This window comes from Paracoccus aerius, assembly GCF_014656455.1.
GTDB lineage: Bacteria > Pseudomonadota > Alphaproteobacteria > Rhodobacterales > Rhodobacteraceae > Paracoccus > Paracoccus aerius.
Genome location: NZ_BNCL01000015.1, coordinates 1 through 57,671, shown reverse-complemented (window position 1 = coordinate 57,671; position 57,671 = coordinate 1). Strand labels below are relative to the sequence as shown.

General features: G+C 65.9%; 48 protein-coding genes and 1 tRNA gene (1 of these 49 running past the window's edge). 32 read left to right on the top strand and 17 right to left on the bottom strand.

Going from position 1 to position 57,671, the window contains the following annotated elements:
• The 8 genes from IE224_RS15585 to IE224_RS15550 form a co-directional block, all read left to right on the top strand.
• A protein-coding gene (locus IE224_RS15585; protein ID WP_191311693.1) for a carboxyl transferase domain-containing protein crosses the window boundary here: on the top strand, positions 1–1,468 show its 3' portion. Its footprint begins 137 nt before the window's first position; only the last 1,468 of its 1,605 coding nucleotides appear in the window; the start codon falls outside the window, past its left edge; the stop codon is at positions 1,466–1,468.
• A 91-nt stretch (positions 1,469–1,559) separates the two neighbouring features.
• Positions 1,560–3,488 carry an acetyl-CoA carboxylase biotin carboxylase subunit gene (locus IE224_RS15580; protein ID WP_191311691.1) on the top strand — a complete coding sequence of 643 codons (1,929 nt, stop codon included), beginning with the start codon at positions 1,560–1,562 and terminating at the stop codon, positions 3,486–3,488.
• Positions 3,481–4,206, top strand: coding sequence for a glutathione S-transferase family protein (locus IE224_RS15575; RefSeq protein WP_191311689.1), 726 nt, complete (start codon positions 3,481–3,483; stop codon positions 4,204–4,206). Before IE224_RS15580 ends, IE224_RS15575 begins: the two co-directional genes overlap by 8 nt.
• On the top strand, positions 4,199–5,062 hold the full coding sequence (locus IE224_RS15570) for a hydroxymethylglutaryl-CoA lyase (protein WP_191311688.1): 864 nt from the start codon (positions 4,199–4,201) through the stop codon (positions 5,060–5,062). Before IE224_RS15575 ends, IE224_RS15570 begins: the two co-directional genes overlap by 8 nt.
• The gene (locus tag IE224_RS15565; protein WP_191311687.1) at positions 5,055–5,837 is read left to right on the top strand and encodes a crotonase/enoyl-CoA hydratase family protein; all 783 of its coding nucleotides are present in this window, start codon (positions 5,055–5,057) and stop codon (positions 5,835–5,837) included. Before IE224_RS15570 ends, IE224_RS15565 begins: the two co-directional genes overlap by 8 nt.
• A 44-nt stretch (positions 5,838–5,881) precedes the next feature.
• Positions 5,882–6,337, top strand: coding sequence for a dUTP diphosphatase (dut, locus tag IE224_RS15560; RefSeq protein ID WP_191311685.1), 456 nt, complete (start codon positions 5,882–5,884; stop codon positions 6,335–6,337).
• A gap of 5 nt (positions 6,338–6,342) precedes the next feature.
• Positions 6,343–7,383 (top strand): HesA/MoeB/ThiF family protein, encoded by a 1,041-nt coding sequence (locus IE224_RS15555; RefSeq protein ID WP_191311683.1) that lies wholly within the window; start codon positions 6,343–6,345, stop codon positions 7,381–7,383.
• A gap of 21 nt (positions 7,384–7,404) precedes the next feature.
• Positions 7,405–9,429, top strand: a complete 2,025-nt coding sequence (locus tag IE224_RS15550; protein WP_191311681.1) for a M3 family metallopeptidase — start codon at positions 7,405–7,407, stop codon at positions 9,427–9,429.
• A gap of 3 nt (positions 9,430–9,432) precedes the next feature.
• Here IE224_RS15550 and IE224_RS15545 read toward each other — a convergent pair whose 3' ends face one another.
• Complete coding sequence (locus IE224_RS15545) at positions 9,433–9,996, bottom strand: SH3 domain-containing protein (RefSeq protein ID WP_167622234.1); 564 nt, start codon at positions 9,994–9,996, stop codon at positions 9,433–9,435.
• A 171-nt stretch (positions 9,997–10,167) separates the two neighbouring features.
• Between IE224_RS15545 and IE224_RS15540 the strand changes: the two genes are divergently transcribed.
• A complete protein-coding gene (locus tag IE224_RS15540; protein WP_167622232.1) occupies positions 10,168–11,169 on the top strand; it encodes a 2-hydroxyacid dehydrogenase in 1,002 nt (333 codons plus the stop codon).
• Positions 11,170–11,244: 75 nt separating this feature from the next.
• Complete coding sequence (locus IE224_RS15535) at positions 11,245–12,408, top strand: MFS transporter (protein WP_191311679.1); 1,164 nt, start codon at positions 11,245–11,247, stop codon at positions 12,406–12,408.
• Here the strand turns inward: IE224_RS15535 and IE224_RS15530 are convergent.
• The 3 genes from IE224_RS15530 to panC all read right to left on the bottom strand — a co-directional run bounded on the left by IE224_RS15530 (position 12,405) and on the right by panC (position 14,713).
• Positions 12,405–12,980 (bottom strand): LysE family translocator, encoded by a 576-nt coding sequence (locus tag IE224_RS15530; protein ID WP_167622230.1) that lies wholly within the window; start codon positions 12,978–12,980, stop codon positions 12,405–12,407. The two genes, IE224_RS15535 and IE224_RS15530, sit on opposite strands and share 4 nt — an antisense overlap.
• 69 nt (positions 12,981–13,049) lie before the next feature.
• Complete coding sequence (panB, locus tag IE224_RS15525) at positions 13,050–13,859, bottom strand: 3-methyl-2-oxobutanoate hydroxymethyltransferase (protein WP_191311678.1); 810 nt, start codon at positions 13,857–13,859, stop codon at positions 13,050–13,052.
• Positions 13,860–13,861: 2 nt separating this feature from the next.
• On the bottom strand, positions 13,862–14,713 hold the full coding sequence (gene panC / locus IE224_RS15520; protein ID WP_191311676.1) for a pantoate--beta-alanine ligase: 852 nt from the start codon (positions 14,711–14,713) through the stop codon (positions 13,862–13,864).
• Between the two features lie 160 nt (positions 14,714–14,873).
• Between panC and IE224_RS15515 the strand changes: the two genes are divergently transcribed.
• Positions 14,874–17,366 (top strand): GcvT family protein, encoded by a 2,493-nt coding sequence (locus IE224_RS15515; protein ID WP_191311675.1) that lies wholly within the window; start codon positions 14,874–14,876, stop codon positions 17,364–17,366.
• A gap of 21 nt (positions 17,367–17,387) precedes the next feature.
• On the opposite strand, the gene IE224_RS15510 is transcribed toward IE224_RS15515, so the two are convergent.
• Positions 17,388–17,945, bottom strand: a complete 558-nt coding sequence (locus IE224_RS15510) for a TetR/AcrR family transcriptional regulator (RefSeq protein WP_202380203.1) — start codon at positions 17,943–17,945, stop codon at positions 17,388–17,390.
• 248 nt (positions 17,946–18,193) lie between these two features.
• Positions 18,194–18,268: transfer RNA gene (locus IE224_RS15505), tRNA-Gly, on the bottom strand.
• A 168-nt stretch (positions 18,269–18,436) separates the two neighbouring features.
• Here IE224_RS15505 and IE224_RS15500 point away from each other — a divergent pair.
• Positions 18,437–19,054, top strand: coding sequence for a DUF5671 domain-containing protein (locus IE224_RS15500; protein ID WP_191311673.1), 618 nt, complete (start codon positions 18,437–18,439; stop codon positions 19,052–19,054).
• Complete coding sequence (locus IE224_RS15495; protein ID WP_191311671.1) at positions 19,047–19,427, top strand: hypothetical protein; 381 nt, start codon at positions 19,047–19,049, stop codon at positions 19,425–19,427. The genes IE224_RS15500 and IE224_RS15495 overlap by 8 nt, the downstream gene beginning before the upstream one ends.
• On the opposite strand, the gene uvrA is transcribed toward IE224_RS15495, so the two are convergent.
• Positions 19,428–22,280, bottom strand: a complete 2,853-nt coding sequence (uvrA, locus tag IE224_RS15490; RefSeq protein ID WP_191311669.1) for an excinuclease ABC subunit UvrA — start codon at positions 22,278–22,280, stop codon at positions 19,428–19,430. It lies immediately after the preceding gene.
• A 183-nt stretch (positions 22,281–22,463) separates the two neighbouring features.
• Here uvrA and pyc point away from each other — a divergent pair, with 183 nt between their 5' ends.
• Positions 22,464–25,895 (top strand): pyruvate carboxylase, encoded by a 3,432-nt coding sequence (gene pyc / locus IE224_RS15485; RefSeq protein ID WP_191311668.1) that lies wholly within the window; start codon positions 22,464–22,466, stop codon positions 25,893–25,895.
• 16 nt (positions 25,896–25,911) lie between these two features.
• Here the strand turns inward: pyc and IE224_RS15480 are convergent, their stop codons facing one another.
• Positions 25,912–27,309 carry a hypothetical protein gene (locus tag IE224_RS15480; protein ID WP_191311666.1) on the bottom strand — a complete coding sequence of 466 codons (1,398 nt, stop codon included), beginning with the start codon at positions 27,307–27,309 and terminating at the stop codon, positions 25,912–25,914.
• Positions 27,310–27,369: 60 nt separating this feature from the next.
• A complete protein-coding gene (locus IE224_RS15475; RefSeq protein ID WP_167622220.1) occupies positions 27,370–28,884 on the bottom strand; it encodes a YifB family Mg chelatase-like AAA ATPase in 1,515 nt (504 codons plus the stop codon).
• A 124-nt stretch (positions 28,885–29,008) separates the two neighbouring features.
• Between IE224_RS15475 and coaBC the strand changes: the two genes are divergently transcribed.
• From coaBC to uvrB, 10 genes are all read left to right on the top strand, one after another.
• Positions 29,009–30,241 carry a bifunctional phosphopantothenoylcysteine decarboxylase/phosphopantothenate--cysteine ligase CoaBC gene (gene coaBC, locus IE224_RS15470; protein ID WP_191311739.1) on the top strand — a complete coding sequence of 411 codons (1,233 nt, stop codon included), beginning with the start codon at positions 29,009–29,011 and terminating at the stop codon, positions 30,239–30,241.
• Positions 30,238–31,278 (top strand): cysteine desulfurase family protein, encoded by a 1,041-nt coding sequence (locus IE224_RS15465; RefSeq protein WP_191311664.1) that lies wholly within the window; start codon positions 30,238–30,240, stop codon positions 31,276–31,278. Before coaBC ends, IE224_RS15465 begins: the two co-directional genes overlap by 4 nt.
• A 30-nt stretch (positions 31,279–31,308) precedes the next feature.
• Positions 31,309–32,829, top strand: coding sequence for a Fe-S cluster assembly protein SufB (sufB, locus tag IE224_RS15460; RefSeq protein WP_191311662.1), 1,521 nt, complete (start codon positions 31,309–31,311; stop codon positions 32,827–32,829).
• Positions 32,830–32,896: 67 nt separating this feature from the next.
• Positions 32,897–33,652 carry a Fe-S cluster assembly ATPase SufC gene (gene sufC, locus IE224_RS15455; protein WP_167622217.1) on the top strand — a complete coding sequence of 252 codons (756 nt, stop codon included), beginning with the start codon at positions 32,897–32,899 and terminating at the stop codon, positions 33,650–33,652.
• Entirely contained in the window at positions 33,652–34,983 is a 1,332-nt protein-coding gene (locus tag IE224_RS15450; protein ID WP_191311660.1) for a SufB/SufD family protein, read from the top strand. Before sufC ends, IE224_RS15450 begins: the two co-directional genes overlap by 1 nt.
• Entirely contained in the window at positions 34,956–35,474 is a 519-nt protein-coding gene (locus IE224_RS15445) for a hypothetical protein (protein WP_191311659.1), read from the top strand. The genes IE224_RS15450 and IE224_RS15445 overlap by 28 nt, the downstream gene beginning before the upstream one ends.
• Entirely contained in the window at positions 35,471–36,064 is a 594-nt protein-coding gene (locus IE224_RS15440; RefSeq protein ID WP_167622214.1) for a YIP1 family protein, read from the top strand. Before IE224_RS15445 ends, IE224_RS15440 begins: the two co-directional genes overlap by 4 nt.
• Positions 36,061–37,272, top strand: coding sequence for a cysteine desulfurase (locus tag IE224_RS15435; protein WP_191311657.1), 1,212 nt, complete (start codon positions 36,061–36,063; stop codon positions 37,270–37,272). The genes IE224_RS15440 and IE224_RS15435 overlap by 4 nt, the downstream gene beginning before the upstream one ends.
• A gap of 94 nt (positions 37,273–37,366) precedes the next feature.
• Positions 37,367–38,581, top strand: a complete 1,215-nt coding sequence (locus IE224_RS15430) for an NAD(P)/FAD-dependent oxidoreductase (RefSeq protein ID WP_191311655.1) — start codon at positions 37,367–37,369, stop codon at positions 38,579–38,581.
• 78 nt (positions 38,582–38,659) lie between these two features.
• Positions 38,660–40,846 carry an excinuclease ABC subunit UvrB gene (gene uvrB, locus IE224_RS15425; protein WP_191311654.1) on the top strand — a complete coding sequence of 729 codons (2,187 nt, stop codon included), beginning with the start codon at positions 38,660–38,662 and terminating at the stop codon, positions 40,844–40,846.
• On the opposite strand, the gene IE224_RS15420 is transcribed toward uvrB, so the two are convergent.
• The 8 genes from IE224_RS15420 to glpD all read right to left on the bottom strand — a co-directional run bounded on the left by IE224_RS15420 (position 40,843) and on the right by glpD (position 51,238).
• Entirely contained in the window at positions 40,843–43,464 is a 2,622-nt protein-coding gene (locus tag IE224_RS15420) for an ATP-binding protein (RefSeq protein ID WP_191311652.1), read from the bottom strand. The two genes, uvrB and IE224_RS15420, sit on opposite strands and share 4 nt — an antisense overlap.
• A gap of 247 nt (positions 43,465–43,711) precedes the next feature.
• Entirely contained in the window at positions 43,712–45,424 is a 1,713-nt protein-coding gene (locus IE224_RS15415; protein WP_191311651.1) for an ABC transporter substrate-binding protein, read from the bottom strand.
• Positions 45,425–45,462: 38 nt separating this feature from the next.
• Complete coding sequence (locus tag IE224_RS15410; protein WP_191311649.1) at positions 45,463–45,864, bottom strand: DUF2160 domain-containing protein; 402 nt, start codon at positions 45,862–45,864, stop codon at positions 45,463–45,465.
• Positions 45,864–46,679 (bottom strand): carbohydrate ABC transporter permease, encoded by an 816-nt coding sequence (locus tag IE224_RS15405; protein ID WP_191311647.1) that lies wholly within the window; start codon positions 46,677–46,679, stop codon positions 45,864–45,866. The genes IE224_RS15410 and IE224_RS15405 overlap by 1 nt, the downstream gene beginning before the upstream one ends.
• Positions 46,676–47,542 (bottom strand): carbohydrate ABC transporter permease, encoded by an 867-nt coding sequence (locus IE224_RS15400; RefSeq protein ID WP_191311646.1) that lies wholly within the window; start codon positions 47,540–47,542, stop codon positions 46,676–46,678. The genes IE224_RS15405 and IE224_RS15400 overlap by 4 nt, the downstream gene beginning before the upstream one ends.
• Complete coding sequence (locus tag IE224_RS15395; RefSeq protein WP_167622205.1) at positions 47,542–48,624, bottom strand: ABC transporter ATP-binding protein; 1,083 nt, start codon at positions 48,622–48,624, stop codon at positions 47,542–47,544. The genes IE224_RS15400 and IE224_RS15395 overlap by 1 nt, the downstream gene beginning before the upstream one ends.
• A complete protein-coding gene (locus IE224_RS15390) occupies positions 48,624–49,691 on the bottom strand; it encodes an ABC transporter ATP-binding protein (RefSeq protein ID WP_191311644.1) in 1,068 nt (355 codons plus the stop codon). The genes IE224_RS15395 and IE224_RS15390 overlap by 1 nt, the downstream gene beginning before the upstream one ends.
• Positions 49,688–51,238 carry a glycerol-3-phosphate dehydrogenase gene (gene glpD, locus IE224_RS15385; protein WP_191311643.1) on the bottom strand — a complete coding sequence of 517 codons (1,551 nt, stop codon included), beginning with the start codon at positions 51,236–51,238 and terminating at the stop codon, positions 49,688–49,690. The genes IE224_RS15390 and glpD overlap by 4 nt, the downstream gene beginning before the upstream one ends.
• Positions 51,239–51,383: 145 nt before the next feature.
• Here glpD and IE224_RS15380 point away from each other — a divergent pair, with 145 nt between their 5' ends.
• From IE224_RS15380 to IE224_RS15345, 8 genes are all read left to right on the top strand, one after another.
• The gene (locus IE224_RS15380) at positions 51,384–52,154 is read left to right on the top strand and encodes a DeoR/GlpR family DNA-binding transcription regulator (RefSeq protein WP_167623435.1); all 771 of its coding nucleotides are present in this window, start codon (positions 51,384–51,386) and stop codon (positions 52,152–52,154) included.
• A 257-nt stretch (positions 52,155–52,411) separates the two neighbouring features.
• On the top strand, positions 52,412–53,599 hold the full coding sequence (locus IE224_RS15375; RefSeq protein ID WP_229849407.1) for a tyrosine-type recombinase/integrase: 1,188 nt from the start codon (positions 52,412–52,414) through the stop codon (positions 53,597–53,599).
• Positions 53,599–54,330: a hypothetical protein gene (locus IE224_RS15370; RefSeq protein WP_191311641.1), complete on the top strand. Its 732-nt coding sequence runs from the start codon at positions 53,599–53,601 to the stop codon at positions 54,328–54,330. Before IE224_RS15375 ends, IE224_RS15370 begins: the two co-directional genes overlap by 1 nt.
• A 74-nt stretch (positions 54,331–54,404) precedes the next feature.
• Positions 54,405–54,605, top strand: coding sequence for a helix-turn-helix transcriptional regulator (locus tag IE224_RS15365; protein ID WP_191311639.1), 201 nt, complete (start codon positions 54,405–54,407; stop codon positions 54,603–54,605).
• Positions 54,606–54,709: 104 nt separating this feature from the next.
• Positions 54,710–54,976 carry a hypothetical protein gene (locus IE224_RS15360; protein WP_191311638.1) on the top strand — a complete coding sequence of 89 codons (267 nt, stop codon included), beginning with the start codon at positions 54,710–54,712 and terminating at the stop codon, positions 54,974–54,976.
• Positions 54,973–55,953 (top strand): ParB N-terminal domain-containing protein, encoded by a 981-nt coding sequence (locus IE224_RS15355; protein WP_191311636.1) that lies wholly within the window; start codon positions 54,973–54,975, stop codon positions 55,951–55,953. The genes IE224_RS15360 and IE224_RS15355 overlap by 4 nt, the downstream gene beginning before the upstream one ends.
• Positions 55,950–56,198, top strand: a complete 249-nt coding sequence (locus IE224_RS15350) for a hypothetical protein (protein WP_191311635.1) — start codon at positions 55,950–55,952, stop codon at positions 56,196–56,198. The genes IE224_RS15355 and IE224_RS15350 overlap by 4 nt, the downstream gene beginning before the upstream one ends.
• Positions 56,195–57,671: DEAD/DEAH box helicase (locus IE224_RS15345; RefSeq protein WP_191311633.1), on the top strand; the 1,477-nt coding region annotated here is incomplete at its 3' end. The genes IE224_RS15350 and IE224_RS15345, both read left to right, overlap by 4 nt.

Sequence of the window (57,671 nt, the reverse complement as noted above, 5' to 3'; positions counted from 1 at the left end):
GCACACCAGCCGCGGCAAGATGCCCCCGCGCGAGCGGGTGGCGAACCTGCTGGACGCCGGCAGCCCGTTCCTGGAAATCGGCGCCACGGCGGCGCATGGCATGTATGACGGCGCGGCCCCCGGCGCGGGCGTGATCGCGGGCATAGGACGGGTGCATGGCCAGGATGTGATGGTCGTGGCCAATGACGCGACGGTGAAGGGCGGCACCTATTACCCCCTGTCGGTCAAGAAGCACCTGCGCGCCCAGGAAATCGCCGAACAATGCCATCTGCCCTGCGTCTATCTGGTCGATTCGGGCGGTGCCAACCTGCCCAACCAGGACGAGGTCTTTCCCGACCGCGACCATTTCGGCCGCATCTTCTTCAACCAGGCGCAGATGAGCGCGAAGGGTATCCCGCAGATCGCCGTGGTGATGGGGTCCTGCACGGCAGGCGGCGCCTATGTTCCCGCCATGTCCGACGTGACGATCATCGTGCGCAACCAGGGCACGATCTTCCTTGCTGGCCCGCCGTTGGTGAAGGCCGCCACCGGAGAGGTCGTGACCGCCGAGGATCTGGGCGGCGGCGATGTCCATACCCGCCTTTCCGGCGTAGCCGATTACCTGGCCGAAGATGACGCCCACGCCCTGGCGATGGCCCGCCGCGCCATCGGCAACCTCAACCGCCGGATGCCTGACAGCGTCCAGTGCCAATCCCCCGAACCCCCGGCCTTCGACCCCGAGGAGATCCTGGGCGTCGTCCCCGCCGACCTGCGCACCCCCTACGACATCCGCGAGGTGATCGCCCGGGTCGTGGACGGCTCGCGCTTCGACGAATTCAAGGCCCGCTTCGGCGAGACGCTGGTGACGGGCTTTGCCCATGTCGAGGGTTGCCCCGTGGGCATCGTCGCCAACAACGGCGTGCTGTTCTCGGAAGCGGCGCAGAAGGGGGCGCATTTCATCGAACTGTGCAGCCAGCGGTCCATCCCGCTGGTCTTCCTGCAGAACATCACCGGCTTCATGGTCGGCCGCAAATACGAAAACGAAGGCATCGCCCGCCACGGCGCCAAGATGGTGACGGCGGTCGCGACGACAAATGTCCCCAAGATCACCATGCTGGTTGGCGGCAGCTTCGGCGCCGGCAACTATGGCATGGCGGGCCGCGCCTATTCCCCGCGCTTCCTCTGGACCTGGCCCAATTCGCGCATCAGCGTGATGGGCGGCGAACAGGCCGCGGGCGTGCTGGCCACCGTGCGCCGCGAGGGGATCGAGCGTCAGGGCGGCACCTGGACGCCCGAGGAGGAGGCCGAGTTCAAGCGCCCCACGATCGAGATGTTCGACCGCCAATCCCACCCTCTCTATGCCTCTGCGCGGCTGTGGGACGACGGCATCATCGACCCGCGCAAGACCCGCGACGTGCTGGCCCTGTCGCTGCGCGCCAGCCTGAACGCGCCCATCGAACCGACGCGCTTCGGCGTCTTCAGGATGTGACGCGCATGGCTCTTTCATCTTGGACCAAATATCCCGCGGGGGTCCGGGGGCGCGAAGCCCCCGGCTTGGCCCGCAACACGCAGGTGCCGCCATGTTCCAGAAAATCCTGATCGCCAACCGGGGCGAGATCGCCTGCCGCGTCATCGACACCGCCCGCAGGCTGGGCGTCCGCACGGTCGCGGTCTTCTCGGACGCCGACCGCGCCGCCCTCCATGTCGCGATGGCCGACGAGGCCGTGCATATCGGCGGTCCTGCGCCCAAGGATAGCTACCTGCGCGGCGATGCAATCATCCGGGCCGCGCTTGATACCGGGGCACAGGCAATCCATCCGGGCTATGGCTTCCTGTCCGAAAATCCCGACTTCGTGGATGCCGTCACGTCGGCGGGGCTGGTCTTCATCGGCCCCTCGGCCGATGCGATCCGCGCCATGGGTCTGAAGGACGCGGCCAAGGCGCTGATGGCCCAGGCCGGCGTCCCGGTCGTGCCCGGCTATCACGGGGAAAACCAGGATCCCGCCTATCTTGAGGAACAGGCGGGCCAGGTCGGCTATCCGGTACTGATCAAGGCCGTGGCGGGCGGCGGCGGCAAGGGGATGCGCCTTGTCGAACGCCCGCAGGATTTCGCCGCCGCACTGCAATCTGCGCAGGGCGAGGCCGCGACCGCCTTCGGCAACCCTGCCGTCCTGATCGAGAAATACATCCAGCAACCCCGCCATATCGAGGTGCAGGTCTTCGGCGACGGCAGCAAGGCCGTCCACCTGTTCGAGCGCGACTGTTCCCTGCAGCGCCGCCATCAGAAGGTGATCGAGGAAGCGCCCGCCCCCGGCATGACGCCGGAAATGCGTCAGGCCATGGGCGATGCGGCAGTGCGGGCCGCCGAGGCCATTGGCTATGCCGGTGCGGGCACCATCGAATTCATCGTGGACGGCAGCCAGGGCCTGCGCCCCGACGGCTTCTGGTTCATGGAGATGAACACCCGCCTTCAGGTCGAACACCCGGTGACCGAGGCCATCACCGGCATCGATCTGGTCGAATGGCAGCTGCGCGTCGCTAGCGGCGAACCCTTGCCCGCGCGGCAGGACGACCTGACCATCAACGGCCATGCCTTCGAGGCGCGCCTTTACGCCGAGGACGTGCCCGCAGGCTTCCTGCCCGCCACCGGCCGCCTGGCGCATCTGCGCTTTGCCGATGATGCCCGCAACGAAACCGGCGTGCGCCAGGGCGACACGATCAGCCCCTGGTATGATCCCATGATCGCCAAGGTCGTCACCTGGGGCAAGACCCGCGCCATCGCGTTGGGCAAGCTGGAAGCAGCCCTTGTCGATACCGAGGTCGCAGGCACTGTCACCAATATCGACTTCCTGATCGCCCTTGCGCGGCACGACGGCTTCCGCAAGGGCGAGGTCGATACGGGCCTGATCGCCCGCGACCTCGACGCGCTTGTCGCGGCATCCGAACCCCAGCCTGCGGCCCGCGCCCTTGCCGTCATCGGCCTGGCGGGTTTATCCGATCCCCAGGTCAAGGGCGGCATGACCCTGTGGCAGCCCCTGCGGCGCACGATCCACTGGCAGGGCGGGCAGGCGGTGCTGGAAGTCCTCGGTCCCGGCGCAGCCCGCGTCACCCTGGACGGCCAGCCGCATGAGGTCCGCTGGCAGGGCGACCGCTGGTGGGTGGACGGCAGCCTGTGCCGCCACCGCATCACCGGCCATGACAGCGGCGTCAGCGTCTTCGGCGCGGGCAGCCTGCATCTGGCGCCGCTGGACCCGCTGGACCGGCAGGCCGATGCCGGGGCAGGGGCAGCGCTGACGCTCTCGCCCATGCCGGGACTGGTGAAATCGGTCGATGTCAGCGCGGGCCAGGCCGTCAAGGCCGGTGACCGGCTTTGCGTCCTGGAAGCGATGAAGATGGAACACAGCCTGACCGCCGCCCGCGACGGCATGGTGGCCGAGGTGCTGGCGCAAGCGGGCGAACAGGTCGAAGCCGGCGCCCCCCTGATCCGGCTGGAGGAAGAGGATGCCTGACACGCCCCCCGAACCGGTCCCGACCGACGCCCCGCCCCCTGCCCAAGGCGGGCCGGTGGACAGCGGCGAAATCATCCTGTGGCACGTCCCGCTGTCGCGATCCATGCGGATCCTGTGGCTGCTCAATGAATTGGAACTGCCCTTCGCGTTGCGGGTGATGGACCTGCGCAGCAAGGACATGCGCGGCGCGGAATACGAGGCGATCCACCCCGTCGGCCGCGCGCCCGCCTTGCAGATCGACGGCAGCGTGATCCACGAATCCGGCGCCATGGTCGAATACCTCTGCGAGACGCGCGGCCCGCATCTGTGGCGCGGGCCGGGGGCCGAGGGGCGGCTGGGCTGGCTCGACTGGCTGCATTTCGCGGAAACCCTGGGCCAGCATATTGCCAACCTGACGCAAAGCCACCTGATGCTGCGCGATCCGTCCATGCGGTCGCATACGGTGATGAAGCTTGAAACTGCGCGTCTGGGCCGGGCCTTGCGGATGGTGGAACAGACCGTCAAGGGGCAAGACTGGCTGATGGCCGGCGGCTTTTCGGGCGTGGACTGCGCCGTCGGCTGGTCGGTCTGGACCGCCGGCCGCTTCGTGCGCCTGACGCCCGCGCTGCAGGCCTATGCCGACCGCTGCACCGCGCGCCCCGCCTTCCGACGCGCCTTGCCGCAGGAAGGCGAGCCGCAGCTTTACGAACGCGATTTCTACGAGCTTCCCGATGCCTGACTTTGTCGAGATCTTCGAGATGGGCCCGCGCGACGGGCTGCAGAACGAAAAGCGGCTGATCCCCGCCGCCGACAAGATCGCCTTGGTGGACCTGCTGTCCCGGGCGGGCTTCCGGCGGATCGAGGTGACCAGCTTCGTCAGCCCGAAATGGGTTCCGCAGATGGGCGACGCGGCCGAGGTCATGGCCGGCATCGCCCGCGCGCCCGGGGTCAGCTACGCTGTCCTGACGCCCAACATGAAGGGCTACGAAGGCGCCAAGGCCGCCCAGGCCAGCGAGGTCGCGATCTTCGCCAGCGCGTCCGAGGGCTTCAGCCGCGCGAACCTGAACGCCACCATCGCCGAAAGCCTGGAACGGCTGGTCCCGGTCGCGCAGGCCGCGCAGGCCGACGGCATCCCGGTGCGCGGCTATGTCAGCGTGGTCACCGACTGCCCCTTCGACGGCCCTACGCCCCCTGCCAACGTCGCCCGCGTCACGGCGGCCCTGCGCGACATGGGCTGTTACGAGATCAGCCTGGGCGACACCATCGGCCAGGGACGCCCGGAAACCATCGACGCCATGCTGGCCGCCGTGCTGGAGGAGATGCCCGCTGACCGCCTGGCCGGCCATTACCACGACACGGCTGGCCGCGCTCTTGACAACATCGATGCCAGCCTTGCGCGCGGGCTGCGGGTCTTTGACGCTGCCGTGGGGGGCTTGGGCGGCTGTCCCTATGCCCCGGGTGCGGCGGGCAATGTCGCGACGGAAAAGGTCGCGGCGCATCTGGCCGCGCGGGGCTATGCCCACGGCCTCGACATGACCATCATCGAAAAGGCCGCGGCCTTCGCGCGCGGATTGCGGGGAATGACCCATGCCTGAGACAATCCGCATCGACACCGACGCGCGCGGCGTGGCGACCCTGTGGCTGGCGCGGCCCGACAAGCACAACGCCCTGTCCCAGCAGATGATGGAGGAACTGACCGAGGCCGCGTCCCTGCTTGGCGCGGATCCCGCCGTGCGGGTGGTGGTGCTGGCGGGCGAGGGCGCCAGCTTCTGCGCGGGCGGCGATCTGGGCTGGATGCGCGCGCAGATGGATTCGGACGCGGACACCCGGCGCGCGGGCGCGCGGGTGCTGGCCGGGATGCTGTCGGCGCTGAACCTGCTGCCGAAGCCGCTGATCGCCCGCGTCCACGGCAACGCCTTCGGCGGCGGCGTCGGCATGATGGCCGTGGCCGACATCGCCATTGCCGCCAGCACCGCGAAGTTCGGGTTGACCGAGGTGAAGCTGGGCCTGATCCCCGCCACCATCGGCCCCTATGTCCTGGCCCGCATGGGCGAGGACAAGGCCCGGCGCGTCTTCTTCTCGGCCCGCCTGTTCGGCGCGGACGAGGCCGTGACGCTGAACCTTGCCGCGCGCGCCGTCGCGCCGGACGATCTGGATGCCGCTATCGAGGCCGAGGTCGCCCCCTTCCTGCTGGCCGCCCCTGCTGCGGTTGCTGCCGCCAAGGCGCAATGCCGCGCCCTTGGACCGCGCATCGACCAGGCGGTGATCGAGGACAGCATCGACCGGCTTGTCGCCGTTTGGGAAGGTGACGAGGCGCCCGAGGGGATCGCGGCCTTCTTCGACAAGCGCAAGCCCCGCTGGCAGGTCTGACCCGCATCCGCTAAGGCTGGCGAAGGACAGCAAGGGCGGCAGGCATGGAAGTCAGGATACTGGATGCGCGGATCCACGAATGGGGTCTGCCGGATTACCAGACGGCGGGCTCGGCGGCGATCGACCTGTTCGCCTGCCTCGACACGACCATCGAGGTTGACCCGCAGGCCCCGGCGGTGCTGATCCCGTCCGGGATCGCGCTGTCCTTCGACGACTTCTCCTTCGCGGGTCTGGTTCTTCCCAGGTCGGGCCAGGGTCACAAGCGCGGGCTGGTGCTGGGCAATTCCACCGGCCTGATCGACCCCGACTATACCGGCGAGATCCTGATCAGCACCTGGAACCGCAATCCGCCGGGATCGGATCCGATCCTGATCCAGCCGGGCGAACGGATTGCGCAGATGATCTTCGTGCCGGTGATAAGGCCCGCCTTCACGGTCGTCGACAGCTTCAGCCGCAGCACGGCACGGGCTGCGGGCGGCTTTGGCTCGACAGGGGCATAAGGGCGATGCTGGGCTTCTGGCTGCTGGTCGGGATCACGATTGCAGGCTGGATCTTCGGCCTGCCGCGCCGGTGGCTGCTGGCGGCGCTGGCATCGGCTTGGGCGGTGATCGAACTGGCGCATCTGTCTGGCATGGGCGCGGTCTTTGGCGGATCCGCGCGGGGCTGGCTGGTCGCGGGCGGCCTGGTGGGACTGGTTCTTGCCTATCGGGCCGGTCTGCGATGGCTGCGCGCGCGCGCCGCGCCACCGGAACAGCACAAGCCTGCGCCGGTGCCGGTCGCCGATGTCGAACTGGACCGATATGCCCGCCATCTGGTGCTGCGAGAGATTGGCGGACCGGGCCAGATGCGCCTGCGGAACGCGAACGTACTGGTGATCGGCGCGGGTGGTCTTGGCGCGCCGGTCTGCCTGTATCTTGCAGCGGCGGGGGTGGGGCGGATCACGCTTGCCGATGACGACACGGTCAGCCTGTCGAACCTGCAACGCCAGGTCATCTTTCGCAGCGACCAGCAGGGGCGGCCCAAGGCCCAGGCCGCCGCCGACGCGATGCAGGCCCTGAACCCGATGATCCAGGTGACGCCCCTGCCACGCCGCATCACGGAAGCCGATGCCGACCTGATCGCCCGACACGACCTGGTCCTGGACGGCACCGACAGCTTTGACGTGCGCGATGCCGTGAACCGCGCCTGTGTCGCGGCCCGCGTGCCGCTGATCGCGGGGTCTATAGCGCAATGGGAAGGGCAGGTCACGCTCTATGATCCAGCGCGCGGCGGGCCCTGCCTGTCCTGCCTGTTCCCGACGGCCCCCGCGCCTGGTCTTGCCCCGCCCTGCGCCGAGGCTGGGGTGGTCGGCCCCTTGCCGGGCGTGGTCGGCAGCATGATGGCGCTCGAGGCGATCAAGCATCTGACCGGCGCGGGGCAGGGCCTGCGCGGGCGGATGATGATCTTCGACGGGCTTTACGGCGAAAGCCGGATGATCGGCACGGCGCGGCGGGCGGATTGCCCGGTCTGCGGATCGGCACTGGAAGGCGGCGCGACCGCCCCTTAGGTTCATGGCAAAGGAGACGCCATGAACGCTGAACTGACCCGCTGGACCGGACCCGAGGGGCTTCCCCGCTTCGACCTGATCGCCGACACCGACATTGCCCCCGCCTTCGACCGCGAACTGGCCGCAGCCGAGGCCGCGATGGAGGCGATTGCTGCCAATCCCGAAGCTCCGACCTTCGCCAATACCGTCGCCGCCCTGGAAACAGCCGAGGACGGACTGAACCGCGTCTTGTCGATCTTCTACACGCTGGCCAATGTCGATTCGAACCCCGCCCGAGAGGCGCTGCAACGCGATTTCGCCCCTCGGCTTGCGGCCTATAACAGCAAGACCGGCATGGACCCGCGCCTTTATGCCCGCGTCAAGGCGGTGGCCGCGACCGCCGACACCCTGCCGCCCGAGGATCGGCGCATCACCGAACTGGCGCTGCGCGGCCTGACCCGGTCCGGCGCGGGGCTGGAGGGCGAGGCGCGCGAACGCATGGCCGCGATCCGCGCCCGCATGGCGGTCCTGACCACGCAATTCTCGCAGAACGTGCTGGCCGATGAACGCGATTACGTCCTGCCGATCCCGGATGACCGGCTGGCGGGCCTGCCCGACTGGCTGGTTCGGTCCATGCGCGCGGCGGCCAAGGCGCGCGGGATGGAGGGGCAGGTCGTCACCCTGTCGCGGTCGCTGATCGTGCCCTTCCTTGAACATGCCGGCGACCGCGCGCTGCGCGAGGTGGCCTTCAGGGCCTGGGCCGCGCGCGGGTCGGGCGACGGCGCGGGGGGTAAGGCGACCGACAACCTGCCCCTGGTGACCGAGATCTTGGCCCTGCGCCACGAACGCGCCCGGCTGCTGGGCTATGCCGATTTCGCCGCCTACAAGCTGGAACCCGAGATGGCGGGCACTGCCGACCGCGTGGCCGAACTGCTGGCCCAGGTCTGGGAACCAGCCCGCAATCGCGCGGCCGAGGACGAGGCCAGGCTGACCGCCATGGCGCATCAGGACGGCGTGAACGGCGCGATGGAGGCCTGGGACTGGCGGCTTTACGCGGAACGGCTGCGCCGGCAGGACCATGATTTCGACGCCGATCAGGTCAAGCCTTACCTGACGCTGGACGCGATGCTGGGGGCGATGATGGATGTCGTGCATCGCCTGTTCCGGCTGGAGTTCCAGCCCTTCGACGCGCCTCTGTGGTCGGCTGACGCCCGCGCGTGGCGGATTACCCGCGACGGGCGGCTGATGGCGATCTTCGTGGGCGATTACTTCGCACGCCCCTCGAAACGGTCGGGGGCATGGTGTTCGTCGATGCAAGTCCAGCACAAGATCGGCCCGGGGCAGCGGCCCATCGTGGTCAATGTCTGCAACTTCACCCCGCCCGAGGAGCCCGGCGCGCCTGCCTTCCTGTCCTGGGACGACGCCCGCACGCTGTTCCACGAATTCGGCCATGCGACGCATCACATCCTGTCGGACGTGACATGGCCCTCGATCTCCGGCACGGCAGTTGCGCAGGACTTCGTCGAACTGCCAAGCCAGCTTTACGAACACTGGCTGGAACAGCCTGCCGTCCTGGACGCCCACGCGCGCCATTTCCAGACGGGCGAGCCTCTGCCCGCCGATCTGCGCGACCGATTGCTGGCGGCCGGAAAGGCGGATGCGGGCTTCTCGACCACCGAATACCTGGAAAGCGCGCTTGTGGATCTGGCCTTCCACCGGGGCAAACCGCCTGCCGACCCGATGGCCGCTCAGGCGCGCGTGCTGGCCGGACTGGATGCGCCAACGGCGATCCCGATGCGCCATGCGACCCCGCATTTCAGCCATGTCTTCAGCGGCGACAGCTATGCCAGCGGCTATTACAGCTATATGTGGTCCGAGGTCATGGACGCCGACGCCTTCGCGGCATTCGAGGAAACCGGCGACATCTTCGACCCCGCAACCGCGCGGCGGCTGGAGGAGACGATCCTGTCGCGCGGCGGATCGGCGCCGGCGGACCAGTTGTGGCTGGCCTTCCGCCAGCGGATGCCAGGGGTCGACGCGCTGCTGCGGGGTCGGGGCCTGGCCTAGGCGCTAGTCCCGCACCTCGTCCGGGTCCACGCCCCAGATCGAGGTCTTGGGCACCCAGCCCCGCTGGCCGCCGCCCGAGATGCGGCACCAGCCGGGTTCGCATTCGCCCAGGCGGACGATGGCGCCCATCTCGGCCCGTGCCACGATGTCGGCGTCGGGATGGGGGCGGCTGCGCAATTCGACCATGTCCTGTGTGACAAGGGCTGTGCGCACGCCTGACAGCAAGGCGTAATGGACCCAGCCTCCCGCGCCGTCCTTGTCCTCGACCCGGCGCCAGTGGCCGAACTCGGCCACGACGCGCAGCGGCATTCCGGCATGGCGGAACACCCAGTCGATGCGATGCGACAGGCTGGGGCCGCGCCGGGCATTGCCCTCGGATCCCTTCAGGCTGACATAGCGCGGGACCGGCAGGTTGGTCACCGGACCGCGCGTCTCGCCGCCGCCGTCCTGAACCCGGACGATCTGGGCGTCCGCCGATTGCGGCACCCCTTCGACCTGGGCAAGCGCCAGGCTTGCCGATGCGGCCAAGATCGCCGCCCCGCCACTGAAAACCGTGCGTATCCTCATGTTCCGTCCGTTCCTGCCGACCGCCAGTCAAGCGGTCCCTCTGCCCCTTGAAGGGGCCGCAAGCGGACCCCCATGGGGTCTTGTGCCTGCCCCATATCGCGGGCAGTTTGCCAAAGGCGGTGCCATATGGAAAGGCCGCCGCGGACACGACATCGAGAAAGTGAGGCCATCATGCACAGCCCGCAGCCCTCGCGCCAGAAACTGCGCGTCGTCGTGACGCGCCGGTTGCCCGAGGCGGTCGAGACGCGCATGAAGGAACTGTTCGACGTGGTGCTGCGCGACGAAGACAGCAGGATGTCGCGCGACGATCTTGCGGCGGCGATGCGCGGCGCGGATGTGCTGGTGCCGACGGTGACCGACCAGATCGACGCCAACATGCTGGCCCAGGCGGGCGAGCGGCTGAAGCTGATCGCCAACTATGGCGCGGGGGTCGATCACATCGACGTCCATTCCGCCCGGCAGCGGGGCGTCCTTGTGACCAATACCCCCGGCGTCGTGACCGAGGACACGGCCGACATGGTGATGGCGCTGATCCTGGGTGTCACACGCCGCATTCCCGAAGGGATGGCCGAAATGCAGGCGGGCCGCTGGGCGGGCTGGGCGCCGACATCGCATCTGGGCGGCCGCGTCGGCGGACGCCGCCTGGGCATCCTGGGCATGGGCCGGATCGGACAGGCCGTCGCGCGGCGGGCCAATGCCTTCGGGATGCAGGTCCATTACCACAACCGCCGCCGCCTTCGCCCCGAGGTCGAGGAGGAATTGCAGGCGACCTACTGGGAAAGCCTGGACCAGATGCTGGCGCGCATGGACATCATCAGCGTGAATGCGCCGCATACGCCATCGACCTTCCACCTGCTGAACGCGCGGCGGCTGAAGCTGCTGAAGCCGACCGCCGTGGTCGTCAACACCTCGCGCGGCGAGGTGATCGACGAGAACGCCCTGACCCGGATGCTGCGTGCGGGGGAAATCGCGGGCGCGGGCCTCGATGTCTTCGAGCACGGGCACGAGATCAACCCCCGCCTGCGCGAATTGCCGAACGTGGTGCTGCTGCCGCATATGGGATCGGCCACGGTCGAGGGCCGCGCCGAGATGGGCGAGAAGGTCATCATCAACATCAAGACCTTCGCCGACGGGCACCGCCCGCCGGATCTGGTCGTTCCCAGCATGTTGTAAAGGGGCAGGGGGCGCTGCCCCGTCCCCGTGCCGGGGACCCTCGGGGATATTTCTGCACAGAAGAAGGGACGGGTCATGGCGGGGACGGGCCTCGTGGGGATCAAGGCGCGGTGGGCGGTATCGGCGCTGTTCTTCGCCAATGGGCTGGTGGTGGGAAGCTGGGCACCGAAGCTGCCGGCGATGATGGCCCGGCTGGAGATCGGCGGATCGGTGGCCGGGCTGCTGGTTCTGGCGCTTGGGCTGGGCTCGATCTGCCTGATGCCGGTCTTTGGCGCCCTGGTCGCCCGGCGCGGATCGGCCTGGGCGGTCAAGCGGGCGGCGGCGCTGTTCACGCCCAGCCTGATCTGGATCTCGCTGGCGCCGACGGTCTGGGCTGCGGCGGCCACGGTTCTGGTTTTCGGCGCGTTGATCGGCGGGATGGATGTGGCGATGAACGCTAATGCCGTGGCGGTCGAGCAGGCACGGCGGCGGGCGATCATGTCGTCCTGCCACGGCTTCTGGTCGCTGGGCGGGCTGGCCGGGGCAGGCGTCGGCGGGGCTGCAATCCAGGCCATGGGGGAAACGGGACATGCCGTTCTTGTGACAGCGATCGTCGCCGCGATTCTGGCCGTGGCCTTTCCCCGCATCCTGCGCGACCATCCCGGGGGCGAGGCGAAAAGCCAGCCGCTGCGCCTGCCGCGCACGCCCTTGCCCTATCTGATCGGCGTCATGGCGCTTGCCTGCATGATCCCCGAAGGCGCGATCCTGGACTGGGCGGCGGTCTATCTGCAGCGCGAGATGGGCGCATCGCTGACGGTGGCGGGCTGGGGCTTTGCCGCCTGCGCGGGGACGATGGCCGTGATGCGCTTCCTGGGCGATGAGATCCGTCGCCGTTTCGGGGCGGTGCGGACGCTGCGGGTCAGCACGCTGATCGCAATGGCGGGGCTGGGGCTTGCGGGACTTGCCGGATCCCCCCCGATGGCGCTGGCAGGATTCGCGCTGGCCGGGATCGGCATCGCGAACATGGTGCCGATCGCCTTTTCGGCGGCGGGCAACGTGCCGGGCCTTGCGCAGGGGGTGGGCCTGTCGGTGGTCACGACGATGGGTTATTCAGGCATCCTGCTGGCACCCGGCAGCATCGGGTTCCTGGCAGAACGGACCAGCTTCTCGGTCATCTATATCGGGCTGTCACTGCTGTTGATCGTGCCGTTGTTGCTGTCGCGTCTGGCGCGCACGGCCGATTTCGAGGCTGCAGCCTAGGGACGGACAAGGCCCGCCACCAGCATCACCGACACCAGGGCCAGCCAGACCGAGGCTGCCCGCTGGATCACCTGCATCCGCCCCTGCGCCCCGCTGCCGCGGCGGGCGAAACTGCCCGCGCCGCCCCAGATGAGCGCCACCGCCACCGTTGCTGCGCAGAACATCGCAAGCCGTGGCGGAAACTGGTCCGCATCAGGGGCAGGCAGCAGCACAAGCGCGATGATCAGCGCCTTCGGGTTCAGGACGGTCGTCACATAGACCCGGCGCGCGGTGATCGGCCCGCCGGCCTGCGCCAGCGAACCCCGGCCCCACAGCCGGACCGCCAGCAGCATGACCCAGGCCGCCGCGGCCAGCTTGATGCCATGTCCGGCCACGGGAACAGCGGCCAGGATCCCTTGCCCCATGAAAGCAAGTGGCAGGATCGTGGACAGGTAGCCCAAAACCTCGGCCGGGATCAGGCGGGTCATCCGGCGAAAGCCTGACAGCGCACCTGCAAGGCCCATAAGCGTGTTCGTTGGGCCGGGGGTCAGCAGCAGCCCCAGGATGGCGGCAAGAAAGGCGGCAAGGGTCATGATCGTCCGTCGCGTTTGTCCGGCCAGGGATTATCCCGGCCCCACAGGCGCGGCCTTGATCTGGATCAGTCAGCGATAGACATTTGCCTCGGCCGGGAAGCTGCGGTCGCGGACGGCGGCGGCATAGGCGGCAATCGCATCATCGGCCGCCCGGCCAAGGTCGGCAAAGCGGTGGACGAAGCGCGGCACCCGGCCCGTCATGCCAAGCATGTCGTCCAGGACCAGGATCTGCCCGTCGCAGCGGGCCGAGGCGCCGATGCCGATGGTGGGCACCGGGACGGCGTCGGTGATGCGGTCGGCCAGGGCCTCGACCACGCCCTCGACCACGATCGAGAAGGCGCCTGCCTCGGCCACGTCCACGGCGTCCTGCAGATGGGCGGGCCAACTGTCGGTTTCCCGCCCCTGGGTCTTGAACCCGCCCATCGTGTGGGTTGCCTGCGGGGTCAGGCCGACATGGCCCATCACCGGAATGCCGCGTTCGGTCAGGAAGCGGACCGTGGGGGCCATGCGGCTGCCGCCTTCCAGCTTGACCGCGCCGGCTCCGGTTTCCGCCATGACACGGGCAGCGTTGCGGAAAGCCTGCTGGGGGCTTTCCTCGTAGCTGCCGAAAGGCATGTCGATCACGACCATCGCCCGGTGGCTGCCCCGCATCACGGCCTGGCCATGCATGATCATCATCTCGATCGTGACGCCGATGGTCGAGGGAAGACCGTGGACCACCATGCCCAGGCTGTCGCCCACCAGGATCACCTCGGCATGGGAATCGACCAGGGCTGCCATGGGTGCGGTATAGGCGGTCAGGGCAACGATGGGCGTCGCGCCCTTTCGGGCGGCGATCTGGGGCGCGGTGATGCGCTTGACAGGAGCTTGCGCGGACATCTTCAGCCTTTCGGATGGGCGACACGCTGGTCGATCAGCAGCACCTCGCCAAAGCGGACGGCCAGCAGGATCACGACCGGACGCTGGATCAGGGCGATGCGGGACAGGTCCGCGGCATCGCGGATGTCGATCGAACGGATATGGGCCAGGGGTTCGGCGCCGATGATGCGGCGCAATTCGGCCCGGACGGCCGACAGGCCCGCGCCTTGGCCCACCATCCCTTCGGCCCGGTCAAGTGCGCGGGACAGGACAGGGGCTGCGGCGCGTTCGGCGGGCGACAGCCGGCGGTTGCGCGACGACATGGCCAGCCCGTCGGCTTCGCGCATCGTGGGCACGGGCAGGATCTCGACCGGGATATCCAGGTCGCGCACCATCTGCCGGATGACGGCCAGCTGCTGGAAGTCCTTTTCGCCGAAAGCCGCCGCATCGGGTTGGACGATGTTGAACAGCTTCGTCACGACCGTCGCCACGCCGCGGAAATGGCCGGGCCGCAGCCGGCCCATCAGCATCCGCGACAAGCCCGCGACCTCGACCACCGTCTGCGCGCCGGGGCGATAGATGTCCGCGACGGTCGGCAGGAACAGCGCGTCGCAGCCCGCGTTGCGCAGCAGCGCGATATCGTTTTCCTCGTCCCGGGGATAGGTCGCCAGATCCTCGTTCGGGCCGAATTGGGTGGGGTTCACGAAGATCGAGGTTACGACCCGGCCGCCGCCCTGGGCGTCCAGCCAGTCGCGGGCGCGGGCCACCAGCGACAGGTGCCCGTCATGCAGCGCGCCCATCGTCGGCACAAGGGCCACGCGCCCCGCGCCCTGCCGCCATGCGCGCATCGCCTGCCTGTCGCGGCAAATCTGCATCCCGTCCCCCCGTTGGTGGCGCACCCTACTGGACGCCAGCGGATTCGCACAAGTGCTGCGTTGCAGCATGTCGTTTTTGGACCGTTTAGGTCGGGCCCATCCGAACCCATGGCGGCGTCCGTGGCACTAACGTCCCATAACATACCAAGGAGTCGCGCGAATGAAGTCGCAAGTGAAGGTTCTTGTCGTCGGAGGCGGCGCGGTCGGCTGCGGCATCGCCCTGCATCTGGCCCGTGCCGGGTGGGAGGTGATGCTGGTCGAGCGTGACGAGCTGACGGCCGGATCCACCTGGCACGCGGCGGGCCTGCTGCCGCTGTTCAACATGGGCTATGCGACGACCCATATCCACGACTATTCGGTCAAGCTGTATGCGGAACTTGAGGCGCAGACCGGCCTGAACGCGGGCTTCACCCGCTGCGGCAACCTGCGCATGGCGCAGACCCAGGACCGGATGGACGAATACATGCTGTATTCCGCCACTGCCGAGACGGTGGGGATCGAGCATCAATTCCTGACCCCGCAGCAGATCAAGGAGCGCTGGCCGCTGGTCCGCACCGAGGATCTGAAGGGCGCGCTGTTCCACCCGACCGATGGCTATATCAACCCCGCCGACGTGACGCAGGCCATGGCCAAGGGCGCACGCATGGCGGGCGCCACGATCGAGCGAAAGATCCAGGTCAACGGCTACACGTGGACCGGATCGGAATGGATCGTGTCCTGCGAGAAGCTGGTCGAGAAGGGGGGCAACCTGGTCGGATCGGGCGAGATCTTCGAAATCCGGGCCGAGCATGTCGTGACCGCCACCGGCAACCACGCGCAGCGCACAGCCCGCCTTCTGGGCATCAAGATCCCCGCGATCCCGGTCGAGCACCAGTATATCGTCACCGAACCCGACCCTGCCCTGGTGAAATGGCGCGCCGAAGGCAACCCGGAACACCCCGTCCTGCGCGATGCCGACGCCAAATGGTATGTCCGCGAGGAACGCGGCGGCTGGATCCTTGGCCCCTACGAGCGCAACGCCCCGGCGCGGTTCATTTATGACGTGCCGGAATCCTTCCGCGCGGACCTGTTCCCGCTGGACCTGGAACGGATCGAGGAAGAATACATGTCGATGATCCACCGGATCCCGACCTCGGAAACGGTGGGGCTGAAGGACGACTACAACGGCCCGATCTGCTATACGCCCGACGGAAACCCGCTGGTCGGCCCGGCCCCGGGCCTGCGCAACATGTGGCTGGCCGAAGGCTTCAGCTTCGGCATCACCGCGGCGGGCGGCATCGGCCATTACCTGACCCAGATGATGGTGGACGGCGAGGCCGAGATCGACATGGCCTCGCTCGATCCGCGGCGATTCGGCGGTTGGATGACAACTGAATATGCAGCCCGCAAGAACGAGGAAGCATATGAAAACGTCTTCGTCCTGCACCACCCCGATGAGGAACGCGAAGCCTGCCGGCCCCTGCGCACCTCGCCCGCCTATGACCGGCAGAAGGCGCGGGGGGCGCAGTTCGGGCAGGTGAACGGCTGGGAACGCCCGAACTATTACGGTCCCGAAGGCTTCGACGACCATGCGTCCCGTAGCTTCCGGCGCGGCGGCTGGTGGCAATACGCCAAGGCCGAGGCCGAGGCTGTCCGCAACGCGGCGGGCCTGATCGACGCGACGGCCTTCGCCAAGCACACCATCAAGGGACCAGGCGCGACGGCTTTCCTAGACTGGCTGACAACCAACAAGCTGCCCAAGGTGGGCCGCATCAACCTGACCTATGCACTGACCGATGCAGGCACGACGCGGACCGAATACACCATCGTCCGCTTGGCCGAGGAAAGCTATTACCTGGTGTCCGCCGGGGCCTGGGCAGCCTATGACGGCGACCATCTGGTCAAGTCGGCCGAGGATTTTACGGCGGCCGGCGGGGGTTATGTCAGCATCCACGACGTGACGACCCAATGGGGCGTCTTCGCCTTGGCCGGGCCGGCGTCGCGCGACATCCTGGCCAAGCTGATCCGTGACGCGCAGCCGGAAACCGCCCTGTCGAACAAGCGCTTCCCCTGGCTTTCGGCCAGGAAGATCGAACTGGGCATGGTGCCGGTCAACGCCATCCGCGTGGCCTATACGGGCGAACTCGGTTGGGAGCTGCACCACCCGATCGAGATGCAGAACCATCTGTTCGACCGCCTGATGGAGGCGGGTGAGCCGGCGGGCATGAAGCTTGTCGGCGCACGGGCGCAGAACTGGCTGCGGCAGGAGAAGTCCTATCGCGCCTTCGGCACCGAACTGGGCCGCGACGCGACGCCCTTGGAAGCCGGGCTGGACCGTTTCGTGGACCTGTCCAAGGACTTCCGCGGCAAGGCGGCGATGGAGGCCAAGGGCATCCGGTCCCTGTGCGTCACCCTGCTGATCGACGGGCCGCAGGACGCCGATCCCTGGGGACGCGAGGGGATCTTCCTCGACGGCCAGAAGGTGGGGCGCCTGACCTCGGGCGGATATTCGGCGGCCTTCGGCAAGCAGATCGGCATGGGCTATGTCCGCCCGGACCTGGCCCAGCCGGGGACCAGGCTGAAGGTCCGCATGTTCCGCGAATTGTGGGACGCCGAGGTGACCGAGGACAGCCCCTACGATCCGACCAACGCGCGCATCCGCCAGGACGGCTAGGCCTGCGCCCTGCGCCGCCGGTCAGCCGACCAGCAGGCGCAGGGCATCTTCATAGGACGATACCTGCACGGGTGATTCCGGAGGATAGGGCTGGTCCATGTTCAGCATCGCAAAGCCATGCGTCATGGACCAGACCGACGTCTGCAAGGGTGCGGCCGGGCGGTCGCGGACGAAAGGCGTGCAGCGATCCCGCAGGACGACATAGGTCGCACGGGCGATCTCTCTCAGGGTGCTGTCCTCGGTCGGCAACTGATCGAACATCAGCCGGAACAACGCAGCGCGGCGGCGCGCAAAACCGATATAGGCCAGGTTGACCGTCAGCAGGTGCTGGAACGGGTCGGCATCGGCAGGAACGCCTTCAAGGGCAGTGACCAGTTCATGCCTGAAGCTGCGAAAGCCGTGAGTGGCGATGGCATCGCGCAGGCCGGGAAGCCCACCAAAGTGATGCGCGGGCGCGGCATGGGACACCCCGGCGCGCGCGGCAATTCGCCGCAGTGTCAGACCGGGCGTCCCTTCTTCATCCAGCAAGGACAGACCGGCGCTGATCAGCAGTTGTGGAACTTCGCCCCGTAAAGGCATCTTACCCCTTGAAGGTCATCTTGACAGTGTAAAGCCAATATCGGAATGTGGATCGTCCCAGTTGGTTAACAACACCTCCCCGAGCGGTTGTGTTGACCCAAGTCTGGTATGTGGTGCTGGGCCGTCGCTCAAGCTCTGGCCTGTTTTTCAGTTTTCGTTTGAACGTTTCGGCCAGAGCCTTTCCCGGCATCTTAACGATGCTTGCAGGCACTGCAACCANCGGGCCATCAGGCCCTACCTTTTTGTTTTGGAGCGGGCGATGAGATTCGAACTCACGACCCTAACCTTGGCAAGGTTATGCTCTACCCCTGAGCTACGCCCGCATCCGTCCGTCAGCGCTTCGTTTGACCGTCTCGCCTTCGGTGAGCGGTGATTTATGGGACTGCGTCGGGGCGTGCAAGAGGAAAAATGATGTTTCCCGACGAAAAATCCGCAGGCGTTGACAGGGCCGTGGATCCTGGGTGACCTTGGCCGCGAAACGGGGAAGATACGTGGCTGGATCCGAAGAACTGTCTGATTTCGTGCATGGCGCGATGGCCCGTGGGCAGACGGAACCCCGCATACGCGCAGCCCTTTCCCATGCCGGCTGGTCGCCACCCGAGATCGACGATGCCCTGTCACGCTGGATTGCCGCCGAAGATCTGCCACCGGTGCCGTGCCCGAGACCCTATGTCTCGGCGCGCGAAGGGATGCTTTACGCGCTGCTGATGATCGCCCTGGTCCTGGTGTGCTTTCACGTCTCCAGGCTGGGCTTCATGGTGATCGACGGCATCTTGCCCGATGTCGCCGGCCGCGAGGCGCCGGATCCTTGGGCCATGCGCTTTTCCATCGCCTCGATCGTCGCGTTCCTGCCGTTGTTCGTCTGGCTGGACAGGCGCATGACCCGCCAGGTGCTGGCCGCCGCGCAGCCCCGCCGGTCAAAGGCGCGGCGTATCTTCGCCTCGGTGACGGTCTTAGCAGCGGCGCTTGTGCTGCTGGGGGATGTGGTGGCTGCGATCTATGCCTTCCTGTCGGGCGACCTGACGCTGCGCCTTGGTGCAAAGCTGTCGCTTGTTGCGGTGACGGGGTTTTTGGTGGCGGCCTGTTATCGCGAGGATCTGGATGGCTAGGCACTGGGCTGTCCTGGCCTTGACGGCGCTGTCCGTGTCGGTTGCGGTTGCGGGGATCATCGCGACTGGCGGGCCCGCGCAAGGGCGCGCGGAACGGCGCGACCAGGTGCGCGCGCAGGACCTGTCAGAGATCCAGATGCTGCTGACCTGCAAGGCCCAGCAGGCGGGCAGGGTGGGCACCGATCCGACGCCAATCGAAGCCTGCCCGATGACGCCACGCCTCGCTGACCCCTTCACCGGCGCACCCTACCGGATTGATCTGGTGCCGCCCGACAGCTTGCGGCTTTGCGCGGGATTTGAACTGCCCGCGCCGGACCAGCCCTTCAGTCCCGACGAATCGGGATGCATCTTGCAGCGGATCAGCGTGAGTTGACTATTCCGCCGCCCTGATCCGCGCAGGCTTCAGCATCGGCGCCAGATAGCGGCCGGTATGGCTTTCGGGAACCTTCGCCACGTCCTCGGGCGTGCCGACGGCGACGATCACTCCGCCGCCGTCGCCGCCCTCGGGACCGATGTCGATGATCCAGTCGGCGGTCTTGATGACATCCAGGTTGTGCTCGATCACCACGACCGTGTTGCCTTCGTCCACCAGGTGGTGCAGCACCTCGAGCAGCTTGCGCACATCCTCGAAATGCAGGCCGGTGGTGGGTTCGTCCAGGATATACAAGGTCTTGCCGGTGGACTGGCGCGCCAGTTCCTTGGCCAGCTTGACGCGCTGCGCCTCGCCGCCCGACAGGGTCGTGGCCTGCTGCCCGACCTTGATGTAGCCCAGCCCCACCTGCATCAGCGCGTCCATCTTGGACCGGATCGAGGGCACCGCCTTGAAGAACTCCTGTCCTTCCTCGATCGTCATGTCCAGCACGTCGGCAATGGACTTGCCCTTGAACTGGACCTCGAGCGTTTCGCGGTTGTAGCGCTTGCCCTTGCAGGTCTCGCAGGTGACATAGACATCGGGCAGGAAGTGCATCTCGATCTTGATGACGCCATCGCCCTGGCAGGCCTCGCAGCGGCCGCCCTTGACGTTGAAGCTGAAGCGGCCGGGCTTGTAGCCGCGCGCCTTGGATTCGGGCAGGCCCGCATACCAGTCGCGGATGGGGGTATAGGCGCCGGTATAGGTCGCGGGGTTCGACCGGGGCGTGCGGCCGATGGGCCGCTGGTCGATGTCGATCACCTTGTCCAGATGTTCCAGCCCCTTGATCGTCTCGCAGGGGGCGGGGGTCTGGCGGGCGCCGTTCAGGCGCAGCGACGCAGTCTTGAAAAGTGTCTCGATGGTCAGGGTGGACTTGCCGCCGCCCGACACGCCCGTGACGCAGACGAACTTGCCCAGAGGAAACTCGGCCGTCACGTCCTTGAGGTTGTTGCCCGTCGCCTTGACGACCTTGACCGCCTTGCCGTTGCCCTTTCGGCGTTCGTCGCCCACCGCGATCTCTCGCAGGCCCGACAGATACTGGCCCGTCAGGCTGTTGGGGTCGGATGCGATCTGGTCCGGGGTGCCGTGGCTGACGACGGTGCCGCCGTGGACACCCGCGCCGGGGCCCATGTCGAAGACGTAATCCGCATGGCGGATCGCGTCCTCGTCATGCTCGACGACGATGACCGAATTGCCCTGGTCGCGCAGTCCCTTCAACGTGTCCAGCAGACGGTCGTTGTCGCGCTGATGCAGCCCGATCGAGGGTTCGTCCAGCACATACAGCACGCCCGTCAGCCCGCTGCCGATCTGGCTGGCCAGCCGGATCCGCTGGCTTTCACCGCCCGACAGCGTTCCCGCCGCGCGCGACAGCGTCAGATAGTCCAGGCCCACGTTGACCAGAAAGCCAAGCCGCTCGCGGATTTCCTTGAGAATGGCGACGGCGATCTCGTTCTTCTGCCGCGACAAGTGCCCGGGCGCGGCTTCGATCCAGGCCAGCGCTTCCTTGATCGACAGTTCCACCACCTCGCCGATATGGTTGCCGGCGATCTTGACGGCCAGGGCTTCCGGCTTCAGGCGATAGCCGTGGCAGGCGCCGCAGGGACGGTTGTTCTGATAGCGCTCGAACTCCTCGCGCACCCATGCGCTGTCGGATTCGCGCAGCCGGCGTTCCATGTTGGGGATCACGCCCTCGAAGACGCGGCGGACATTGTAGACGCGACCCGCGTCGTCGAAGCGGAACTCGATCTCTTCCTTGCCGGACCCACGCAGGAACATCGCCTGCACGTCCTCGGGCAGATTCTTCCACGGCGTCTTCTTGTCAAAGCCGTAATGCTTGGCCAAGGCGTTCACGGTCTGCGTCAGATAGGCCGATTTCGACTTGGCCCAGGGCGCGATGGCGCCCTTTTCGACCGACAGCGCGGCGTCTGGCACGACCAGCCGTTCGTCGAAGAACAGTTCCATCCCCAGCCCGTCGCAGACCGGGCAGGCGCCGAAGGGGGCGTTGAAGGAGAACAGCCGCGGCTCGATCTCTGGGATGGTGAAGCCGCTGACGGGGCAGGCGAAGTTTTCGCTGAAGGTGGTGCGTTCGGGTTCGTCCGCCGCAGTCTCGACGATGGCGATGCCGTCGGCCAGATCCAGCGCGGTGCGCAGCGAATCGGCAAGCCGCGTTTCCAGCCCCTCGCGCACGACGATCCGGTCCACCACCACGTCGATGTCGTGGCGGAATTTCTTGTCCAGGACAGGCGGCTCGTCCAGTTCATGGAACTGTCCGTTCACCTTGACCCGCTGGAAGCCTTGCTTGCGAAGCTCGAGGAACTCTTTCTTGTATTCGCCCTTGCGGTCGCGGACGATGGGCGCCAGCAGATAGGCACGCGTGCCCTCGGGCATCTCCATGATCCGGTCGACCATGTCCTGAACCTGCTGCGCCTCGATCGGCAGGCCGGTGGCGGGGCTGTAGGGCGTGCCCGCGCGGGCGAACAGCAGCCGCAGATAGTCATAAATCTCGGTCACCGTGCCGACGGTCGAGCGCGGGTTCTTCGAGGTCGTCTTCTGTTCGATGCTGATGGCGGGGGACAGGCCGCTGATGTGGTCCACATCCGGCTTGCCCATCATGTCCAGGAACTGCCGCGCATAGGCCGACAGGCTTTCGACATAGCGGCGCTGGCCTTCGGCATAAATCGTGTCGAAGGCAAGGGACGACTTGCCGCTGCCCGACAGCCCGGTGATGACCACCAGCTTGTCGCGCGGGATGTCCATGTCCACGCCCTTGAGGTTGTGTTCACGCGCCCCGCGTACTTCGATGAACTTCTGTTCCATGACGTGCCCCCGGCCGACCAAGCGCATCAGATAGGCGCGCGGTTCCAAAAAGCAACCGCAAAATGGGAACATCCCGCGAACACGACCTTGCGTAAACCTTTTGTTGCAGAGGGGCGGCGGTGGCGCTTGCGCTGCGCTGCGGCATCGCTAGTCTTTCGCGCAACTGCGAAGGGGGACCGCGCGATGTTTCAAAAAATCCTGATCGCCAACCGTGGCGAGATTGCGATCCGCGTGATGCGGGCCGCCAACGAATTGGGCAAGAAAACGGTCGCGGTCTATGCCGAGGAGGACAAGCTGGGCCTGCACCGCTTCAAGGCGGACGAGGCCTACCGGATCGGCGAGGGGCTGGGGCCGGTCGCGGCCTATCTGTCCATCCCCGAGATCATCCGGGTCACCAAGGAAAGCGGCGCGGACGCGATCCATCCGGGCTATGGCCTTTTGTCGGAAAACCCCGACTTCGTGGACGCCTGCGCGGCTGCCGGGATCACCTTCATCGGCCCGCGCGCCGATACCATGCGCGCGCTTGGCGACAAGGCGTCGGCGCGTCGCGTGGCGATCGCCGCGGGCGTGCCCGTCATCCCCGCGACCGAGGTTCTGGGCGACGATTTCGAGGCGATCAAGGCCGAGGCGGCTTCCATCGGCTATCCCCTGATGCTCAAGGCCTCCTGGGGCGGCGGCGGGCGCGGGATGCGCCCGATCAATGGCCCCGAAGAACTGGTGGACAAGGTCCGCGAGGGCCGTCGCGAGGCCGAGGCCGCCTTCGGCAATGGCGAGGGTTATCTGGAAAAGATGATCCTGCGCGCCCGCCACGTCGAGGTGCAGTTGCTGGGCGACACCCATGGCGGCTTGTATCACCTGTATGAGCGTGACTGCACGGTGCAACGCCGCAACCAGAAGGTCGTGGAACGCGCCCCCGCGCCCTATCTGACCCCCGAACAGCGCGCCGAGGTCTGCGAACTGGCGCTGAAGATCGGCCGCGCCGTGGGCTACCAGAACGCCGGCACGGTCGAGTTCCTGATGGATATGGACAGCCAGCAGTTCTACTTCATCGAGGTGAACCCGCGCGTCCAGGTCGAGCATACCGTGACCGAGGAGGTCACCGGCATCGACATCGTGCAGTCGCAGATCCGCATCGCCGAAGGGGCGACGCTGGCCGAGGCGACGGGCGTGCCGTCTCAGGATCAGGTCACCCTGTCGGGCCACGCGCTGCAATGCCGCGTGACGACCGAGGATCCGCTGAACAACTTCATCCCCGACTATGGCCGGATCACCGCCTATCGCAGCGCCACCGGCAACGGCATCCGGCTGGACGGCGGCACCGCTTATTCCGGCGGGGTCATCACGCGCTATTACGATTCGCTGCTGGTCAAGGTCACGGCCTGGGCGCAGACGCCCGAGGCGGCGATCCGCCGCATGGACCGCGCGCTGCGCGAGTTCCGGGTGCGGGGCGTCAGCACCAACATCGACTTCGTCATCAACCTGCTGAAGCATCCCACCTTCCTCGATGACTCCTACACGACCAAGTTCATCGACACGACGGCAGAGCTGTTCCAGTTCGACAAGAAGCAGGACCGGGCCACGCGGATCCTGACCTATCTGGCCGACATCAGCGTCAACGGCCACCCCGAGACTGCGGGCCGCCCCATGCCGCCCGCCCAGGCCCGTCCACCCGTGCCGCCCGCGCCCAAGGCCGAACCCGCGCCGGGCACCCGGCAGATGCTGGAACAAAAGGGCGCGCAGGCGGTGGCCGACTGGATGGCCGCGCAGACGCGTCTGTTGATGACCGACACCACCATGCGCGACGGCCACCAGTCGCTGCTGGCAACCCGGATGCGGTCGATCGACATGATCCGCGTGGCGCCATCTTACGCCGCCAACCTGCCGGGGCTGTTCAGCGTGGAATGCTGGGGCGGGGCGACGTTCGACGTGGCCTATCGCTTCCTGCAGGAATGCCCCTGGCAGCGGTTGCGCGACATCCGCGAACGGATGCCCAACCTGATGACGCAGATGCTGCTGCGCGCCTCGAACGGGGTGGGCTATACCAACTATCCCGACAACGTGGTCCAGTCCTTCGTGCGCCAGGCGGCGGAGAGCGGCGTGGACGTGTTCCGCGTCTTCGACAGCCTGAACTGGGTCGAGAACATGCGCGTCGCCATGGACGCGGTGATCGAGACCGGCAAGATCTGCGAAGGCACGGTCTGCTATACCGGCGACATGCTGGACCCCGACCGGTCCAAGTATGACCTGGCCTATTACGTGAAGACCGCGCAGGATCTGAAGGCCGCCGGCGCGCATGTGCTGGGCCTGAAGGACATGGCGGGCCTGCTGAAGCCAGCCGCCGCGCGCATCCTCATCAAGGCGCTGAAGGAGGAGGTGGGCCTGCCCGTCCACTTCCATACCCACGACACGTCGGGCCTCGCGGGGGCGACGATCCTGGCGGCCGCCGATGCGGGCGTGGACGCGGTGGATGCGGCCATGGACGCCTTCTCGGGCGGCACCTCGCAACCTTGCCTTGGCTCCATCGTCGAGGCGCTGGAAGGCACCGAACGCGACACCGGCCTGGACATCGCGGCGATCCGCCAGATCAGCAACTACTGGGAACGCGTGCGCGAGAACTATGCGGCCTTCGAATCCGGCCTGCAGTCGCCCGCGTCCGAGGTCTATCTGCACGAGATGCCGGGCGGGCAGTTCACCAACCTCAAGGCGCAGGCGCGGTCGATGGGGCTGGAGGATCGGTGGCACGAGGTGGCGCAGGCCTATGCTGATGTGAACCGCATGTTCGGCGACATCGTGAAGGTCACGCCGTCGTCCAAGGTGGTGGGCGACATGGCGCTGATGATGGTGGCCCAGGGGCTGACGCCCCGGCAGGTGCTGGATCCGGCGGTCGAGGTCAGTTTCCCTGACAGCGTCGTGGACATGATGAAGGGCAACCTCGGCCAACCCCCCGGCGGCTGGCCCGAGGCGCTGCAGCGCAAGGTCCTGAAGGGCGAGGCGCCCATCACCGACCGCCCCGGCGCACATCTGCCCCCCGTGGACATCGAGGCCATGCGGGCCAAGCTGTCCGAGGATCTGGGCGTCGAGATCGACGACGAGGATCTGAACGGCTACCTGATGTATCCCAAGGTCTTTACGGACTACATGACGCGGCACGAAACCTATGGCCCGGTCCGCGCGCTTCCCACGCGCAACTTCTTCTATGGCATGGAGGCGGGCGACGAGATCAGCGTCGAGATCGACCCCGGCAAGACGCTGGAAGTGCGTCTGCTGACGATGGGCGAGACCGACGAGAAGGGCGAGGTCAAGGTCTTCTTCGAACTGAACGGCCAGCCCCGCCAGGTCCGCGTGCCGAACCGCAAGGCCACCGGCACCAAGGCCGCGCGTCCCAAGGCAGACCCGTCGAATGCGGGCCATGTCGGCGCGCCGATGCCGGGCGTCGTGGCCTCGGTCGCGGCATCCACCGGGTCCAAGGTCCGCCAGGGCGACCTGCTTCTGACTATCGAGGCGATGAAGATGGAAACCGGCCTCCACGCCGACCGCGACGGCACCATCAAGGCCATCCATGTCCGCCCCGGCGAACAGATCGACGCCAAGGACCTGCTGGTCGAGGTGGAGTAAACCCCGGCCGCGGCCCCTAGAGCAGGGTTGCGGCCAGCAGCACCCACAGGGTCAGCGCCGCGCCGGTGGACAGGGCATAAAGCCCGTTCCACTGCGTTCCCGCATGGCGTGCCTCGACACCCCCCAGCTTGCCCACCAGCAGGACCGAAGCCGTGAAGGGCGAGGTGTTGCCGCTGATCGCCCACCCGCCGGTGATGGCGATCACCATCGCTGTCGGATGCACGCCCACATCGGCGGGTGAGGGAAGCAGCGGCACCAGCAGCGAAACAGCCAGGATCGGGTTCATGCCGATCTGGCCGGTCAGCGGGATCACCCAGACAAGCGCCGCAAGGATCAGCAACGGCGGCAGCGCCGCCAGGTCAGGACCCTGCGCCTGCATGATCGGCACCAGCAGCCATGATCCCAGGCTGCCGATGAATCCCGCCATGAACAGCAGGATGATCTCTCCGCTATAGCCGGCAAGGTCGCGGGTGGCGAACTGCCCCATCCGCGCGGCCAGCGTTGCGGCCCGCCCGCCGCGCATGGGCGGCAGGATCAGCGTCCAGGCCACCGCCACCAGCGGCACCACGGTCATGACCGCCCCGGTCACCGCCACGCCGGTCGTCAGGTGCAGCAGAAAGACACCGCCCACCACGATCGCCAGCAGGAACAGCAGCGGGCGCAGGCGGCGCAGCCAGCTTTCGGTCTCGGCCGCACGGGTGGGGGCGGGCGCTGAAAGCTGCGGCTTGAACAGTGCGTCCAGCCCCCAGCCGATGCCGATCATCAGCAGCGAACTGACCAGGCACAGCCCGACGGCCGCAGGCCAGGATGCGCCTTGGACAACAGACATCGTGACTGCCATCGACAGCGCCATGGGCGACCAGCACAGGGTCGAGGCGAAACCCCGCTGGATCGCCACCAGCATCCGGCGCAGGCGGTGGCGGCGCAATTCCTGGTTCGTCTCCCGCGCCGTGCTTTCGGCGGCCAACCCGCCCAGCAGCGAGATGGATCCGTAAAGCAGGATCAGCCCGAACAGGTGCCCGCCGACGGTCAGCGCCAGGTATCGTCGCCCCGGAGGCTGGCGGGCCAGGAAGCGCCCGCAGTCCAGGATGTCCTGCGACCCGACCGCCGCGCTGCGCAACGCGGACAGCGCCGTGAACAGCGCGATGATGAAGCCCCCCCGCGTCAGGGCGGTCAGCACCGCCTGCGCCCAGTCGGGCCGGGTGGCGGCCGCCCAGGCGACCAGGGCCAGGCCCACGGCCACGAAGGCCAGCCGAGACGCCCGCGCCGTCAGCGAAAACATCGCAAGCGCCCCCACCAGCAGAAGGTCGGCAGCCATCGCGAAGCCAGGTCCGGCCCCGAACTGGTGCGGGATCGTCGCCAGCAGGGCGCAAGCGGTCAGGATGCCGCCGATCCGGGCGCTTCTGGGGGGCATGAGGTGATCCGTCTAGAGGGTCGCCCAGCCATAGCCGCGCCTTGCACAATGCGCAATTCGTCACCCGCCCGCGACGAAGGGCAGGCGATAGCTGATCGCCTCGGCCAGATGGGGTGCGCGGACAGTGGCGGAACCGGCCAGGTCGGCGATGGTGCGCGCGGTGCGCAGGATGCGGTGATAGCCCCGCGCGGTCAGGCCCAGCCGTTCCGACGCTTTCAGGATCAGCGCCCGTCCTTCCTCATCCGGGGCGGCGATCTGGTCCAGCAGACTGCCCGAAGCCTCGGCATTCACCCGTGCCTGCGGGTGGTTGCGGAAACGCGCGGCCTGCACATCCCGCGCCGCCGCCACCCGCGCCGCGACCTGCGCCGACGTGTCGCCGCCCGAGGGCAGTTCCAGGTCCATGAAGCTGACCGCCGGCACCTCGAGCCGCAGGTCGAAGCGATCCATCAGCGGCCCCGAGATCTTGCCCATGTAGTCCCCGCCGCACACCGGCGCGCGCGAACAGGCGCGGGCGGCATCGGCCAGATAGCCGCAGCGGCAGGGATTGGCGGCGGCGATCAGCAGGAAGCGGCAGGGATAGCGAATGTGGGCATTGGCGCGGGCGACCACGACCTCGCCCGTCTCGATCGGCTGGCGCAGGGTTTCCAGAACCTGCCGGGGAAATTCGGGAAACTCGTCCATGAACAGGACGCCGTTATGGGCAAGGCTGATCTCGCCCGGCTTGGCGCCGCGCCCGCCGCCGACAATGGCGGCCATGGACGCGGTGTGATGGGGTTCGCGGAACGGCGCGCGGCGCGAGATGCCGCCGTCGTCCAGGGTGCCGGCCAGCGAGTGGATCATCGAGGTTTCCAACGCCTCGGCCGCGCCCAGCGGCGGCATCAAGCCGGGCAGACGGGCGGCAAGCATCGACTTGCCCGCGCCCGGCGGGCCGACCATCAACAGGTGGTGGCGACCGGCGGCGGCAATTTCCAAGGCGCGCTTGGCACGTTCCTGGCCCTTCACTTCAGACAGGCAGCCGCCAAGGGGCGCGGCATCGATCATGCCAGGCTGGGCACGGGCGATGGGCGCGCGGTCGGTCAGGTGGTCGATCACCTCGCGCAGCGTGGCGGGGGCCAGGACCGGAACCGCGTCCACCCAGGCGGCCTCGGGGCCGCAGGCGCGGGGGCAGATCAGCGCGCGCTCATCCTCGGCCGCGGCCATGGCGGCGGGCAGGGCGCCGGCGACGGCGACCAGCCGCCCGTCCAGGGCCAGTTCGCCCAGGGCCACGCAGCGCGACAGTTCCTCGCCGGGGACGATCTCAAGCGCGGCAAGGATCGCAAGCGCGATGGGCAGGTCGAAATGCGACCCTTCCTTGGGCAGGTCAGCCGGCGACAGGTTCACGGTCAGCCGCCGGTTCGGCATGGCGATGGACAGCGCGCCGAAGGCCGCCTTGACCCGTTCGCGCGCCTCGCTGACGGCCTTGTCGGGCAGGCCCACGATGGCAAAGCCCGGCAGGCCCGCCGCCACAGAGCACTGGACCTCGACAAGGCGCGCGTCGATCCCCTCGAAGGCAACTGAATAGGCGATTGCGACCATGAAGCCCCCTTTGTCCCAGCAATCGTTAACGGCAGGCGGCTTAAGGAAAGGTTAACAGGTGCCATTGCTTGCGACGCGGGGGGCGGGGGGCTATGTGACGGGGGCGCAAGGTCATGGGGGCAAGATGAACGGCAAGCGTATCCTGCTGATCGTGGGCGGAGGCATCGCGGCGATGAAGGTGCCGCAATTGATCCGGCTGATCCGGGCCGAGGGCGCGGCCGTGACCCCCGTCCTGACCAAGGCCGGCGCGCAGTTCACCACGCCCATGACCCTGTCCGTTCTGGCCGGCGAGGCCGCGCATGACAGCCTGTGGAACATCGCCGCCGAGGCCGAGATCGGCCATATCCAGCTGTCGCGCAACGCGGATCTGGTGGTGGTGGTGCCCGCCACCGCCCACCTGCTGGCCAAGATGGCGCATGGGCTGGCGGACGACCTCGCCTCCACGCTGCTGCTGGCGACGGACAAGCGAGTGCTGGTCGCGCCCGCGATGAACGTGCGGATGTGGCACCACGCGGCAACGCAGCGCAACCTGCGGACCCTGCGCGAGGACGGCATCCTGTTTGTTGGCCCCGAGGACGGCGACATGGCCTGCGGCGAATACGGCACCGGGCGCATGTCGGAGCCCGAGGCGATCCTGGACGCCATCCGCAAGGAACTCGCCCCTCAGCCGCTGAAACTGCTGCCCGAGGCGCAGGTGCGCACCGGCATTCTGTCGGGGCGGCACCTGATCGTGACCTCGGGTCCGACACATGAACCCATCGATCCCGTGCGATACATCGCCAACCGGTCCTCGGGCGCGCAGGGCACAGCGATCGCAGCCGCGCTGCGCGACCTGGGCGCAAGGGTCAGCTTTATCACCGGACCGGCCGAGGTTGCCCCGCCCGAGGGGGTCCATGTGATCCGCGTCCAGACCGCAGGGCAGATGCGCGAGGCGGTGGAAGCCGCGCTGCCGGCCGACGGGGCGGTCATGGCCGCGGCGGTGGCCGATTGGCGTGTCACCAAATCATCCGCCACCAAGATGAAGAAGGACGGGTCTGGCAAGCCGCCCTCGCTGGAGATGACCGAGAATCCGGACATCCTGGCCTGGATCAGCCAGCCCGGCGAACGCCGCCCCCGGCTGGTCGTAGGCTTTGCGGCCGAAACGAATGATGTCTTGGCCCATGCCACCGACAAGCGGCGGCGCAAGGGCTGCGACTGGATCGTGGCGAATGACGTCAGCGAGGGGACCGGCATCATGGGCGGCTCGGAAAACGCCGTGACGGTCATCACCGACGAAGGCGCCGAGGAATGGCCGCGCATGGCCAAGGACGCCGTCGCCCGCCGCCTGGCGCAGAAGATCGGCGAGGCGCTGGCATGAGAACCTATCTGGACTGGAACGCCACCACGCCCCTGCGCGACGAGGTGAAGGCCGCGATGCGCGAGGGGATGGAGATCGTGGGCAACCCGTCCTCGGTCCACAGCGAAGGCCGCGCCGCCAAGATGGCGATGGAGCGCGCGCGCGAACAGGTCGCGGCGGCGCTTGGCGCCGAAGGCGCGGACGTGATCTTCACATCCGGCACGACCGAGGCGGCGGCCATGGTTCTGGCGGGCAGGGGCATTCACTGCGCGCCGGTCGAACACAGCGCGATCAAGGTCTGGTGCGACCAGGATCTGGCGGTGGACGCGGACGGCACCGTCACGGTGCCCGATCCCGCAAACGCCAGCCTGCAACTGGCCAACAACGAAACCGGCGTGATCCAGTCCCTGCCAGAAGGGTTGGGGTCCAGCGACCTGACGCAGGCCTTCGGCAAGATCCCCTTCGCCTTCAACTGGCTTGGCATCACGGCGGGCTTCGTCAGCGCCCACAAGCTGGGCGGTCCCAAGGGAATCGGCGCACTGGTCGTCAAGCGCGGCACCGATGTCGAGGCGATGATCCGCGGCGGCGGCCAGGAACAGGGCCGGCGCGGCGGGACCGAGAACCTGATCGGCATCCTGGGCTTTGCCGCCGCCGCCACTGCCGCGCAAAAGGAACTGGACGCAGGCCTGTGGGACGAGGTTGCCGCAAGGCGCGACGCCCTGGAGGCCCGTCTGCTGGACACGGCGCCCGGCGCAATCGTTGCCGGAAAGGGCGCCAGACGCTTGCCGAACACGACCTGCCTTCTTACATCGGGCTGGAAGGGTGAAACCCAGGTCATGCAGATGGATCTGGCGGGCTTTGCGATCTCGGCAGGGTCGGCCTGTTCTTCTGGCAAGGTCCGCGCCAGCGGCGTGCTGCAGGCCATGGGGTTCGATGACAAGGCCGCGCAATCGGCGATCCGGATCTCGATCAGCCCCGCTTTGGGCGAGGATCAGGTGAACCGATTTGCGGATGCGTGGGAAAGCGCGTATTCACGATGGCGCGAACGGAACGGCTAGGCGATTGCCAGGCCCGAGGAAGGACAAAGGATGACTGCAACCACCGATCTTGATGTGCGCGAGGGTGTCGACCGCGAAACGGTCGAGGCCGTGCAAAGCATTGGCAGCTACAAATACGGCTGGGATACCGAGATCGAGATGGACTATGCCCCCAAGGGGGTGAACGAGGATATCGTCCGCCTGATCTCGGAAAAGAACAACGAGCCGGAATGGATGACCGAATGGCGGCTGGAAGCCTATCGCCGCTGGGTCACCATGACCGAACCCAAGTGGGCGATGCTGAACTATCCTGAAATCGACTATCAGGACCAGTATTACTATGCCCGCCCGAAAAGCATGGCGGTCAAGCCCAAGTCGCTGGACGAGGTCGATCCCAAGCTGCTGGCGACCTATGAAAAGCTGGGCATCCCGCTGAAGGAACAGCTGATCCTGGCAGGCGTCGAAGGGGCCGAGGCCGCGCCCGCCGATGGCCGCCGGGTCGCGGTCGATGCGGTCTTCGACAGCGTGTCAGTCGGCACGACCTTCAAGGATGAACTGGCAAAGGCCGGCGTGATCTTCTGTTCCATCAGCGAAGCGATCCGCGAGCATCCGGACCTGGTGAAGAAATACCTGGGCAGCGTCGTGCCGCAGTCGGACAACTATTTCGCGACGCTGAACAGCGCGGTCTTTTCCGACGGCTCATTCGTCTATGTCCCCAAGGGCGTGAAATGCCCGATGGAACTTTCCACCTATTTCCGCATCAACGCGGAGAACACCGGGCAATTCGAACGCACGCTGATCATCGCCGACAAGGGCAGCTATGTCAGCTATCTGGAAGGCTGCACCGCGCCCAAGCGCGACACCAACCAGCTTCACGCGGCGGTTGTGGAAATCGTCGTGCTCGAGGATGCCGAGGTGAAGTACTCGACCGTCCAGAACTGGTTCCCCGGAGACGAGGAAGGCAAGGGCGGCATCTACAACTTCGTCACCAAGCGCGCCGACTGCCGCGAAGCCCGCGCCAAGGTGATGTGGACGCAGGTGGAAACCGGCAGCGCGATCACCTGGAAATACCCGTCCTGCATCCTGCGCGGCGATGAATCCCAGGGCGAGTTCTATTCGATCGCCATCGCCAACAACATGCAGCAGGCCGATACCGGCACCAAGATGATCCATCTTGGCCGCAATACCCGGTCGCGCATCGTGTCCAAGGGGATCTCGGCGGGCCGCGCGCAGAACACCTATCGCGGCCTGGTGACGATGCACCCGCGGGCGACGAACAGCCGCAACTATACCCAGTGCGACAGCCTGCTGATCGGCGACCAGTGCGGCGCCCATACGGTGCCCTATATCGAGGTCAAGAATACCAGCAGCCGCGTGGAACACGAGGCGACGACCAGCAAGGTGGACGACGACCAGCTGTTCTATTGCCGCCAGCGGGGCATGGACGAGGAAGAGGCCGTGGCCCTGGTTGTCAACGGCTTCTGCCGCGAGGTTCTGCAGGCGCTGCCGATGGAGTTCGCGATGGAGGCCCAGTCGCTGGTCGCCATTTCACTGGAAGGCTCGGTCGGCTAAAGGCCGCGAAGGATTTGATGATGGTGCCGTGGCTTCGGCACCGCCGCCACCATCTGATGAGGAAAAGATGCTGAAAATCGACAACTTGCACGTGAAACTTGAAGAAGAGGACAAACAGATCCTGAAGGGTCTGTCGCTGGAGATTCCGGCCGGTCAGGTTCACGCGATCATGGGTCCGAACGGGTCGGGCAAATCCACGCTGTCCTATGTCCTGTCGGGCCGCGACGGCTATGAAGTGACCGAAGGCTCGGCCACGTTGGACGGCGAAAGCCTGCTGGACATGGAACCCGAGGAACGCGCAAGCGCCGGCCTGTTCCTGGCCTTCCAGTATCCGGTGGAAATTCCGGGTGTCGGCAACATGACCTTCCTGCGCACCGCCGTGAACGCGCAGCGCAAGGCGCGTGGCGAGGCCGAGCTGTCCTCGGGCGATTTCCTGAAGCTGGTTCGCGCCAAGGCGGCCGAACTGCAGATCAGCCCCGAGATGCTGAAGCGTCCGGTCAATGTCGGCTTCTCGGGTGGCGAGAAGAAGCGCAACGAGATCCTGCAGATGGCCATGCTGGAACCGCGCATGTGCATCATGGACGAAACCGACTCGGGCCTAGACGTGGACGCGATGCGGCTGGTCAGCGACGGCGTCAACGCGCTGCGTTCGCCCGACCGCAGCTTCCTGGTCATCACCCATTATCAGCGCCTGCTGAACCATATCCAGCCGGACGTGGTGCATATCATGGCGAACGGCCGGATCGTGAAATCGGGCGGGCCGGAACTGGCCTTGCAGGTCGAACAGGAAGGCTATGGCGATCTTCTGGCGGAGGTCGGCTGATGGCGGACACCGCAGTCCAGGCGAAGGACCACACCCCGACGGTCGAAGGCGCGCCCAAACCCGCCGGTGCGCTTGACGCGCGGCTTGCGGCCCTGACCCTGCCGCAGGGCGGCTTTGCCGCTGCTGCGCGCCGCGATGCCTTGACGCGCCTGCAGGACATGGGGCTTCCCGGTCCGCGCGACGAATACTGGCGCTATACGGACCCGCGTCCCTTCAACGCGCCGCAAGCGGCGGCGATTGCCGTGCCTGACGGTCAGGAAACCCCGCTGTTCGACACGCTGGACAAGCTGACGCTGGTCTTTGTCGACGGCCGGTTCGACGAGGCCGCATCCGATGACCTGGCCCTGGACGGGGTCGAGATCCTGACGCTTGCAAAGGCTGACGGGGCGGAATGGGCGGCCGAACTTTATGGCAAGCTGGAGGCTGCGGGCCAGCATCCCGTCCGCCGTCCCTTTGCGACGTTGAACACTGCCGCCGCCCCCGACGGGCTGCTGATCCGCGTCACCGGAAAGCCGTCGAAGCCGATCCATGTCGTGCATCGCCGTGCGTCGGATGGGGCGGACGCCATGTGGCACCACCTGATCCGGGTCGAGCCGGGTGCGGAACTGACCCTGCTGGAAACCGGCATGTCGGGCGCCCGGTCGAACAGCGTGATCGAGGTCGATCTGGCCGAAGGCGCCGCGTTCCACCATGTCGCGTCCAAGCGCGCGATCGAGGCGAAGGTGGGCATCGGCCATATCTTCGCGCGCGTTGCCGCAAGGGCGCAGTTCAAGTCCTTCACCTTGGCGGTGAACGGCACGATGATGCGCAACGAGGCGGTGATCGACATCGCGGGCGACGATGCGGTGGCCCATATCGCGGCGGCCGTTCTGGGCGACGGGGGCAAGGCGCCCTTCCATCAGGACGACACCGTCTTCATCACCCACGGGGCAGAACGCTGCGAAAGCCGCCAGGTCTTCAAGAAGGTGCTGAAAAACGGGGCCGAGGGCGTGTTCCAGGGCAAGATACTGGTCAAGCCCGGCGCGCAGAAGACCGACGGCTACCAGATCAGCCAGGCGCTGCTGCTGGACGAACGCAGCCAGTTCCTGGCCAAGCCCGAGCTGGAGATCTACGCCGACGACGTGAAATGTTCGCATGGTTCGACCACCGGCGCGATCGACGACGAGGCGTTGTTCTATCTGCGGTCCCGCGGGGTGCCGCGTGAACGGGCCATCGTCTTCCTGGTCCTGTCCTTCCTGGCCGACGCCCTGGCCGAGGTCGAGGACGAGGCGATCCGCGATTGCATCTATGAACGGCTCGACGTGTGGCTGACCCTCAACGCGGTTCAGTAGGGGCCGCGCCGCGGGGCATCGTTCCCCGGGTGCTGCAAAGCTGGGTGGCCCCGCGCCGGGTGGTGCGGGGTCTTTCCGACATGCCGGAAGGGTCCAAGCTGGGCGTGCTGATGTCGGCGATGCTGATCTTCCTGATCGCCCAGGCCCCCGGTCATGCGCGGCTGGCCCAGCTTGACCCGGCGGTGCCGTTCCAGGCCCGGATGGGCGGGGCGTTGCTGGCTGTGATGTTCATGATGCCGATCCTGGCCTATGGCCTGGCGGCGCTGGCATCGCTTTTGTCCCGTCTGACACCCTGGCGGCTTACCCCCGAGGATTCCCGGTTGGCGCTGTTCTGGGCCTTGCTGGCGGTTGCGCCCGCGATGCTGCTGGCAGGCTTGGTGGCCGGGCTTGTGGGACAGGGGTCCGCCCTTGCCTTGGTCCAGGCGGTTTCCGGGCTGGGTTTCCTGATGATCTGGGGTGCCGGTATCGCGGCGCTGGCGAGGCGAAAATGACGTTCGATGACTTCAAGGCCCTGGTCGGCTTGTCGTTCCGCGATCCGCAGGCGGCGGCGCGCGACCTGATGGCGCAGGGCTGGCCGATCCAGGCGCGGTGGATGGCGCTTCTGGCAGCTGTTTCGGTCTCGGCGCTGCTGGCCTCGCTGGCCGCCGCGTTGTTCAGCGCCCCCGGGCCAGAGGGCGACCGGGTTGTCGTCCTCAGCCAGCAGCCGATGGTGCTGGCCGTGATGCAGATGGGGGCCATCGTGCTGGCGGCAGGGCTGATGTCGGGCGTGGGCCGCATGTTCGGCGGCGGCGGCCGGTTCGAGGATGCCCTGCTTCTGACCGTCTGGATCGAGGTGCTGCTGCTGATCGTGCAGGCCGCGCAAGTGGTCCTGTCGCTGATCCTGCCGGGCGTGGCGGGCATCTTCGGGCTGCTGGCGATCGCGCTGTTCCTGTGGCTGACCGTGCAGTTCACCAAGGCGCTGCACGGCTTTCACAGCACGCCCAAGGTGGTCCTGGGGATGATCGGAACCGTATTCGTGGCGGGTTTCGTTCTGTCCCTGCTTGCCGCCGCCCTAGGAATCATGCCGGAGATGCCGCAATGAGCTTCGATATCGACAAGGTCCGTGCCGACTTCCCGATCCTGTCGCGGCAGGTGAACAACCGCCCGCTGGTCTATCTGGACAGCGGCGCAAGCGCCCAAAAGCCGCGCCAGGTGATCGACGCGATCACCCGCACCTATGAAGGCGAATATGCCAACGTCCATCGGGGCCTGCATTTCCTGTCGAACTTGGCCACCGACAACTATGAACGCGTCCGCGCCATCATCGCCCGCTTCCTGAACGCCCCGCACGAGGATGAGGTGATCTTTACCAGCGGTTCGACCGAGGGGATCAACCTGGTCAGCTATGGCTGGGCCGCGCCGCGCCTGCAGGCGGGGGACGAGATCGTGCTGTCCGTCCTGGAACACCACGCCAATATCGTCCCTTGGCATTTCCTGCGCGAGCGGCAGGGGGTGGTGCTGAAATGGGTCGAACCCGAAGCCGACGGCAGCCTGCCGCCCGAAAAGGTGCTGGCCGCAGTGGGCCCGAAGACCAGGCTGATCGCGGTCACGCATATGTCGAACGTCACCGGCACGATCGTCGATGTCGGCGCCATCGCGCGGGGGACGGACGTTCCCGTGCTGGTCGACGGCTCGCAGGCAGCGGTGCATTTGCCGGTCGATCTGGTCGCACTTGGCGTCGATTTCTACTGCATCACCGGCCACAAGCTTTACGGCCCCTCGGGTTCCGGCGCGATGTGGATCCGCCGCGACCGCCAGGCCGAGATGCGCCCCTTCCTGGGCGGCGGCGACATGATCCGCACCGTCACCCGCGATGCCGTCGACTATGCCGACCCGCCCCTGCGGTTCGAGGCGGGAACCCCTGGCATCGTCAACCAGATCGGCTTGGGTGCTGCCCTTGAATACATGATGGACCTGGGGATGGAGAATATCGCGGCCCATGAGCGGGGCTTGCGCGATTACGCCCGCGACCGTCTGCGCAGCCTGAACTGGCTGCAGGTCCAGGGTGACGCGCCGGACAAGGGCGCGATCTTTTCCATGACCATGCAGGGCGCCCACGCGCATGACCTGTCCACCATCCTGGACAAGCGCGGCATCGCCGTCCGGGCCGGCAGCCATTGCGCCATGCCGCTGATGGAGTTCTTCGGCATCACTGCAAGCGCCCGGGCGTCCTTCGCCATGTACAACACCAGGCAGGATGTGGATGCCTTGGTCGAAGGATTGACCTTCTGCCGAGAGCTTTTCGCCTGAATCTTGCAAAGTTCGGCCGTGTCGCCGAAGATCGTCTTGTCGCTGGGCCTATTGTCTGCATCCCTGATCCAAAGTCGTCGTTCAGGGGATGGATATGGCAGAGATTTTGGTTCTGGGTGCAGGCATGGTCGGCGTCACCTCCGGGCTGGCGCTTCAGGCGCGGGGGCATCAGGTCACGATCATCGAACGCGGCGTGCCGGGCCGGGAAACCAGCTATGGCAATGCCGGCCTGATCCAGACCGAGGCGGTGGAACCCTATGCAATGCCGCTGGCACCCGCCGCGCTGATCCAGATCGCCCTGGGCATGGGCTATGACGTCAAGTGGAACATTCCGGGCCTGCTGTCGCAACTGGGTGCGGTCTGGAACTATGCCGTCAACTCCCTTCCCGCCGGCCACCGCCGGGCCACGCTGACCTGGGGCAAACTGATCCGCCAGTCCACCGATCGCCACGCGCCGCTGGTCCAGGCGGCGGGCGCTGACAACATCATCCGCCGCGACGGTTACATCGAGGTGCATCGCACCTCCGCCCGCATGGACAAGGCACGGGTCACGGCCAAGCGCTTCATGGAGGAATTCGGGGTCGAGGCCAAGCTGATGGACGGCAAGGCGCTGCGCGCGCTCGAACCCGCCATCAAGATCGAGGTCGAGGGCGCGACCCACTGGGCCGATGCCTGGACCTGCTCCGATCCCGGCGGGTTGGTCGCGGCCTATGCAGCGCTGTTCGAAAGGCAGGGCGGGCGGATCGTCAACGCCGACGCGGGCGACCTGCAGCGCGCGGGCAGCGGCTGGCGGGTGGGGGATGAAACCGCCGAACACGCAGTCGTCGCGCTTGGCCCCTGGTCGCCGATGCTGCTGCAACGCTTCGGCCTGACAGTCCCGATGGTCTTCAAGCGCGGCTACCATCGTCACTACCGGATGGAGACTCCGCCGAACCACCCGATCGCGGACTTCGGCAACTCGGTCGTGCTGTCGCCGATGCGGCGCGGGTTGCGCATCGCCACCGCCGCCGAACTGACCAGCCACCCGCGCCTGTCGCCCCCGCAACTGAAGCACGGCGAAAAGGCCGCGCGCGAATTGTTCGACATCGGCAGCCCGGTCGAGGCCGAGCCCTGGACCGGCCGCCGCCCCTGCATTCCCGACATGCTGCCGGTGATCGGCAGGGTGCCGGACCAGCCAAACCTCTGGGCGCATTTCGGCCACGGGCACCAGGGCTTCACTCTGGGTCCGGTGACATCAGAAATCCTGGCCGAGGAAATGGACGGCGGGCAGGGTTGGGCTGAAATGCGACCGGCCCGGTTCAAGCGGTGATGCCCCTTCTTCTGACCCGAGGTTGACTTTCCTAGGAACCACCACACCTTACTGGTTTTGCCGCATGAAGGGTGCCTGATGGGCCATAACAATACCAACGCGCCGGTCGCGCGTCCGATCGAAGTCACCCGCCCCAAGCTGGAAGGCGGGCGGCGCTTTGTGATGAAAAGCGAATTCCAACCGGCGGGCGACCAGCCTACCGCGATCGTCGAACTGACCCAGGGCGTGCAGGCGGGGGAACGCGACCAGGTGCTGCTGGGGGCCACCGGCACCGGCAAGACCTTCACCATGGCGAAGGTGATCGAGGCGACGCAGCGCCCGGCGATCATCCTGGCGCCCAACAAGACCCTGGCGGCCCAGCTTTACGGCGAATTCAAGGGTTTCTTCCCCGACAACGCGGTGGAATACTTCGTCAGCTACTATGACTATTACCAGCCCGAGGCATATGTCGCGCGGTCGGATACCTATATCGAGAAGGAATCCCAGATCAACGAGGCCATCGACCGGATGCGCCATTCGGCCACCCGGGCGCTGCTGGAACGCGACGACGTGATCATCGTGGCCTCGGTCAGCTGCATCTACGGCATCGGCTCGGTCGAGACCTATTCGGCCATGACCCAGGACATGATCGTGGGCGACAGCTATGACCAGCGGGAATTCATCGCCCAACTTGTCGCCCAGCAGTATCGGCGGCTGGACGCGGCCTTTCAGCGGGGCGGTTTCCGCGTCAAGGGCGACGTGGTCGAAGTCTGGCCCGCGCATCTTGACGATCGTGCCTGGCGCTTCGACTTCTTCGGAAACGAGCTTGAGGCGATCACCGAATTCGATCCCCTCACCGGGCAGAAGACCGACAACTTCCGCCAGATCCGCATCTATGCGAACAGCCATTACGTCACGCCGCGCCCGACGCTGCAGCAGGCGATCAAGGGGATCAAGGCGGAACTTCAGGGTCGGTTGAAGCAGCTTGTCGATGAAGGCAAGCTGCTGGAAGCGCAGCGGCTGGAACAGCGCACCAACTTCGACATCGAGATGCTGGAGGCCACCGGCGTCTGCAACGGCATCGAGAACTATTCCCGCTACCTGACCGGCCGCGCGCCGGGCGAGCCGCCCCCCACGCTGTTCGAGTTCATCCCCGACAATGCCATCGTCTTCGCCGACGAATCCCACGTATCGGTGCCGCAGATCGGCGGCATGTATCGCGGCGACTTCCGACGCAAGTTCACGCTGGCCGAACACGGCTTCCGCCTGCCAAGCTGCATGGACAACCGCCCGCTGAAGTTCGAGGAATGGGACGCGATGCGCCCGCAGTCGGTCTTCGTCAGCGCCACCCCTGCCCAGTGGGAGATGGACCAGACCGGCGGCGTCTTCACCGAACAGATCATCCGCCCCACCGGCCTTCTGGACCCGCAGATCGAGATCCGCCCGGTCGAGATGCAGGTGGACGACCTGCTGGACGAGATTCGCAAGGTCAGCGCGGCGGGCCTGCGCACGCTGGTCACCACCCTGACCAAGCGCATGGCCGAGGATCTGACGGAATACTTCCACGAACAGGGCATCCGCATCCGCTACATGCACAGCGACATCGACACGATCGAGCGGATCGAGATCCTGCGCGACCTGCGCCTTGGCGCCTTTGACGTGCTGGTGGGCATCAACCTGTTGCGCGAAGGCCTGGACATTCCCGAATGCGGGCTGGTCGCGATCCTGGATGCGGACAAGGAAGGCTTCCTGCGGTCCGAAACCTCGCTGATCCAGACCATCGGCCGCGCCGCGCGCAATGCCGAAGGACGCGTGATCATGTATGCCGACCACATCACCGGCAGCATGGAACGCGCGATGGCCGAAACCGAACGCCGCCGGCAGAAGCAGATGGCCTATAACGAGGCCCATGGCATCACGCCGCAGACCGTCCGCAAGAATGTCGAGGATGTGCTGGCGGGCCTGTGGCAGGGCGACACCGACCAGTCGCGCATCACCGCCAAGGTGGACCGCCCGATGGTCGGCGGAAACCTTCAGGTGCATCTCGACGCGCTGCGCACCCAGATGCGCAAGGCCGCCGAGAACCTCGAGTTCGAGGAAGCCGCCCGCCTGCGCGACGAGGTGAAGCGGCTGGAAGCGGTCGAGCTTGCCGTTTCGGACGATCCCCTGGCGCGCCAGTCCGTGATCGAGGAAGCGGCCGAGGAGGCCGTGAAGGCCTCGGGTCGGTCCACGGCGGGCAGGGCGGGGCAGCGCGGCGGCAACAAGCGGTCCAAGCGGCGGCGTTAAGCCAGCGCCGCGCCGATCTTGCGGGCCAACTGGTCGAAGCTGAAGGGCTTGGCCAGGAAGTTGCCCCCTGCCTTGATCCGCTCGTCCGCCTCGGACGAACTGCCGGTATAGCCGCTGGTGAAGACGACCCGCAGATCGCTGCGGACGGTGCGCGCCTGCTCGACCAGTTGCGGGCCAGTCATCTGCGGCATCACCACATCGGTGAACAACAGCGCGATGTCTGGCCGCTGTCCCAGGATATCCAGGGCCAGCGGGCCAGACGCGGCCTCCAGCACGGTATAGCCCAGGTCGCGCAGCGAGGCGACGGTGAAGGCACGGACCCGGTCCTCGTCCTCGACGACCAGGATCACGTCCTTTGCCCGTCCCATCGGCACGTCCGCCGCCAGGTCGCCCTGCTTTTCAGCCGCATGGTCCTGGCTGCGCGGCAGGTAGAGATCGACCGTGGTTCCTTCCCCCAATTGCGAAGTCATCGCGACATAGCCGCCCGACTGGCGGATGAAGCCGTAAACCTGGCTGAGGCCAAGGCCCGTGCCGCGTCCGGTGGGCTTGGTCGTGAAGAAGGGGTCGAAGGCCTTGGCCAGGACCTCGGGCGTCATTCCCGCGCCGGTGTCCTGCACCCGGATGCGGACATAGGCCCCCGCCTCTACCCCCAGGGGCCGCGACGTGGTCTGGCCCAGGTCCAGATTGGTCGTCTCCAGCATGACCCGTCCCCCGTCCGGCATCGCGTCGCGGGCATTCACGGCCAGGTTGATGATCGCGTTCTCCAACTGGTTGGGGTCGGCCTTGGTCGGCCAAAGACCGGGTTCCAGCCGGTTTTCCAGAACGATCGTTTCCCCAAGCGATCGGGCCAGCATGTCCGACAAACCCGTCAGCAGGGCATTTGCATCGATCACGACCGGTTCCAGCGGCTGCTGGCGCGAGAAGGCAAGCAATCGCTGCGTCAAGGCGGCAGCGCGATTGGCGCCTTCCAGGGCGCCCTCGATGAACTGGCCCACGTCACTGTTTCCGCGCGATAGCTGGCGCTGCGTCAGGTTCAGCCCGCTGATGACCACGGCAAGCATGTTGTTGAAGTCATGCGCGATGCCGCCCGTCAACTGGCCGACCGCCTCCATCTTCTGCAACTGGCGAAGCTGGCGTTCGGCAGCCTCGCGGCGCTCGAACTCTTCGCGCAGCACGATCTCGCGCTGCTCGAGGGCTGCCTCTTGTTCGGCGATCCTGCGGTTCAGCCTTTGCAGCGCCTCGGCCCTTTCGATGGCAAGCCAGGTCTGCTGGACGATCTCCTTTGCAAGGGCGATCTCGGGTTCGGTCCAGGCACGGACATCGGCCTGGTGCAGATAGATGCCAGCCGCCCAGGTCCCTTCGGTCAGCAAAGGCACGCAGATGCCTGCCAGAACCCCTTCGTCGGCATAGGGCGCCAGGTCACCCTTGCTGTCCGTCCGGCTGTCCCCGAAGACGAGCGCCCGCCCTGCGCGACGTTCGGTGTCGGCAAAGGCGCCATAATGGTATGTCGCCTGCATTCCCATCAGGGGCGGCAGCCTGCCGTCGGACCAGGACGCTTCGTGGCAGATGTTCTGGGGGCCTGTCAGGCGATAGAAGCCGACCCGGTTCACACCAAGCCGCTTGCCCAGGGCTTCGGACGACGCGCGCAGGATTTCCTGCGGATCTGACTGAAGGCGCTGACGTCCGATCTGATCCAGGACGAATTCGCGTTCTTCCTTCGCGACCCGCAACTGGGCTTCCGCTTCTTTCAGGCGGGTGATGTCATAGGTGATGCCCGGAAGGCGTGCGCATTTGCCATCGGGGCCGGGGATGCAGCGCCCCTGGGCGGAAATCCAGCGGATCGTTCCATCGTCGTGCAGCAGACGGTATTCAGCGGTGAACGGCCCGACCGACTGGACGGCCTCGGCGATCCTGGCTTGCACATGGGCGCGATCCTCGGGGTGAATGCCTTTGAGAAACTCCTCGACCGCGGCGCCTTGGGCGGCAAGTTGGGGATCCACGCCGAACATGGTTGCGAAACGGGAATCGACGGTGACGCGGTTCGTTTCCACGTCCCAATCCCAGATGCCCACGCTGTTGCCTGCCGACATGGCCAGTTCAAGCCGCTGCGCCACCTCTGCCCGCGCGCGTTCGGCAAGGACGCGGTCCGTCGTCTCGCCCGTGACGCACAGCAGGCCCGCGATGCGGCCCGAAGCGTCGATTGCCGGTGAATAGGTGAAGGTCCAATAGCTTTCCTCGGGCAGGCCCGCGCGGCCAAGGTCCAGCCGCATGTCGACGACCTTCTGGCTTTCGCCGCGCAAACAGCCCTCGACCAGAGGAGAGATGTCGTCCCAGATGCTTGCCCACAGGTCGCGGAAGGGTCTGCCGATCGCATTCGGGGCGCGATAGCCCAGGATCGGGATATAGGCATCGTTGTAGAACGAGATGAGGTCCGCCCCCCAGGCCAGATACATGGGCGTCGGGCAGGCCAGGATGGTGGACAGGATCGCCCGCAGGTCGGCGGGCCAGGCCTTGACCGGGCCCAAGCCCGTTGCGGACCAGTCCCGTGCCGCGATCTCGCGCGCCACACGACTGTCATAGGCGGACAGCCAGTCAGCCGGGGGCGTTTCGATATTCATCTGGTCTTCCTGATCGCGCGACGCAGCAGAATCACCCCGCTGGCGGGGCTTCCTGTCCTGTTCGAGGGATATTCGCGGCAGTTCCACCCGGCCGCAACCCCCTGGGCGACCGACCTGCCTTCCTTCCGTGGCCTGAGGGCCAAACCGCTCCGCCCCTTTGCCCGATCATGCCGCTGCACGAACCGACATGGACAATGCAGCGCAATGGCGGGGAACCCGGCAGGCCGGGTTCCCCCTTGTCGTTCGGTCACTGCCAGCTTTTCACCAGCTCGTCATAGCTGATGGTCTCGGGCTGGGGATCCTCGTTCTCCAGCTTCAGCTGAGGGGCAATGCCGCCACGCTCCTTGGCGAAGTTGTTCCACCATTCCAGGTCATGCTCCTCGGCCATCTTGGGGCCGATGTCGCCCTGCACGCCCGCGCGTTCCAGGCGTTCGAGCACCTTTTCCTGTTCCGCGCACAGGCTGTCCATGGCTTCCTGCGCGGTCTTTGCGCCGGAGGCGGCATCGCCGATCGCCTGCCACCACAGTTGCGCCAGCTTAGGATAATCCGGCACGTTGGTGCCCGTGGGCGACCACTGCAGGCGGGCGGGGCTGCGATAGAACTCGATCAAGCCGCCCAGCTTGGGCGCGCGGTCGGTGAAGGACTGGTGGTCCAGCGTGGACTGGCGGATGAAGGTCAGGCCGACATGGCTTTTCTTCACGTCCACCGTCTTCGAGGTCACGAACTGCGCGTAAAGCCATGCCGCCTTGGCGCGGTCGTCCGGCGTCGATTTCAGCAGCGTCCAGGACCCGGCGTCCTGATAGCCCAGCTTCATCCCGTCCTGCCAATAGGCGCCGTGCGGCGAGGGGGCAAATCGCCATTTCGGCGTGCCGTCCTCGTTCACCACCGGCAAGCCTTCCTTGACGAAATCAGCGGTGAAGGCGGTATAGGTGAACATCTGCTGGGCGACCTCGCCCTGGCTGGGGACGGGGCCGCTTTCGCTGAATGTCATGCCCTGGGCCGCGGGGGGCGCGTATTTGGTCATCCAGTCCAGGTATTTCTGGATCGCATAGACCGAGGCAGGGCCGTTGGTGTCCCCGCCGCGCGCGACGCAGCTACCGACGGGGCGGCTGTTCTCATCCACCCGGATGCCCCATTCGTCCACCGGCAGGCCGTTCGGGATGCCCTTGTCGCCGTTCCCGGCCATCGACAGCCAGGCATCGGTGAAGCGCCAGCCAAGCGACGGGTCCTTCTTGCCATAGTCCATGTGGCCATAGACTTGCTTGCCGTCGATCTCACGTCCCGTGAAGAACTCGGCGATGTCCTCGTAGGCCGACCATGTAACGGGCACGCCCAGGTCATAGCCGTAACGCTCGCGGAACTCGGCCTTGTTCGTCTCGTCGTCGAACCAGTCCTTGCGGAACCAGTAAAGGTTGGCGAACTGCTGGTCGGGAAGCTGGTACATGTTCCCGTCGGGCGCGGTCGTGAAGGACTTGCCGATGAAGTCGTCGATGTCGAGGTTCGGGTTCGTCACGTCCGCCCCGGCATTCGCCATCCAGTCGGTCAGGTTGCGCGCTTGCTGGTAACGCCAATGGGTGCCGATCAGGTCGCTGTCGTTGACATAGGCGTCATAGATGTTCTCGCCGGACTGCATCTGCGTTTGCAGCTTTTCCACCACGTCGCCTTCGCCGATCAGGTCATGGGTGACCCTGATGCCGGTGATGGCCGTGAAGGCGGGGGCAAGCGTCTTTGCCTCGTATTCGTGGGTCGTGATGGTTTCGGACACCACCTTGATGTCCATCCCCGCGAAGGGCTGGGCGGCGTCGATGAACCATTGCATCTCGGCCTCTTGCGCGGCGCGGTCCAGGCTGGACATGTCGCCGATCTCGGCGTCGAGGAAGGCCTTGGCCTCCTCCATCCCGGCCTGTGCGCCGGTGACCATCAGCGCAAGGCTCATGGCCGTCGTCAGGTAGAACTTCATGTCTTCTCCTCCCCAGGATGGGCCTTGGCGGCCCGTTTTCACACCCAGCGGAACACCGCCGCGGCGTAGATCAGTGACAGGATCAAGCCTCCCCAGGCGGGCATTCCTCCGAAACCCAGCCAGGCAAGGTTGATGAAGGCCGAGCCGAGCAGGCTGATGAACAGCCGGTCGCCCCGGGTCGTCCATATCCCCAGGATGCCCCTGCGAGGCGTTTCCGGGGACCGGATGGCAAGCCAGGTGAAGACCAGCAGCAGCGCCGCGATCACCCAGAAGAACAGGGCGGTCGGAAGGGTCCAGGCCATCCAGCCGCCGGGATTGAGGCTTTCGGTCCATTCCCGCACCCCGTCCTCGGACGGGACAAGCATGAACAGCCAGGCCAGCACGGCCAGCATCAGCAGGGCAGCGGCAAGGAAACCCGTGTTCAGCGAACGGCCGCGCATCACACCCTCCCCAGGGCGAAGCCCTTGGCGATATAGTTGCGGACGAACCAGATGACCAAGGCGCCGGGCAAGATGGTCAGCACCCCCGCCGCGGCCAGCACGCCCCAGTCCAGGCCAGATGCGCTGACCGTGCGGGTCATGGTCGCCGCGATGGGCTTGGCGTTCACCGAGGTCAGCGTGCGCGACAGCAGCAGTTCCACCCAGCTGAACATGAAGCAGAAGAAGGCCGCGACCCCGATGCCGCTGGCGATCAGGGGCATGAAGATGCGCGTGAAGAAGCGCGGGAAGCTGTAGCCGTCGATATAGGCGGTCTCGTCGATCTCGCGCGGGACGCCCGACATGAAGCCTTCAAGGATCCAGACGGCCAGCGGCACGTTGAACAGGCAATGCGCCAGGGCCACGGCGATATGCGTGTCGAACAGGCCCACCGCGGAATAAAGCTGGAAGAAGGGCAGGGCGAAGACCGCGGGCGGGGCCATGCGGTTCGTCAGCAGCCAGAAGAACAGGTGCTTGTCACCCAGGAAGCGATAGCGGCTGAAGGCATAGGCGGCAGGCAGGGCCACGGCCAGCGACAGCGCGGTGTTCAGCACGACATAGATCAGGCTGTTGACGTAGCCCATGTACCAGCTGGGGTCGGTCAGGATGATGCGATAATTGTTCAGCGTCGGGTTCAGCGGCCAGAGGCTGAAGGTGCCTGTGATCTCGGCATTGGTCTTCAGGCTCATGTTGACCAGCCAGTAGATCGGCACCAGCAGGAACAGAAGATACAGGGTCATGACGACAGCGGACCCTCGGGATGCGCGGGCGGTGGTCATGTGCGGTCCCTTTGCACGGTCATGACGGTATAGAAGACCCAGGAGATCAGCAGGATCACCAGGAAGTAGATCAGGCTGAAGGCCGCCGCCGGGCCCAGGTCGAACTGCCCGATCGCCATCTTCACCAGGTCGATCGACAGGAAGGTGGTCGCGTTGCCGGGACCGCCGCCGGTGACGACGAAGGGCTCGGTATAGATCATGAAGCTGTCCATGAAGCGCAGCAGCACCGCGATCAGCAGCACGCCCTGCATCTTGGGCAGCTCGATATAGCGGAAGACGCCCCAGCGGCTTGCCTGGTCGATCCGCGCGGCCTGGTAATAAGCGTCGGGGATGGATTGCAGCCCGGCATAGCACAGCAGCGCGACAAGGCTGGTCCAGTGCCAGACATCCATCACGATGATCGTGGCCCAGGCGTCCCAAGGGTCGTTCACGTAGTTGTAGTCGATCCCCAGCATCGCCAGCGTATGGCCCAGCAGCCCGATGTCCACGCGGCCGAAGACCTGCCAGATCGTGCCCACCACGTTCCACGGGATCAGCAGCGGCAGGGCCATCAGCACCAGCACCAGGCTGGCCCAGAAGCCGCGCTTGGGCATGTTCAGCGCGATGAAGATGCCCAGCGGGATCTCAATCGCCAGGATGATGGCCGAAAACAGAAGCTGCCGGCCCAGGGCTGCGCGGATGCGGTCGCTTTCCAGCACCTCCTGGAACCAGCCAAGGCCGTTCCAGAAGAACTGGTTGTTCCCGAAGGTGTCCTGGACCGAGTAGTTGACCACGGTCATCAGCGGAATCACTGCCGAAAACGCGACCAGCACCAGCACGGGCAGGACCAGGAACCAGGCGCGGTTGTTGACGGGCTTGTCCATCAGGCAGCCCTTTCCAGCGGCTCGATGCGCCAGTCGTCCACGAAGACGCCGATCCGGGCGGGGTCGAGCGTGATGCGGTCGAAGGTGGCAGGGATCGGCTCGTCCTCGGGGACGGTCAGGTTGAAGGACGCGCCCGCAACCTCGCCGCGCAGGATGCGGTGGTGGCCCACGTCCTCGGTGCGCAGAAGGCGGAAGGGCAGCCCGTCGCCGGTGGTGGGCCGGGCGGCGTCAGGGCGGATGCCTATCTGGACACGGCCCGACGGCGTCGCATAAGGCGCGGCCAGCGGGACAGAGACCCCTGCCACATGGGCCGTCGCGCCCTCGACCCGTGCCTCCAGCAGGTTCATGCCGGGCGATCCGATGAAATAGCCAACGAAGGTATGGGCCGGTGCGTCGAACAAGGATTGCGGGGTGCCCGCCTGGACGATGCGGCCTTCGGACATGACCACGACTTCGTCGGCGAAGGTCAGCGCCTCGGTCTGGTCATGGGTGACATAGATCATCGTGTGCCCGAACTCGCGGTGCAGCGCCTTCAGTTGGGTGCGCAATTCCCACTTCATCTGCGGGTCGATGACCGTCAAGGGTTCGTCGAACAGGATCGCGTTCACGTCCTGGCGGACCATGCCGCGGCCCAGGCTGATCTTCTGCTTGGCATCGGCCGTCAACCCGCGCGCGCGGCGATCCAGCGTATCGGTCATGCCGATCATGCGGGCCACCGCATCGACCCGCGCGGCGATCTGGTCGGCGGGAAGGCCGCGGTTCTTCAGCGGGAAGGCCAGGTTCTGGCGGACGGTCATCGTGTCATACACGACCGGGAACTGGAACACCTGCGCGATGTTGCGTTCGGCCGTCGGCAGGTCCGTCACGTCGCGGTCGCCGAACAGCACGCGACCCCGGCTGGGATGCAGCAGGCCCGAGATGATGTTCAGCAGCGTGGTCTTGCCGCAACCGGAACTGCCAAGCAGCGCATAGGCCCCGCCATCGCGCCATGTCAGCGACATCGGCTTCAGCGCCCAGTCGGGGTCCGCCTTGGGCGCGGCCAGGTAGCTGTGGGCAAGGTTGTCAAAGGTGATCTGCGCCATCACGCCGCCCGTGAATAAGGGGCGGCGCGGGCAAGCCTGCCGCCTTCGTCGAACAAATAGACATGCGCCGGATCCAGCCACACCGTCAGAGGCGCACCGACGGAAAGCCTGCGGACGCCCGGAACCAGCCCGACCCAGCGGTCCTGCCCGTGCAGCAGATGCAGGAAGGTCTCGGCCCCGGTGATCTCGGTCGCGCCCAACTGCGCAGACAGCGCCACGGCGCCGGGTGCGGGGTCCAGCGTCAGGTGGGGTGCGCGGAAGCCGGCGGTATAGCGGCCATCCGGCACGTCCACAGGCCAGCGGACGTCGTCCAGCACGGCCTCGCCACGGCTAACCTCAACCGTCTTGAAGTTCATGGGCGGGTCGCTGAAGACCCGCGCGGTCGTGGCGTCCTGCGGGCGGCGATACACCTGCGGCGTGGGACCGAACTGCGTGACGCGGCCTTGCCACAGCGTCGCGGTGTTGCCGCCCAGAAGCAGCGCCTCCTCGGGCTCGGTCGTTGCATAGACGAAGATCGCGCCTGATGCCTCGAAGATGCGGGGGATTTCGGCCCGCAATTCCTCGCGCAGCTTGTAGTCGAGGTTCGCCAGCGGCTCGTCCAGCAGCACAAGGCCCGCACCCTTGACCAAGGCGCGGGCCAGGGCCGTGCGCTGCTGCTGGCCGCCCGACAGTTCCAGCGGGCGGCGGTCCAGCATCGGGGTCAGGCGCATCATCGCCGCCGTTTCCCGCACGCGTCGGTCGATCTCGGCCCTTGCCACCCGCTGCAACCGCAAGGGCGAGGCGATGTTGTCATAGACCGTCATCGACGGATAGTTGATGAACTGCTGATAGACCATGGCCACGCCCCGGTCCTGCACCCGCTGGCCCGTCACGTCGCGGCCCTGCCACAGGATCTGCCCGGCCGTCGGCTGGTCCAGTCCCGCCATCAGCCGCATCAGGGTGGTCTTTCCCGACAGCGTCGGCCCCAGCAGCACGTTCATGCTGCCCGGCGCCACAGAGAGATCCGTGGGGTGGATCCATGTCTGGCCCGCGACCTCTTTCGTGACCCCCCGAAGCTCCAGCGTCATGCGGCGACCCTTTCGCGAGCCATGTAGTCCTCGATCGCGGCGACCTGTTCGGGCGTCATGCGCAGGCCCAGCTTGGACCGCCGCCACAGCACCCCCTTGGCGTCGCGGGCCCATTCGTTGCGGATCATCCACCGCAGTTCGGATTCGGTCAATGTCGCCCCGAAATCCCGCCCCAGATCGGCCGCCGTGCGCGCCCCGCCCAGGACCTGAGCGGCCTCGGTCCCATAGGCGCGGACCAGCCGCATCGCCCAGTCGGGCGTCAGGAAGGGATGGTCGCGCCGCAGCGCCTGGGCCAGCCCCTCGGCCCCGTCCACCGGAAAATCGCCGCCCGGAAGATGCGCGCCGGCGGTCCAGGCCGCGCCCGCGCCGGGCAGGTGGGGCGCAAGCTTCGCCATTGCGGCTTCGGCCAGGCGACGGTACGTAGTGATCTTGCCGCCGAAGACATGAAGGCAGGGCGCGCCCTTGTCGTCCAGCGACAGCACGTAATCCCGCGTTGCCGCCGTGGCCGAGGACGAGCCATCGTCGTAAAGCGGCCGGACCCCCGAATAGGTCCAGACCACGTCATCGGCGGTCACGGGCTTCTTGAAGTAACCCGAAACGAAGCGGCACAGATAGTCCACCTCCTCGGGCGTGCAGACGGCGCGGTCGGGCGGGCCGTCGTGGTCCACATCGGTGGTTCCGATCAGCGTGAAGTCGCGTTCATAGGGAATCGCGAAAATGATCCGGCCGTCCTGGCCCTGCAGGAAATAGGCCTTGGGGTGATCGAACAGCCGCCGCGTGACGATATGGCTGCCGCGGACCAGCCGCACCCCTTCGGTCGATGGCAGGTGCGCCACGTCGTGGATCACCCGGCCGACCCAGGGGCCGGCCGCATTGACCAGCACCTTGGCGCGGAAGTCGCGCCCGTCCGACAGGCGGACCAGCCAGCCGTCGCCCTCGCGCCGGGCCTCGGTCACTCTTGATCCCACGATGATGTCCGCCCCGCGCGCGGCCGCGTCGCGCGCATTCAGGACCACTAGCCGGGCATCGTCCACCCAGGCGTCGGAATATTCATAGGCGCGGGTCAAGCGGTCCTGAAGCGGCGCGCCCTCGGGCGCCTGGCGCAGGTCCAGGGTCGAGGTGCCGGGCAGGATTTCCCGCGCGCCCAGGTTGTCGTACAGGAACAGCCCGGCCCGGATCACCAGGTTCGGGCGATAGCCGCGGCCCCAGGGCATCAGCACCGACAGGATCCGCGATACCGGCGTCCTGCCCGCAAAGCGCATCTTCGGATCCAGCGGCAGCACGAAGCGCATCGGCCATGAAATATGGGGCATCGCGCGCAGCAGCACCTCTCGCTCGCGCAGGGATTCGCGGACAAGGCGCAGTTCGAGAAATTCGAGATAGCGCAGCCCGCCGTGAAACAGCTTGGTCGAGGCGCTGCTGGTTGCCCCGGCAAGGTCGCCCTGTTCGGCCAGCCGCACGGAAAGGCCGCGCCCTGCGGCATCACGGGCGATTCCCGTGCCGTTGATCCCGCCGCCGATGATGAACAGGTCCGTCGCTTGCGACATGGCTGCCTCACTCCCCCGTGATGAAGTCGAACATCCGCGCACGGATTCTGTCAACATGGATGTTCGTTTTCGCGCATTTTCTTTCGCTTGACACTTATGCACCACGCGTTCTTCTGGAAAGGCCACGTGCACTTCAGGGGGCAAGATCGCGATGAACATCCGGCAGATGCAGATCCTGGACGTCGTGCGCGCTTCCGGCCGGGCCAGCGTCGAGGAGCTGTCGGCCAAGCTGGAAGTGACGCCGCAGACGATCAGGCGCGATCTGGCGGAACTTGCCGACCAGGGCGTCCTTGACCGTGTCCACGGCGGCGCGATCCTGCGCAGCGGCGCCAGCAACATCGCCTATGACGAACGCCGCCGCATGAACGAGGATGCGAAAGCGGCAATAGGCCGTGCCTGCGCGGCGCAGATCCCCGACAACAGTTCGGTCATCCTCAACATCGGGACCACGACCGAGGCCGTGGCGCGGGCCCTGCTGCGCCATCGCAACCTGACGGTAGTGACGAACAACATGAACGTGGCCAACATCCTGGCCGCAAACGACAGTTGCGAGGTGCTGGTCGCCGGCGGCTTGCTGCGCCGTTCAGACGGCGGCCTTGTCGGCGACCTTACCAGCGAGTTCATGGCGAACTTCAAGACCGACTACGCCATCATCGGCTGTTCTGCCCTGGACGAGGACGGCGACATTCTCGACTTCGACCTGGCCGAGGTGCGGGTCAGCCGCGCGATCCTGCGACAGGCGCGCGAATGCTGGCTGGTCACCGATTCGGACAAGCTTCTGCGCAAGGCGCCGATACGGGTCGTCTCGGTCGCCCAGCTGGACGCCATCTTCATCGACCGCCCGCTGCCCGACAGGCTGCAGCAGGTCTGCGACCAAGGTGGAACCCGAGTGGTTGTGGCGACGGGCGAAGGCTGAGCCGCACGTTCGGGGCCATGGGCCGGATCCGGGTGTGTGGAAGCCCGCCGTGCTGGCTTCGGTTGATCTGGACCTGATTGTACGGCCTGGGCATATGGCGGAGCAGGTGGAAAGGGAACCATACTCCGCCACATTCCCAGGTATGCCTAAAAGGCCAACAAACGCTGGCTACACTGGGCTTGCGTCATTCCCACGTGTTCCGCTATTGTTCACGCCGTTCCCGTGCCGATTGGGGGAATGGATGGTGGAATAAAAGGTTGGAATTCCTGTTGCGCAAACCAGCAAAGACCCTGAATGCCCGCATGGTGCAGACCGTCACCGAGCCAGGCAAATACTTCGACGGCCACGGCCTTTATCTTCGGGTGGACAAGACTGGCGGCAAGTTCTGGATCCAGCGGATCATGATCGGCGGCAAGCGGTGCGAATTGGGCCTTGGCAGTGTTGACTTCGTGACGCTGGCAGATGCCCGCCTCGTCGCATTCGAGAACCGCAAGCTGGCGCGATCGGGCGGTGATCCGCTGGCCGAGCGCCGATCCAGCAAGGCGGTCATGACGTTCGAGGAGGCGGCGCGTGAGGTTCATCGCATCAACCTGCCTACCTGGAAGAACCCGAAGCACGGCGATCAGTTCATCAACACGCTGGCGACCTACGCTTTCCCGACAATGGGCGGGATGAGGGCGCCCGATGTCACCAGTGGCGACGTGCTGGCTGTGTTGCAGCCGATCTGGCTCAAGAAGCCCGAGACAGCAAAGCGCGTCAGGCAGCGGATTGGCACGGTGATGAAGTGGTGCATCGCCAAAGGTTGGCGCCGCGACAACCCGGTGGACGCGGTGGACAAGGGGCTGCCAAAGCAGACGGCGAAGAAGCAGAACCGCAAGTCACTGCCCTATGATCAGGTTGCCGACTGCCTCCAAACTGTGGAGGGGACTAGCGCTGGGCTATCGACCAAGCTGTGTTTTGAGTTCCTCGTGCTAACCTGCGTTCGGTCCAATGAGGCGCGTGAGGCCCGCTGGTCCGAAATCGACATGAAGGCCAGAGTCTGGGAGATCCCCGCTGAACGGATGAAGATGGACCGGCCGCATCGCATTCCTTTATCCAGCCGGGCCCTGAAGGTTCTGGAACGGGCATGGGGCTTGGACGACGATCTGGTGTTCCCCGGCACGAAGAAGGGCAAGCCGCTGTCCGATGCCACGCTTTTGAAGCTGATTCGCGAGAACGGCTTTGACGTGGACGTGCATGGCTTCCGCACCAGCTTCCGCACCTGGGCGCAGGAGAAGACCAACTTCCCGCGAGAGGTTGCAGAGGCAGCACTGGCGCACCTGTCAGGTGATGCTGTGGAACGGGCGTATGCGCGGTCTGATCTATTCGAGAAGCGCCGCAAGATGATGGACGCTTGGGCAAGATATCTGGCGCAGGACAGCGCCAAAGTCGTGAGGATTGGGTGATGTTTGCAAGTATTGGATATACATCTCTGGGCGAAGTTATCGATAAGTTTGAGCTTGATTATCTCTTCCATATCGATCGCTCGGAGGATGATCGGAGATTTAATGAAATTGATCATATGAAGCAAATTGAGACGAAATGGAGGATAGGGGAGCATTTTAGCCGTCAGCCATCTCTTTCTGTCTGCCTTCCTTCTGGTGGCGTGGTCAGGATCGCTGCAGACTTCTTGAAGGTAAGTGCGTTGATGAGAAATGAGTTCTTAGATTTCCACCCCTGTTTAAGTATGAATAATTACTACATCTCTCTAGACTTGATAAATAGACAAATTGAAATTCATGAAAGGTGGTACAGAAAGATTATTTGGGAAAAGAATGACGGCTATATTGGGAGTGATCCAAATGACCATCGTCGGGTGGTTCGGCTGAACCACATGCATCACTTGGCAAGACGCTTCCAGCCTTTAGTTGGTGGTTCTGTGCAGGTAGCTACTGTCCACGCTCCTATCGCGGTAAGCGATCTTGCCCCGGCAAGTATCGTGGCGCCTGTTACCGACGCGGAAATAATTCGAGAAATTTTGCAAATGTCGGCAGTGGGAGCGCGCCGGGACGATATTAGAAATGCCGTCTGCCCTGGTATGCCAGTTGAGGCTTGGCGGACATTGTGGAAGGAAGCTGCGAAAATAAAGCCGGAAATTTCGAAGTCTGGCCCCAAGCCAGCGCAATTCGGTTCGTAATCGAAAGGAGTTCGTGACACGAATGCCTTGCGCCACATTCCTTCATGTTCCACACCGCATGAAGGAATTGCCCCGTGCAATATGCTCAACCTGCCCAAACTCGCTATATCCGTCGCCCCGATGTCGAGGCGCTGACCGGCCTCAGCACGTCCACCATCTATAAGATGATGGGAGAGGGGCAATTTCCCCGCCCAATCCGGCTGACGAAGAAAGCTGTCGCTTGGCCGGAAGATCAGATCATCAATTGGCTGAACAGCCGGCCCGTCGCCGCATAACAAACTGCCCTGCCAAAGATGGACAGGGCAGCAGCTATTCTCAATCCACATATCCAGAATAGTTCGTCCCGTCCTCTGGCGCAAGCATAGAGGAATGATCTCTAGTGACTAAGATCAATCATATCCGCATCTATCCGGGAGCCGAGGGTGGTTTTGATATCCTCCTTCGGGTGAGAGGTGGGATAGTCAAGCAAAGCAATCATCCAGATATTGCTGCGGCAATAACTGCAGCATGGGCGCTGGAAGGCCGTAAGCCCGGCGATCCGCTCTATGTGTATGAGCGGGATTTTCCCAGTTTGGCTGCGGACTACATCACCGACAGACATAGTAGGCTCTCCAGGAACAGGGCTGCTGGAGGTTCCCAGGAATGAGAGCCATCAGCATCACCGATATCCGCATCAACGGCGGCACCCAATCACGTGCGCAGATCAGCGATGAGGTTGTCGCTGAATACGCCGAGGCCATCCGGGCGGGGTCGGAGTTCCCCCCGCTGGTCGTGTTCTATGACGGCGCCTCCTACTGGTTGGCGGACGGCTTCCATCGCTACAAGGCATTCGCCCAGATTAACGCCCATGATGTGCCGGCCGATGTCCGCCAGGGGACGCAGCGAGCCGCGATCCTGTTCAGCGTTGGCGCCAATGCTTCGCACGGCCTGCGCCGCACCAACGACGACAAGCGCCGCGCTGTCATGGTGCTGCTAAACGACCCGGAATGGTCGAAGTGGTCGGATCGTGAGATTGCGCGTCAGGCAGGGGTATCAAACCGCTACGTCAGCAACCTGCGGGCCGGAACCGTCACTGTGAACGTTCACACTGAACCTCGCACCTATACTGACCGCCACGGCAATCAGGCGACCATGAACACCGCCAATATCGGTGGTGGCGGCAAAGTGGCATCACCTCCAGTTGCCGAGCAAAACAAGGGCGAAACCGCCTTTGGCGTAGAGGTGGACTCAGGCGCCTCCTTGCTAGGCGAAGCCGAGGCTGAGCTTGAACAAGCCGAAGCTGTGGACAGTCCGGAGGTAGCAAAACAGCGGCGAGAGTTGGCGAAGCTGACGACCGAGGCCTTGATCGACGAGGTGATCGGGCTGGGCGCCGACCTTAGGGATGCCAAAGCGGAAGTGAACCGCCAAAAATCAGAGATCGATACGCTCAACGAAAAGCTGCGGGAGGCGACGGCGTCCGACCTTGGAGCGGCGGTAGGTCGGCTTCAGCGGCGACTGGATCAAGCAAACTTCGCCCGCAACGAAGCGATGAAGACCGCGAAGCGCGAGGAGTACAAGCGCAAGCAAGCCGAGAAGCGTGTCGCTGAGCTCGAAAACGCAGGCGTGGTGGTGCTAGGCCAATGAGCATCATCGAACGCATCCGCGCGCACGGCGGTGAAGTAGTGCGAGACCGGTGGCAGTTTTCCCTTAAGCCCGGACGGCTGCCTCCAGACGCGATCAACTGGCTTCGCGGACACTGGCGTGACGTCTGCCGCGAGGCATGGCCGTCCTTTGATGACTGGGAAGAAAGAGCAGCCATCCGGGAGTTCGATGGGGGGCAGCTGCGCCATCAAGCGGAAGCTTCAGCTTATGCAGAGGTGGCGAAATGATGAATTTCATACCTCCAAAGGAGCTGACTCTTCGCGGGTATCAGGCCGACGCGATTGAAGCACTTCGCTCTGGCATCAGGAGTGGCGTGACACGCCAGATCCTTTGCGCCGGGACGGGGGCTGGTAAGACAGTTTGCGCGGCTCATCTGCTGCGCGAGGCCGACCGCAAAGGCAGCTATGCGCTGTTCCTGGTGGACCGCGTGGCCTTGGTAAACCAAACCAGTCAGACGCTGGACGACTACGGCATTCGGCACGGCATCGTTCAGGGCATCAACGAGCGCTGGGCACCTTTTGAGAACGTGCAGGTGTGCTCTGTACAAACGCTCGCACGTCGGAGCCTGCCGCGCGATCCAGACCTGATCATCTACGACGAATGTCACTGTCAGTATAAGCACACCCTTGAATACATGGCTCGCTACCCACGGGCGATAAAGATCGGGCTGACAGCAACGCCTTTTGCGTCTGGCATGGGGAAGCACTGGGACGGAATGGTCAACGTCCGATCATCCCGACTGCTGATCACTGACGGGCATCTGATCGAGCCGACGATCTACGTGGCCAAGAGCCCCGATGACGCAGAACTGGGTATCAACAAACTGGGGGAATTCTCCGATCGAAGCGCATCGGACGCCGGGATCAAAATTGTTGGCGACGTTGTGGCCGAATGGATCAAGAAGACCCACGAGCATTTCGGTGGACCAGCCAAGACAATCGTATTCTCGCCTACGGTCGCCCATGGCCGTGAGCTATGCGATGCCTTTGCAGCGGCCGGCTACAACTTCCAGCAAGTCAGCTACGAAGACAAATCGGACGAAGAGCGCGCGTCGAAGATCGACGAGTTCAAGAAGCCCGACAGCCTTATCCACGGCTTGGTGTCGTGCGGCGTGCTGACCAAGGGCTTCGACGTGCCTGACACCCTGATCGGGATCAGCTGCAAGCCTTATCGCAAAAGCCTGTCCAGCCACATGCAGGAAATCGGCCGCGTCATGCGATCCCATCCTGGCAAGTCCAAAGCCCTGTGGCTGGATCACAGCGGCAACATTGAACGCTTCGCCTTGGACATGTTCGACGTCTGGGAAAATGGTGCCGGCGATCTGTCACATGCGGAGAAACGCGACACGATCGCCCGCAAGCGGGAAGCGCAGACACGTGAGCAGGTTGTGTGCCGGGAATGCGGCGGGGTCATGCGCGGACCACTGTGCATGGCATGCGGTTGGGAGCGCCCAGTCAGGTCCGGCATCGTTGCCGTAGATGGCGAAATGCGGGCGTTCGATCTCGGCAGGATGGCCATTGAAGCTCGTCCCGGGCTGCGAGCCGAGTGCCTGAAGCGCCCGCGATCTGTCTGGGATGCAGCAGTCAATTACTGCATCGAACACAGCCGGGGCCAGGACTGCGCGCACCACGGTGATCCGACCACACATTCCATGAACATCCGACCGGCCATTCCACGACCATCCGACCACCCGTTCCAGC

Bases quoted from the DNA above. Each gene is read 5' to 3' on its own strand.
- IE224_RS15410 (WP_191311649.1), bottom strand. From the start codon at position 45,864: ATGCGCGGCCGTTCGCTGAACACGGGTTTCCTTGCCGCTGCCCTGCTG.
- IE224_RS15405 (WP_191311647.1), bottom strand. From the start codon at position 46,679: ATGACCACCGCCCGCGCATCCCGAGGGTCCGCTGTCGTCATGACCCTG.
- IE224_RS15555 (WP_191311683.1), top strand. From the start codon at position 6,343: ATGCTGGGCTTCTGGCTGCTGGTCGGGATCACGATTGCAGGCTGGATC.
- IE224_RS15420 (WP_191311652.1), bottom strand. From the start codon at position 43,464: ATGAATATCGAAACGCCCCCGGCTGACTGGCTGTCCGCCTATGACAGT.
- IE224_RS15440 (WP_167622214.1), top strand. From the start codon at position 35,471: ATGACGTTCGATGACTTCAAGGCCCTGGTCGGCTTGTCGTTCCGCGAT.
- IE224_RS15390 (WP_191311644.1), bottom strand. From the start codon at position 49,691: ATGACGCTGGAGCTTCGGGGGGTCACGAAAGAGGTCGCGGGCCAGACA.
- IE224_RS15475 (WP_167622220.1), bottom strand. From the start codon at position 28,884: ATGGTCGCAATCGCCTATTCAGTTGCCTTCGAGGGGATCGACGCGCGC.
- panB (WP_191311678.1), bottom strand. From the start codon at position 13,859: ATGTCCGCGCAAGCTCCTGTCAAGCGCATCACCGCGCCCCAGATCGCC.
- IE224_RS15565 (WP_191311687.1), top strand. From the start codon at position 5,055: ATGCCTGAGACAATCCGCATCGACACCGACGCGCGCGGCGTGGCGACC.
- IE224_RS15415 (WP_191311651.1), bottom strand. From the start codon at position 45,424: ATGAAGTTCTACCTGACGACGGCCATGAGCCTTGCGCTGATGGTCACC.
- IE224_RS15450 (WP_191311660.1), top strand. From the start codon at position 33,652: ATGGCGGACACCGCAGTCCAGGCGAAGGACCACACCCCGACGGTCGAA.
- IE224_RS15535 (WP_191311679.1), top strand. From the start codon at position 11,245: ATGGCGGGGACGGGCCTCGTGGGGATCAAGGCGCGGTGGGCGGTATCG.
- sufB (WP_191311662.1), top strand. From the start codon at position 31,309: ATGACTGCAACCACCGATCTTGATGTGCGCGAGGGTGTCGACCGCGAA.
- sufC (WP_167622217.1), top strand. From the start codon at position 32,897: ATGCTGAAAATCGACAACTTGCACGTGAAACTTGAAGAAGAGGACAAA.
- IE224_RS15570 (WP_191311688.1), top strand. From the start codon at position 4,199: ATGCCTGACTTTGTCGAGATCTTCGAGATGGGCCCGCGCGACGGGCTG.
- glpD (WP_191311643.1), bottom strand. From the start codon at position 51,238: ATGTCGCAAGCGACGGACCTGTTCATCATCGGCGGCGGGATCAACGGC.
- IE224_RS15545 (WP_167622234.1), bottom strand. From the start codon at position 9,996: ATGAGGATACGCACGGTTTTCAGTGGCGGGGCGGCGATCTTGGCCGCA.
- IE224_RS15355 (WP_191311636.1), top strand. From the start codon at position 54,973: ATGAGAGCCATCAGCATCACCGATATCCGCATCAACGGCGGCACCCAA.
- IE224_RS15550 (WP_191311681.1), top strand. From the start codon at position 7,405: ATGAACGCTGAACTGACCCGCTGGACCGGACCCGAGGGGCTTCCCCGC.
- pyc (WP_191311668.1), top strand. From the start codon at position 22,464: ATGTTTCAAAAAATCCTGATCGCCAACCGTGGCGAGATTGCGATCCGC.
- dut (WP_191311685.1), top strand. From the start codon at position 5,882: ATGGAAGTCAGGATACTGGATGCGCGGATCCACGAATGGGGTCTGCCG.
- uvrA (WP_191311669.1), bottom strand. From the start codon at position 22,280: ATGGAACAGAAGTTCATCGAAGTACGCGGGGCGCGTGAACACAACCTC.
- IE224_RS15515 (WP_191311675.1), top strand. From the start codon at position 14,874: ATGAAGTCGCAAGTGAAGGTTCTTGTCGTCGGAGGCGGCGCGGTCGGC.
- IE224_RS15370 (WP_191311641.1), top strand. From the start codon at position 53,599: ATGTTTGCAAGTATTGGATATACATCTCTGGGCGAAGTTATCGATAAG.
- uvrB (WP_191311654.1), top strand. From the start codon at position 38,660: ATGGGCCATAACAATACCAACGCGCCGGTCGCGCGTCCGATCGAAGTC.
- IE224_RS15575 (WP_191311689.1), top strand. From the start codon at position 3,481: ATGCCTGACACGCCCCCCGAACCGGTCCCGACCGACGCCCCGCCCCCT.
- IE224_RS15540 (WP_167622232.1), top strand. From the start codon at position 10,168: ATGCACAGCCCGCAGCCCTCGCGCCAGAAACTGCGCGTCGTCGTGACG.
- IE224_RS15480 (WP_191311666.1), bottom strand. From the start codon at position 27,309: ATGCCCCCCAGAAGCGCCCGGATCGGCGGCATCCTGACCGCTTGCGCC.
- IE224_RS15350 (WP_191311635.1), top strand. From the start codon at position 55,950: ATGAGCATCATCGAACGCATCCGCGCGCACGGCGGTGAAGTAGTGCGA.
- IE224_RS15395 (WP_167622205.1), bottom strand. From the start codon at position 48,624: ATGGCGCAGATCACCTTTGACAACCTTGCCCACAGCTACCTGGCCGCG.
- IE224_RS15465 (WP_191311664.1), top strand. From the start codon at position 30,238: ATGAGAACCTATCTGGACTGGAACGCCACCACGCCCCTGCGCGACGAG.
- IE224_RS15400 (WP_191311646.1), bottom strand. From the start codon at position 47,542: ATGGACAAGCCCGTCAACAACCGCGCCTGGTTCCTGGTCCTGCCCGTG.
- IE224_RS15530 (WP_167622230.1), bottom strand. From the start codon at position 12,980: ATGACCCTTGCCGCCTTTCTTGCCGCCATCCTGGGGCTGCTGCTGACC.
- IE224_RS15495 (WP_191311671.1), top strand. From the start codon at position 19,047: ATGGCTAGGCACTGGGCTGTCCTGGCCTTGACGGCGCTGTCCGTGTCG.
- panC (WP_191311676.1), bottom strand. From the start codon at position 14,713: ATGCAGATTTGCCGCGACAGGCAGGCGATGCGCGCATGGCGGCAGGGC.
- IE224_RS15580 (WP_191311691.1), top strand. From the start codon at position 1,560: ATGTTCCAGAAAATCCTGATCGCCAACCGGGGCGAGATCGCCTGCCGC.
- IE224_RS15430 (WP_191311655.1), top strand. From the start codon at position 37,367: ATGGCAGAGATTTTGGTTCTGGGTGCAGGCATGGTCGGCGTCACCTCC.
- coaBC (WP_191311739.1), top strand. From the start codon at position 29,009: ATGAACGGCAAGCGTATCCTGCTGATCGTGGGCGGAGGCATCGCGGCG.
- IE224_RS15435 (WP_191311657.1), top strand. From the start codon at position 36,061: ATGAGCTTCGATATCGACAAGGTCCGTGCCGACTTCCCGATCCTGTCG.
- IE224_RS15510 (WP_202380203.1), bottom strand. From the start codon at position 17,945: ATGCCTTTACGGGGCGAAGTTCCACAACTGCTGATCAGCGCCGGTCTG.